Source organism: Inquilinus sp. YAF38 (assembly GCF_052113205.1).
GTDB lineage: Bacteria > Pseudomonadota > Alphaproteobacteria > DSM-16000 > Inquilinaceae > Inquilinus.
The window spans coordinates 1-54,892 of sequence record NZ_JBFRCU010000047.1 but is presented as its reverse complement, the minus strand read 5'-3'; the positions used below and the strand labels follow the sequence as shown (position 1 = coordinate 54,892).

Genomic DNA, 54,892 nt, shown 5'->3' with positions numbered 1-54,892 from the left:
CGCCCGCCACGCCCACCAGCACCGGCTGCAGCCGCCCGTCCAGCACATAGGCCCGGCGGTCCCCCACCGGACGGCCGATCGGCACATAGGCCCCGTCGCAGGCCGTCTCGGCATTCCCCTTCCACACCAAAGGCGTCACCACCGCCTCGGTCGGGCCATACCCGTTGATCAAGGCCCGCGGTCGCAAAGCCCGACGCACTCGGTCGTACCCCGCCGCTGGCATCGCCTCCCCACCGAAGGAGATCAGCTCCAGCGGCGGCGTTCCGTCCGCATCCGAAGAGGCGGCGAGCTCGGCGAGATAGGCGGGGGTGAAATCCGCGTTGGTCGCGTGGTGGCGACGGATGGCAGCCAGAGCCTGATCCGCCGTCCACAGCCCTTCGGAGGACAGGACCAGACTGCCCCCGGAGCCGAGCGCGGTCAGCCAGCGCTCATGCGCCGCGTCGAAGCTGAAGGACAGGGAATGGAACTCGCGGACCCTCTCGCCGAGGCCGAACACCGAGCTGACGGCGCGGCAATGCATGGCGAGCGGGCCATGGGCGACGGCGACGCCCTTCGGCGTGCCGGTCGAGCCCGAGGTGTAGATCACATAGGCCAGGTTCTCGGGATGCAGCGCCACCGCCGGGCCTGCCTCGGCCTCACCGGTCTCGACCAGGATGCGTTCCAGACCCTGCGGCAGCCTTCCGGCCAATGAGGCCTGGGTCAGCACCAGCCGCAGCCCGCTGTCGGCCGCCACCTCGGCCATCCGTGCCGCCGGCGCATCCGGCGCCAGCGGCACATAGGCCCCGCCCGCCTTCAGCACCGCCAGCAACGCCACCAGCAGCTCCACCGACCGCTCCAGCACCACCCCGACCAGCACGTCCGGCCCGATTCCCGCCCGAACCAGCCGATGCGCCAGATGGTTGGCCCGCCGGTCCAGCTCGCCCCGGCTGACTTCGCGATCGCCGAAGATCACCGCCGTCCGGCCCGGCTCCACCGCCGCCCAATCGGCGATCCAGTCCTGCACCGAGCGATACGGCTCGGCCTCGTGGGGCTCGGTCTGCCATGCCGCGAGCTGCGCCAGATCCGCCTCCGTTAGCAGCGACAGGGCTTCGACCGGGGCATCCGGCCTGGACGTCATCTGCCGCAGCAGCGTGACGAAGTGCGTGCTCCAGCGGGCCACGGTGGTGCGGTCGAACAGCGCGGCATCGTATTCGAGCTGGCAGTCGATGCCGCGCCCATCCGCGGCCACGTCCAGCGACAGGTCGAACTGGGCGCTGCCGGTGTCGATGTCGATCAGCTCGGCCGTCACCCCGTCCAGCGCCAGCAGCGCCGCGTCGCGGGTGGTGCGGAAGTTGAACAGCGACTGGAACAGCGGCGTGTGCGACGCATCGCGGGCGATGCCGAGCCCGTCCAGCAGCAGCTCGAACGGCACGTCGGCCTGGTCGAGCGCGGCCATCGCCTCGCCACGCAGCCGGCGGCACAGCGCCCGGACGCTCAGGCTCGGGTCGAGCCGGACGCAATAGACCTGGGTGTTGACGAAGAAGCCGAGCAGGTCCTGGATCTCGGCTCGGCCGCGCGCGGCGTTCGGTACGCCGACCGCGAAATCGGGCTGGCCCGAGAGCCGGCCGAGCAGCAGTTGCCAGGCGGCCAGCAGCACCACGAAGGGGGTGCACCCTTCCTGCCGGCACAGGGCTTGAACCGACCTGGCCAGATCCGGCGGCAGGGCGAAATCGATGCGGCCGCCCGGGCGGTTGCCCTCGGCGTCGCGCGGCCGGTCGGTTGGCAGCGCCAGCACCGGCACGTCGCTGCCGAGATATTCTTTCCACCGCGCCAGGGCCTGCTCGCGGCGGTCGCCGGCGAAACGCCGGCGYTGCCAGGCGGCATAATCGGCATAGCCCAACGCCTGGGCGGGCAGCGGCCGGCCCCGGCGGGACGGGTCGCGCAGCGCCTCGCCATAGGCCTGGGCGAGGTCGCGCACCAGCACCGCGGTCGACCAGGCGTCGACAACGATGTGGTGCATCACCAGCAGCAGCACCCATTCGCCCTCACCCTCAGGCGTCTCACCGCGCCGGGCCAGGGCGACGCGGAGCAGCGGCGGCCGGGCGAGGTCGAAGGGCCGGCGCACCCGCGCCTGCAGCCAGGCGGACAGCGCCTGCTCCACGCCCGGCGCCCCGGCCGCGGGCAGCACGGCCTGCTCGATCACGACATCGACCTGCGGCAGCACCACCTGCCGCGGCTCTCCATCCCCGCCCTCGAAGCCGGTGCGCAGCACGGCGTGGCGTTCGACCAGGCGGCAAAACGCGGCCTCCAGCGCCGGCGCGTCCAGCCGCCCCCGCAGCCGCAGCGCGCGGACCGAGTTGTAGGCCGCGCTCTCCGGATCGTAGTGYTGCAGGAACCACAGCCGCTGCTGCTGGAAGGACAGCGGAGCTGAGGTCCCATTGTCGCGCGGACGGATCGCATCCGGATCCGACGTCTCGTCATCCAGCAGCAGTGCGAGCAGCGCGTCGTTGTCGATGTCGTTCATGTTGCTTAAGGAGCCTTGGCCTGCCGCGCCTTCTCCAGCAGCGCCGCCCGCTCGGCCTCGCTCATCCCGTCGAGGCTGAGGCGGAGGGTGGCGATCTGGTCGATCCGACCCGGCGCCGCATAGCCGCGCAGCGCCTGGGCCAAAGCGGCGATGCTGGGATGATCGAAGACGATGCCGGGCGGCACGTCGAGCTGGAACAGCTTGCGGATGCGGGCGACCAGCTTGATCACCTGCAGCGAGTTGCCGCCGATGTCGAAGAAGTCGTCGGTGACGCCGATCGCCTCGGCCGGCCGCTCCAGCAGCTCCGCCGCCACCTGGCGCAGCAGGGTCTCGACCGGATCGCGCGGCGCCACCTTGGCGCTGGTCTCGGCCAGGGTCGCCGGATCGGGCAGGCCGCGGCGGTCGATCTTGCCATTGGCCAGGCGCGGCATCCGGTCCAGGGCCACGATCTGCGCCGGCACCATCGGTCCGGGCAGTCGCGCCGCCAGCGCCGGGCGCAACGCCGTGGCGTCGCCCTCGCCCGAGGCCAGGGTGACGAAGCCCACCAGCCGCGCCTCGCCGCCTTCCGGCCGATGCACCACGACCGCCGCCTGCTGGACGCCGTTGAGGGTCTGCAGCGCCGCCTCGACCTCGCCCGGCTCGACCCGGAAGCCGCGGATCTTCACTTGGTGGTCGGCCCGGCCGACGACCTGCAGGGAACCGTCCGGCAGGTGTCGCGCCAGGTCGCCGCTGCGATAGAGCCTCCGGCCCTCGCGGAACGGGTGGTCGACGAAGGCGCCGGCCGGATCGCCGTGCAGATAGCCGCGGCAGAGCTGCGCCCCGCCGATGTGGAGCTCGCCCACCGCGCCGGTCGGCGCCAGCCGGCCCGCCGCGTCGAGYACCAGCACCTCGCTGCCGGCCAGCGGCCGGCTCAGCGGCAGCGCGTCGCCCGCCCAGGCCGAAGGATCATGGGCGTGCACCAGCACGCCGATGGTGGTCTCGGTCGGGCCGTAGTGGTTGAACACCCGGCATCCCGGCGCGACCGCGAGGATGCGGTCGACCAGCGCCTTCGGCGTGGTCTCTCCACCCAGAATCAGTGTGGCCGGGAGAACCGGCTCCGGAACGTCGAGCAGCGCCGCCAGATGCGATGGCACCAGCTTGGCGCAGTCGATCTCATGCCGCCGCAGGAATCCGGCGAAGGCGGCGCCGTCGGCCATCTCGGTTTCGTCCGCCACCGCCAGGCAGGCACCATGCCGCAACGCGCCGAACAGTGTGGTGTTGCCGAGATCGGCGGCGACGGTCGAGGTCAGGGCGAAGCGCCGGCAGCCGGCGAGGCCGAGCGCCGCGCTGACCGCCTCGACATAGGTGCGCAACTGGCCGTGCTCGATCACCACGCCCTTGGGCGTGCCGGTCGAGCCGGAGGTGAACAGGACATAGGCGGCGCGGTCGTCCTGGTCGAGGTCGGGCAGGCCCGCCAAGGCGGGCTCCGCCAGCGCGGCGGCCAGCGGGTGGACCGGGACGGTGCCGGAGACGACAGAGTCGGCGGCGTCGGTCAGCACCAGCACCGGACGGGCCTGGTCGAGCAGCAGCTGCCGCCGCGCCTGCGGCCATTGCGGGTCGAGCGGCAGATAGGCGCCGCCGGCGCGCCAGACGGCGAGCAGCGCCACCACCATCTCGGCCGAGCGGGCCATGTCGAGCGCGACCATGGACTCACGGCCGACGCCATGGGCGACGAGCCAGGCGGCCAGCCCGTCGACCCGCGCGTTCAGCCCGGCATAGTCGAGGGTGATGCCGCCGCCGGCCAGAGCCGGCGCGTTCGGGGTCTCGCGGCCCCAGCGGGCGATCAGCGCCGGCAGCGACGGGCCCGGCGCCGGAGCCTCGGCCATGGCGTCGAAGGCTTGGAGCCGTGCCCGCTCCGCCGCGCCCACCGGCGACAGGGTGCCGAGAGACGTCTCAAGCTGGTCCGGCAGCTCGGACAGCAGGATCACGACCTGCTCCAGCAGCGTTGCCATCGCCGCGTCGTCGTAGCGGCCGCCGTCCCAATGGAGCGCGGCGGCGCGGAGGCTGCCATCCTCGGCGAGGTCGGCCTGCAGCGCCAGCTCGAAGGGCCGCCGCGCGTCCGCTGAAACCAGGCGCCAGGCACCATCAGCGGCGGCGGGACCCGCGATGCGGAAGCCGGCGATCAGGTGGTCGCTGCGGCCCGGCGCCTCGACCGGCCAGTGCTCCTGCCAGCCGCGATGGCTGTCGAGCACCGGCGCAAGGCGATCCAGGAAGGACGAGAAGGATTCGGCCGGGTCGGCCGTCAGCCGCAACGGCAGCACCTTGTCGAACGGGCCGATGGTCTCGGCGAAGGCGTCGTAGTCACGGCGGCAGTCATGCTGCCAACCGGCCACCAGCTCGACCCGGCCGGCGATGCGGGCCAGCAGCGCCCACCACGCCGCCTGCAGCACGGCGTCGAGGCCGATGCCGCGCCCGGCGGCGAGATCCGCCAGCCGCCGCGCCACGGCGGCGTCGATTGCGGCTTCGCGGCTTGCTGGTGCAGTGGTGCCGGCCGCGCGACGGCGATAGGGCAGATGCAGGGCCGGCGGCGCCGAGGGGCCGAGATGGTCCTGCCAATAGCGGCGGCCCTCGGCAGCGTCCTCGTCGGCCGCCATATCGGCGCGCCACTCGACATACTGCGCATAGGCCACGCCGTCTTCGTTCGCCGGGACGGCGGCGCCGGCATATTCGCCGCGCAGGGCGCGATGGATCAGGTCGAGCGCGCCGCGATCGGCCACCAGCGGCGAGGCCAGCAGCGCCAGGTGCCACTCCGCGTTGCCCAGGCGATACAGCGCGACCCTCAGGGTCCGGCCGGAGCCGAGATCGAAGCCGGCTTCCTTCTGCGCCGCCAGGTCGCGCGACATCGCGTCGGCGGCATCCGTTCGCCCGCGCAGGTCGAGCGCGGACCAGGCCGGCTCCGCCGGCGCGTCGAGCGGACGGGCGCGCAGGCCGCGGAAGCCGGGGACGGCGACGAAGGCGGTGCGCAGGATCTCATGCCGGCCGGCGACCCGCAGCAGGGCGGCGCGCAGCCCCGCCTTGTCCAGGCTGCCGGCGATGGCGACGATCAGGGTCGCGGCAACGTCCGGATGCTCCGCGGCGACGCGCTGCTCCGAGCCGAGCGGCCAGGTCTCCGCCCCGGCGGAGAGGGCGAGGTCGGTCATCGCGTACCCTCCAGGCTGGTGCGATCGACCATGTCGCCCATCGCCACGACGATGCGGCGCGGCCCCTCATACGGGTCGCGGGCATGGGCGGCGAGCATGTTGTCGAGCATCACCACGTCACCGCGGCGCCAGTCGAAGCGCACGGCGCAGGTCTCGTACAGCTCGCCGATCAGGTCCATGACCTCGTCCTCGATCGGCGAGCCGTCGCCGTAGAACACCTGGCGCGGCATCCGCTCCGGGCCGACCATGGCCAGCAGGTCCTCGTGCACATCGGCGTCGAGGCAGCGGGTGTGGTGCAGCTGGACCTGACTGAAGAAGGAGCGCTCGCCGGTCAGCGGGTGGGTGATCACCGCCGGGCAGCGGGTGCGGGTCTGCAACTCGTCCTGGCCGATCCAGGCGAAATCGACCCCGGCGGCGCGGCAACGGGCCTCGACCTCCTCACGGCTATCGGTCTTGAAGAAGTCGCGCCAGTCGACGTCGAGATTCTCGGTGAAGGTGCGGACATAGGTCAGGCCGAGGCGGGCGAAGCGCTCCGCCAGCTCCGCCGGCAGGCGCCGCAGCATCTCGCGGCAATCGACGATCGGGGTGGCGCCGCCGACCGGCGACGGCTGCTCGCAGAAGAACCACTGCTTGCGCGGCCAGCGCGGCAGGTGCGAGCTCTCATTGTGGTAGAGGATCATCTTCCGCTCCGGATACGGCGTGGAGCGGTAGGTGTTGCGGCCGCCTTCCTTCTTCGGCAGGTCGCCATAGGAGCCGTAGAGGCCGGGCTGCAGCGCCTCGGCGAAGGCCTCGAACTCCTGCGGCGTGGTCAGGCCGAAGCCGCGGAACAGCAGGCCGGCGTGGCGCCGCAGCCAAGCTTCGACCTGGTCGCGATGGGAAGCGGCCCAGGCCACGGCGTCGAGATCGGCACTGGCCGGCTCGACCACCAGCGGGAAGACCGCGCCCGGGGTCAGCGACAAGGTCCGCACCAGCTCGCGCGCCGGTGCCGCAGCGGCAGCCGGCCGGGCCGAGGGGGAGGCGAACTTCTTCAGCTTGTCCAGCTTGGCGCCCATGCGGGCGGCGCCGGTGGTTTCGGACGGCGACGCGGACGACGACATCGCGGGTTCCTCCAGTGAGGGAAGGGTGAAGCCGCTCAGCGAGCGGTCCGGGCTTTCGGCGATCTGTTCCAACAGTGCGGTCCAGGCGGCCACCAGCCGCCCGACGCGCGGCCGGGCGAACAGGTCGGTGGCGAAGACCCACTCGCCTTCCAGCCCCTGCGTGGCGCGGGGGCCGAGCGGGTCGAGGAACAGCGCCATGTCGAATTTCGAGCCATGGGCCTGGGCGGGCCGCAGCTCCGCCGTCAGGCCGTCGACGCCGAAGCGGCCGCGCGGCGCGCTCTGCAGCACGAACAGCACCTGCACCAGCGGGTTGCGGGCGCGGTCGCGCGGCGTGCCGGCGGCCTCGACGATCTGGTCGAAGGGCAGCAGCGGCTGCTCGAAGGCCTGCAGCGAATCCTCGCGCACCCGGTCCAGCAGCCCGGCGAAGGGCAGCGCCGCTTCCGGCCGGGCGCGCAGCGGCAGGACGTTGACGAAGAAGCCGACAAGCCGGTCGAGCTCGCGCCGCGGCCGGCCGGCGACGTCGGTGCCGATAACGAAATCGGTGGCGCCGGTCAGCCGATGCAGCAGGGTCTCGAACGCCGCCAGCAGCACCATGAACAGCGTGCCGCCGCGGGCATGGCCCAGCGCCTCGAGCCGCGCCACCAGCGGGCCCGGCAGGCTGAAGCGGACACTGTCCCCGGCCTGGGACGCCACGRCCGGGCGCGGATGGTCGGCCGGCAGCTCCAGCCGGTGCGGGACGCCGGCCAGTCGGTCGCGCCAGAACGCCTTCTGCCGGTCCAGCCCTTCGCCCTGCAGCAGCCGGCGCTGCCACAGCGCGAAATCGAGATACTGCACCGGCAGCGGCGCCAGATCGGCCGGGCCGTGCGTCAGCGCGGCGCGGTACAGCGCGCCCAGGTCGTCGATCAGCACGCCGATCGACCAGCCGTCGGCGACGATGTGGTGCAGGCCCAGCAGCAGGCTGTGCTCCGCCGGCCCCAGCCGCAGCAGGGTGGCGCGCAGCAGCGGCGCCGCCGCCAGGTCGAAGGGCCGCCGCGCCTCCTCGGCCTCGATCTCGGCCAGCCGCGCCTGGCGCCGGGACGGGTCGAGCGCCGACAGGTCGATCTCCGGCAGCGACAGGGCGGCGTCGGCGTCGACCCGCGCCACCGGCACGCCGTCGGCATCCTCCGGATAGGCGGTGCGCAGGATCTCGTGCCGCGCCAGCAGGCCGGTGATGGCACGGTCCAGGGCCGGCCGCGACAGCGGGCCGGTCAGGCGCAGCTGGCCGGTCAGGTTGTAAGCGCTGCGCGCGGCCTCCCCCGCCAGCCGTTCGGCCAACCACAGGCGCTGCTGCGCCGGCGACAGCGGCATCTCGGCCTGCCGCGGCCCGGCCGTGACCGGCGGCAGCCCGGCCTCCGGCGCCTGGCGCGGCGTCGTGTCCAGCCGGACGGCAAGCTCGGCCAGGCTGTGCGGCGCGAAGATCTCGCGCAGCGGCAGCTCGACACCGAACTCGGCCCGGATCCGGTCGATCGCCTGCATCGCCAGCAGCGAATGGCCACCAAGGGCCAGGAACCGGTCGCCACGGCCGATCGGACCGCAATCCAGCAGCTCGGACCAGATCGCGGCCAGGCGCTGCTCGGTGCCGTGCCGCGGCGGCTCCCGGTCCTGCGCGCCGGCGCCGGCCGAAGGGCGGCGGTACAGGTGCCAGGCCTGCAACTCGCCCGAGGCCAGCCGCTCGCGGCAGGCGGAGCGTTGCAGCTTGCCGCTGGTGGTCTTCGGCAGCGTGCCGGGTTCGAGCAGCGCGACCAGCGCCGCCGGCTCCTGCTGGAACTCGGCAACGACGCGGTCGATCGCCTCGACCAGCTCGCCCGGCGCCGTCTTGCGCTGCGTGACGCGGCCGATCTCGGCCGCAACGCCGATGCTCTCGCGGCCGTCATGCTCGACCGCGAAGGCCGAGACCCGGCCCTTGCGAATTCCCGGTACGCCGGCCTCGACCGCCTTCTCGATGTCCTGCGGGTAGCGGTTCTGGCCGCGGATGATGATCACATCCTTGCGCCGGCCGGTGATGAACAGCTCGCCCTCATGCAGGAAGGCCAAGTCGCCGCTACGCAGCCAGACGCCTTCACCGCGGTCGAGGAAGGCGTCGCGCGTCGCTTTCGGGTTGCGCCAATAGCCACGGGCGACGCTGCCGCCGGTCACCCAGACCTCGCCGACCGTGCCCTCGCCGAGCGGCTCCAGCGTCTCGGGATCGACGATGCGCAGCTGCTCCGGCCGGATCGGCCGGCCGCTGCTGACCAGCTCGACGCCCGCGCCGCTCGGCACCACCCGGTGCGCCGCCAGCGCCTCGGGGTCGACGTGTAGCGTGACATAGGCATGCGGCCGCGGGCTGCAGGACATGGTCAGCGTGGCCTCGGCCAGGCCATAGGCGGGGGCCAGGGTCTCGCGCCGGAAGCCGGCCGGGGCGAAGCGGGCAGCGAAATCCGCCATGGTGTCGGCCCGCACCGGCTCGGATCCGCAGAAGGCGAATTGCCAGGACCGCAGATCGAGGCCGGCGAGGGTCCTGTCGCTGACCCGCTCGCAGCACAGGCGGAAGGCGAAATCGGGTCCGCCGCTGACGGTGCCGCCGTAGCGGTGGATCGCCTCCAGCCAGCGCGCCGGCCGGGCCAGGAAGTGCTGTGGCGCCATCAGCACCAGCGGGATGCCGGCGAAGAAGGGCAGGATCATCCCGGCGATCAGCCCCATGTCGTGATAGAGCGGCAGCCAGGACACCAGCACGTCGTCGGCGGTGACGCCGATGCCGTGCACCATCATCCGCTGGTTGTCGATCAGGTTGGCGTGGGTGACCTCGATGCCCTTGGGGTCGGCGGTGGAACCCGACGTGTATTGCAGGAAGGCGATGTCGTCGCCTGCAGCCGGATGTGGCCGCCAGGCTTCCGCCTGCGCGGCAGACAGGGCGTCGACGGCGATCACGTCGACGCCGTCGTGCCCGGCGCAGAGGGCTTCGACCGAGGCCAGGTGCGACCAATCGGTCAGCAGGTGACGGGCACCGGCATCCTCGACCATACCGTGCAGCCGCTCGACATGGTGCAGGCTCATCCCCTCCGGCGGATAGGCCGGCACGGCGATGACCCCGGCATAGAGGCAGCCGAAGAAGGAGGCGATGTAGTCCGGCCCGCTGTGCAGCAGGATCAGCGCCCGGTCGCCCGGCGCAGCCACGGCCTGGAGATGCGCCGCAATAGCCTGGGCCCGCTGGTCCAGGGCGCGGTAGTCGAGGGTGTCGCCGATCGTCTCGCCATCGGTCAGGAAGCGCAGCGCCGGCCCGCCATCGTCGGCGGCGGCGCGGCGGCGCAGCAGCTCGACCAGCGTCTCGGCATCGGCATAGTCCAGGGCCAGCGGGGCGGCGGCGGCGCGGCGCGGACGGAGATCGAAGGCAGCGTCGCTCACGGCGAACCTCATGACACCGGCGAAAGGGAAAGATCGCGACCGGGCGCGCGCGACGGCGGTGCGGCATCCGCCGCGACAGGGCCGCTGCGCTCGACCACCTGGCCGCGCTCGAGCTTGACCAGCTGGTCCGCCAGCGGGAACCAGCGGTCGTCATGGGTGATGACCAGCACCGTCTTCCGCCGCGCCTTCAGCTCGGTCAGGACCTCGCGGTAGAACACGTCCTTGAACTGCGGGTCCTGGTCGGCCGCCCATTCGTCGAACACCATCACCGGCCGGTCCTCGAGGCATGCCGCCACCAGCGCCAGGCGCTTGCGCTGTCCCTGCGACAGGTCGCGGGTCGAGAAGGCGCCGTCGCGGACCGCGACCTTGTGGTCGAGATGGAGCTGGCGCAGCCAGGTGTTGGCGCGGTCGTCGAGCGACCCGTCCGCCGCCTCCAGCAGCGTCTCGAACAGGTGGAAGTCGGAGAACACGGCCGAGAACAGCTGCCGGTGCGCCTCGCCGCCCGGCGCGGCCAGGGCCCGGCCGTCGACGCGGATGGTGCCGGCCTCCGGCGCGTACAGGCCGGTGACCAGCTTCGCCAGCGTGGTCTTGCCGCTGCCGTTGCCGCCGACCAGGAAGGTGATCTCGCCCGGCCGCAGCGTCAGGTTGATCGGGCCGAGGGTGAAGACCTCGTCCTCGCGCTCGTCGTAGTAGCCATGGGTGACGCCCTCCAGCGCCAGCGTGACCTCCGCCCCGGCCGGCAGCGGCGCCGGGGTCTCGCCGCCCTTCCCCGCTTCCAGCTGTCGCACGGTGTCGTCGATGCGGCCGAGCGCCACCCGGGCCATGCCGAGATGCGGGATATTGGCCAGCAATCCTTCCAGCGGGCCCATGATGTAGAGGAAAGCGATGACATAGCCGGAGACGACGCCGGCATCCTCCGGCGCGATCCAGATCCGAGCGAACAGCGCCGTGCCGATCGTCGCCATGAACAGCAGCCGGCCCCAGCCATCGGCGAAGGCCAGCAGCGACAGGCCGCGGACCCGGCTGCGGCCGACTGCGTCGATCGCCTCGGCCAGCACCGCGTCGAGGAAGCGCCGCGCCTTGCCGGCGTTCAGCTTCAGCTCCTTGGCGCCGCCGTTCAAGGCCTCGAAATGGCCGAACAGACGGTCCTGGTCGCGGCCTGCCTCACGGAAATGCGACAGCACGCGGCCGTAGCTGAGCTGGTGGCCGACCGAGCCGAGCACCAGCACCGCCGCGGCCAGAAGCAGGAAGCTCCAGGACAGGGTGGCGAGATAGATCAGCACGCCGAGGATGACGACCCCGTTGGTCACCAGGATCGGCAGGCCCATGCAGAAGGTGGCGATGGCCGAGGCGTCATCGGTCAGCAGCGACTGGATCCGCGCCCGGCCGACCACCTCGAGCCGCCGGTAGGGCGCCGCCACCACCGCCTGGGCGATGTGCTGCCGCAGCCCGCCGAGCGCCCGCTGGCCGAGGCGGGCGAACAGGGCGCGCGAGGCAACCTGCGCCACCATCACCAGCACCGCGGCGGCGACGAAGGGCAGCAGCCATTGCGGCAGCGTCTCGGCCGGCGCGTGCAGCGCGCGGTTGATCAGCAGCACCAGCAGCGCCCCGCCGATCCCGCAGGCCAGGCTGGCCAGGATGGCGGCCGCGAACAGGATTCGCGACCCGCGGATCAGCATTCCGAGAAGCGACACGGCTTTCTCCGGCTCGGAGCGTCAGTGCAGACCGTGCGCTTCGGCCATGGCGACGATGACCTTGCGCGGCCCCTTGAACGGAGCCCGCGCATGGGCGGTGAGCATGTTGTCGAGCATCAGCACGTCGCCCGCCTGCCAGGGGAAGCTGATCTTGTTCGCTTCCAACACCTCGCGAACGGTGGCCAGCGCCTCGTCCTCGATCGGCGAGCCGTCGCCGTAATAGACGTTGCGTGGCAGGTCCGGCTCGGCGACCAGCTCCAGCAGGGTCGACCGCACCTCGGGCTCGAGGTTCGAGACGTGGAACAGATGCGCCTGGTTGAACCACAGCATCTCGCCAGTCACCGGATGGGCGATCGTGCCCTGGCAGACTTGGCGGGTGCGCAGCTCGCCATCCGGCTTCCACTCGCAGTCGATGCCGTGGGCGCGGCAATAGGCTTCGACCTCGCCGCGATCCTCGGTGCCGAACACCTGCTGCCAGGAGACGTCAAGGCCGTTGCCGGTGTTGCGGACATACATCAGCCCCTTCTCGGCGAAGCGGTCGCGCAAGGCCGGCGGCATGGCGCGGTAGACGGCGCGGCTGTCGGCGATCGGCGTCTCGCCGCCCTCCGGCGCCGCCTGCTGGCAGTAGAACCAGATCTTCATCGGCCAGTCCCGGGTGTAGGCCTGCTCGTTGTGCAGCGGGATGTGCTGATGCGGCGGGTACTCGGTCGAGGTGTAGACGCCCTGCGTCACCTTGCTGCGCGGGGTCGAGCCGAACTCGTAGGTCAGCAACGGATGGCCGAAGCCGGCGGCGAAGCCGCGGAAGGCGTCGGCGCCGTCCAGCGCGAAGCCGCGGAACAGCAATCCGCCCTCGACGCTCAGATGGCGGTCGACGATCGACCGGATCTCGGGCAGGGCCTCAATCAGCGACGGCATGCTGCCGGCAGCGGGCTCGACCAGCAGCGGCAAGGGGCCGTCCTCGCGCAGCGGGCGGATCGTCAGCGTGGCGGTGGTCACGGCATCCATGGCGTGGGCACTCACTGAAGCGTAGCGGCGGGGCCGCCGTTCATCCGTCGCGACAGGGCCACGACGGCGCTCATGCGGTCACTACGCGGCGTCGATCTGGGGGGCGTCCGCCGCGGCCGGGCCGTCCATGTGCCGGCGCAGCGACAGCGGCCGCATGTCGGTCCAGACCTCCGAGATGTAGGCCAGGCACTCCGCCTTCGGGCCGGCCTTGCCGACGGCGGTCCAGCCCTCAGGGATCTCCTTGTAGTCGGGCCAGATCGAGTATTGCTCCTCGTGGTTGACCACGACGTGAAAGACGGTGTCGTCCCGATCGAAGGCCATCAGGCACTCCTCGCCGATATCGCATGCAGAGTTGACGAAAATTTTACGGATTCCGCAGATGCAGCCACACGGCGCCCTGCCGAATGCTTTCGGCCTGGCGTCTTGATTTGATCTTCATCGGTTTCCGGTGGCTTGAAGGAGATCGATCAGGAGGCGACAACGTGCCTGGACTTCCCGTTTCCTTCTGGCTATGAATGATAATGAGTTGCAGTTGCATTGCAAGTCAAGCCCGTTTTCGCCCTTCCCCGCCTCTCGTCCGGGAAGCGGCGTCCCGACCAGACGAGACGAATTCGCCCGCTTGCCGGCGGCCGCCGGTATGCCCGAGCCGGCAGGGTCCCTGCGGTCGTGGAAGGAGAAGACGATGGACGCCATACCCATTCCGCAGTCCGGCACGACCTTCCTGTCCTACGCCGCCACCCCGGCTCCGGTGACGACGTCGCGCCAGGGTGATTCGCTGACGGTGCGGCAAGCCGGCGCCGCGCCGCGGATCCTGCGCCTGGCCGAGGGGCGGCTGGCGCTGACCGGCCCGGCCGGGTCGGGTGATGCCGCCCTGCGCCGCCTGAACGCCGCCATCGAGGCCGCCTTTGCCTGGCACCCCGAGCTGGAGCGGCTGGCGCTCGACCTCGGCGACGGCACGGCAGAGCTGGCCGATGCGCTGCGCCGGCGCGGGATCGCCGTCGAGACCGCCGATGCCCCGCTGACCGTGCTGCCCGAGCTGTTCATGCAGCAGGCCGAGCTGTGGCACGGCCGGCCCGACCTGCCCGCCTTCCCGCAGCGCCAGGTGATGACCGACGGCAAGCGCCACCCGCAGCGGCCGCCCAAGCCTCAGGGCATTGTCTATGCCCGCTACATCCCGTGGCTGGAGCAGACCATCGCCTTCCGCGCCGCCACGGTGGAGGACGATCTCGGCCATCTGCACAAATGGATGAACGATCCTCGGGTCGCCGCCTTCTGGAACGAGGACGGCGACCTGGAGAAGCATCGCCGCTACCTGTCCGGGCTGATCGCCGAGCCGCATATGGTGCCGCTGATCGCCAGCTTCGACGGCGTGCCCTTCGCCTATTTCGAGATCTACTGGGCCCGCGAGAACCGCCTGGCGCCGTTCTACGACGTCCAGGACTACGACCGCGGCTGGCATGTCGTGGTCGGCGAAGACGCCTATCGCGGCCGCAGTTTCATCAGCGCCTGGCTGCCCTCGCTGACGCATTACATGCTGCTGGACGACTGCCGCACCCAGCGGATCGTCGGCGAGCCGGCGGCGGCGCATCACCAGCAGATCCGCAACCTCGAGACCTCCGGCTTCGTCCGCATCAAGACCTTCGACTTCCCGCACAAGCGGGCGGCGCTGGTGATGCTGCTGCGCGAGCGCTTCTTCTTCGACCGACTGTGGCTGCCGGCCGCCTCCGCCAAGCAGCCGGTGTCGCAGGCATGAGCCAGGACGCGATCCACGACGTCGTCGGAATCGGCTTCGGCCCGTCCAACCTGGCCCTGGCCATCGCGCTGGACGAGGCGCTGCGCCAACGGGGCGCAGCGCTGAGCCATCACTTCGTCGAGAAGCAGCCCGGCTTCACCTGGCATGGCGGCATGCTGCTGCCGGACAGCGACATGCAGATCTCCTTCCTCAAGGACCTGGTGTCGCTGCGCGACCCGACCAGCCCGCTGACCTTCGTCAACTACCTGCACCAGAAGGGCCGGCTGGAAGCCTTCATCAACCGCAAGACCTTTTTCCCCAGCCGGGTCGAGTTCAACGACTACCTCGGCTGGGTTGCCGCCCGCTTCGCCGACCACTGCAGCTATGGCGAGGAGGTGACGGCGGTCGAGCCGGAAACGGCGCAGGGCATCGTCACCGGGCTGCGGGTGCGGTCGCGCACCGCCTCGGGCGGCGAGACCGTGCGGCGGACGCACAACCTGGTCGTCGCCACCGGCGGCAGCCCGCGCATTCCGGCTGTCTTCGCCCCGCTGCACGGCGATCCGCGGGTGTTCCATTCCTCGGGCTATCTCGATCGGGTCCACGGCCTCGGCCTGGCCCGCCGCCCCTCGGCCCGGATGGCGGTGATCGGCGGCGGCCAGAGCGCGGCGGAGATCACGCTCGACCTGCATGGTCGCTTCCCGCAGCTCGGCATCGACCTGATCTACCGCGGCCATGCCTTGAAGCCGTCGGACAACACCCCCTTCGTCAACGAGATCTTCAACCCCGACTTCACCGATTACGTCTTCGGTCAGGGCGAGGCGCAGCGCGACGCGATCATCCGCGAGTTCCGCAACACCAACTACGCGGTGGTCGATGCCGACCTGATCGAGCGGATCTTCGACATCCTGTACCAGCAGAAGGTGCAGGGGCCGGCGCGGCTGGCGCTGTGCGGCCGCTGCGAGGTGACCGAGGCCGAGGCGGATCCGGAGGCGGTCGAGCTGACGGTGGGCGACGGCTTCGCCGGCATCGCCGCGCGGCGCGGCTATGACGCGGTGGTGCTGGCCACCGGCTACGAGCGCGACGGCGGGCGCCGCCTGCTGTCGGCGCTGGCCCCCTGGATCGAGGATTTCGCGGTCGACCGCGACTACCGCCTGCGCACCCGGCCCGAGTTCCGGCCGCAGATCCACCTGCAAGGCCAGTCCGAGACCTCGCACGGGCTCAGCGACACCCTGCTCTCGGTGCTGGCGGTGCGATCCCAGGAGATCGCGGAATCACTGCTGGCGGCGAAGCGCCGGCGGGGTGTCCCGCCCGATCTGCACGCCACCGCCCCGCTCCGCCGGCTCGCCGTCAACGACGACTAGGCGGCCGAAGCCCGGTCGGTCGTACCGGCGTCGTCCACATGGAGTGCGAAGCCGCTTGCACCCGGATCACCCAGGCCGGGGCGGAGCTTCATGCTCGGAACCAGATAATCGCCCGCGTTCTGGCGGCGATATGGAATGGGTGGCGTGGTTGCGATCGTCCGCATCCTCTCGCGCAGGCCTTCGGCGAGGGGTTCGAAGCCAGTCTCGTCCAGCCGGTCGACCCTGAAGACGACGAACGGCGGAAGCACGTCGTAGCCGGGATAGTAGAGGATGCCGTGATTGATCGGGAACAGCAGGTCGTCGATCGGCCCGTTGACCCCGCGAGGGGCATAGTGCTCCTCCCAGCCGCCGGCGGTCACGATCAGCATGGCGCGCTTCCCGGCCAGCGTCCCCTCGCCATAGCGGTCCCCCCAGCGACGGTCGCTATGCTCGCCGACGCCATAGGCGAAGCCGTATGCGAATACCCGGTCAACCCAACCCTTGAGGATCGCCGGCATGGTGAACCACCAGAGAGGAAACTGAAGGATCAGGGCGTCGGCCCACAGCAGCTTCTCGATCTCGACTTTGACATCTTCGGTCAGTGTGCCGGTGTCGAACGCCGCCTTGGACGCTGCAACCGGGATCAGGCGCTCGTCCGGCGTCAATGAAGGAAAGTCGGCGTGGTCGACCGCGGACTTCCAGCGCATGGCGTAGAGATCGGAAACCCGCACCTCGTGACCCTGGGCCTCGAGCTCGCGGATGGCGACGTCGCGCAGCGCGCCGTTGAGCGAGCGCGGCTCGGGATGGGCGAAGACAAGCAGCACCTTCATGATTCAGCGATCCTTCCAAGGAAACCGACTCCTCAGGTGGCCAGTCCTCGGCTGATCCGCTATATGTCGGGAATGGATAGGATTGTGCCGATAAATGGATAGGCCGGACGTCTCGCTCGATCGCATGCGCAGCTTCGTCCGTGTCGCCGAGCGCGGCAGCCTGTCGGCGGTGGCGAGCGAGCTCGGGGTCGGCCAGTCGACCATCACCAGGCATCTGCGCGAGCTGGAGGAGGCGGTCGGCGTACCGCTGCTCAGCCGCACCACCCGGCGCGTCACCATGACCGACGAGGGCAGCCGCTACTACGCCGATTGCATACAGATCCTGCGCCTGGTCGAGCAGGCCGGGGACGCGGCCCGGGCCACGCGCGGGGCCGCGGCCGGCACGATCCGAATCTCGTGCACCGCGGCCTTCGGAGTGCTGCAGGTCAGCCGGCTGATCTTCGCCTTCCAGGACCGCTATCCCGACATCGGAATCGACCTCAGCCTGACCGACGAGCGCATCGACCTGGTGCGCGAGGGTGTCGACATCGCGCTGCGCCTGGGACCGCTGACCGACAGCTCGATGAAGCTGCGCACGCTCGGCCGGTCGCGGCGGCTCATGGTGGCGTCGCCGGCCTATCTGGCGGCGCGGGGCCGGCCGACCGTGCCGCAGGATCTGACCGGCCATGAAGGCATCCGGATGACGAACATCGCCGGCAGCGACACGCTGACCCTGGAGGGGCCGGCCGGCGAGCGCCATACGGTGCCGTTCGGCGGGCGGTTCCGGGTCGATCACGGGCTGGCCGCGCGCGAGGCCCTGGCCGCCGGGCGCGGCGTCGGGCCGGCCCATCGCTGGCTGGTTGACGACCTGCTGGCAGCCGGCCGGCTGGAGGCGATCCTGCCGGGCTATGAGCCGCCGCCCGTCCCCCTGAGCCTGCTGATCGTGCCGGAGCGGGCGGGCATCGCCCGGGTCCGGCTGCTGGTCGACTTCCTGGCCGAGCGGATCGGCGGCATCCCGGGGATCGAAACCCCGCGGCTGGAACGCCCTCGCTGAGGTTTGGCATTGATATTCGTTTCAGATGAAACAAATATCCGGGCAAGATGGAATGACGAGCCGGGAGGATGCGATGACGCTCCGCTACATGCCGGGATTCGGCAACGACTTCGAGACCGAGGCGCTGGAGGGCGCCCTGCCCCAGGGCCAGAACTCGCCGCAGCGCTGCGCCTACGGGCTGTATGCCGAGCAGCTCTCCGGTTCCCCCTTCACCGCGCCGCGCGGCACCAATGAGCGGTCCTGGCTGTACCGGCTGCGACCTTCGGTCAAGCATGTCAGCCGGTTCCGCGAGACCGAGCTGCCGCATTGGAAGACGGCGCCGCATGTCGTCCGCCACGGCCTGCCGCTGGGCCAGCTGCGCTGGGATCCGACGCCGATCCCGGACGAGCCCCTGACCTTCCTGACCGGCCTGCGCACCATGACCACGGCCGGCGACGTGTTCACCCAGGCCGGCATGGCCGCGCATGTCTACCTGGCCACCGAATCGATGGTCGACGAGGTGTTCGTCGACACCGATGGCGAGTTGCTGGTCGTGCCGCAGCAGGGGTCGCTGCGCCTGGTCACCGAGCTCGGCATCATGCAGATCGGCCCGGCCGAGATCGCGGTGATCCCGCGCGGCACCAAGGTCAAGGTCGAGTTGGTGGACGGCCCGGCCCGCGGCTATGTCTGCGAGAATTACGGCGCCAAGTTCACCCTGCCGGACCGCGGCCCGATCGGCGCCAACTGCCTGGCCAATCCGCGCGATTTCAAGACCCCGGTCGCCGCCTTCGAGGAGCGGGACACGCCGCACCGCGTGGTGGTCAAATGGTGCGGCGGCTTCCACGAGACCACGATCGGCCACTCGCCACTCGACGTCGTCGCCTGGCATGGCAACTACGCACCCTGCAAGTATGACCTGCGGAATTTTTCCCCGGTCGGCGCGATCGGCTTCGACCACCCGGACCCGTCGATCTTCACCGTGCTGACCGCGCCGTCCGGCGAGGCCGGCACGGCCAATGTCGACTTCGTGATCTTCCCGGAGCGCTGGCTGGTGGCCGAGCATTCGTTCCGGCCGCCCTGGTACCACATGAACATCATGTCGGAGTTCATGGGCCTGATCTACGGCCGCTACGATGCCAAGGAGGAGGGTTTCCTGCCCGGCGGCATCAGCCTGCACAATTGCATGCTGCCGCACGGGCCCGACACCGACGCCTTCGCCAAGGCCAGCACGGCCGAGCTGAAGCCGGTGAAGCTGACCGGCACCATGGCCTTCATGTTCGAGACCCGGTTCCCGCAGCAGCTGACACGCTATGCAGCGGAGCTGCCGACGTTGCAGGATGACTATCCGGCCTGCTGGAGCGGGCTGGAGAAGAAGTTCGACAAACGGGAGGATACCGGCCGATGAAGCTTGCCAGCCAGAGGGACGGGTCGCGCGACGGGCGCCTCGTCGTCGTCTCACGCGACCTGACCCGCTACACCGTGGCCGGGGGCATCGCCCCGACGCTGCAGCGCGCCCTGGACGACTGGGACCTGCTGCGGCCGCGGCTGGAGGCGCTGGCCCATGACCTTGAGCTCGGTGCCGTGCCGAGCGACCGGTTCCGCGAGCACCAGGCCCTGTCGCCCCTGCCCCGCGCCTATCAATGGGCCGACGGCTCGGCCTATGTGAACCATGTCGCGTTGGTGCGGCAGGCCCGCGGCGCCGAGATGCCCGAGAGCTTCTGGACCGACCCGCTGATGTACCAGGGCGGCTCCGACAGCTTCCTGGCGCCGCGAGACCCGATCCGGATGCAGAGCGAGGCCTGGGGCATCGACCTGGAGGCCGAGGTGGCGGTGCTCACCGGCGACGTGCCGATGGGTGCCGAGCGCGACGCCGCCGCCCAGGCGATCAAGCTGGTGATGCTGGTCAACGACGTCTCCCTGCGCAACCTGATCCCGGCCGAGCTGGCCAAGGGCTTCGGCTTCTTCCAGTCAAAGCCGTCCTCGGCCTTCTCGCCGGTGGCGGTGACCCCGGACGAGCTGGGCGACGCCTGGCACGGCGGCAAGCTGCACCGGCCGCTGCTGGTCGAGCTGAACGGCGCGCCCTTCGGCCGGGCCGATGCCGGGGTCGACATGACCTTCGACTTCCCGACCCTGGTCGCCCATGCGGCGAAGACCCGGCCGCTCGGCGCCGGCACCATCATCGGCTCCGGCACCGTGTCGAACCGCGACGCCGGCGGCGGGCCGGGCAAGCCGATCCTGCAGGGCGGCCAAGGCTATTCCTGCCTGGCCGAGCTGCGCATGGTCGAGACCATCCTGTCGGGCGCACCTCACACCTCGTTCCTGCGCTTCGGCGACACGGTGCGGATCGAGATGAAGGACGCTCAGGGCCACTCCATCTTCGGCGCCATCGAGCAGACGGTCGAGGAGGCTGTCGGGTAACGGAGGCGGCATCGCGCATCTCGTGGCTAGACCCGGCTTCGCCTCGTGCAAGGCCTTCTTTCGCCTCAAAAAAGCCCATAAAACTCACAAAAATCGTTTGACACTCCAAGCACAGAAAGCTTGAAATCCAACCTCGGAGGAATTTCTTTCGAGACGGACAGGTTGTCTGCCGCTCGCTTGGCGAACTGTATCGAGATTTCACTATCGGGTTTGGGGGCATGGCGCGCGGAATCTCAATAACCAGGATTTCTTGCGCGCCCTGATGAAGGAGGGGGATGTGATTCACGAAAGTAGAGTTCTGCTCTTCGGCCGCGTAGACTGGGCAAGGCGGAGAGCGGAAGCCAGGGTTGGAACAGCCTGACCAAGACCCGGCCGGCACACATTGGCCGGCGTCGTATCGGACAACGTTTGAGAGAAATTCCTTATGAGAATCCTTGTCACAGGCTCGCGTGGGCTGATCGGCACCGAAATCATGCGGCGCTTCGCCGAGGCCGGCTACCAGCCGGTCGCTTTCGACAGCGCCTATGAGGCCGGGACGCCCGGCCATGGCGACATCCGGAACGCCGACCAACTGCGGCAGGCCATGGCCGGCTGCGACGGCGTCATCTCCCTCGCCGCCGTCTCCCGCGTCATCACCGGCGAACGCAACCCGGAACTGTGCTGGGACATCAACGTCAATGGCACCGAGACCGTGCTTCGGGTCGCGCTGGAGCAGCCGGCCGGCCGCCGGCCCTGGGTGGTCTATGCCAGCAGCCGCGAGGTCTATGGCGACCCCGCGACGCTGCCGGTGCCGGAGGACGCGCCGCTCGAGCCCGTCAACATCTACGGCCGGTCCAAGGCCGAGGCCGAGGCCGCGGTCGGCCGCGCCCGCGAGGCCGGGCTGGCCACGGTGATCGTCCGCTTCTCCAACGTCTTCGGCTCGACCGCCGACCATCGCGACCGGGTGGTTCCGGCCTTCGCCCGGGCGGCCGCCACCGGCGGCACGATCTCGATCGAAGGCGCCGAGAACACCTTCGACTTCACCCATGTCGAGGATGTCGGCCGCGGCCTCTCCCTGCTGGTGGAGCGCCTGAAGGACGGCGACCGGGCGCTGCCGCCGATCCACTATGTCGGCGGCCGCGCCGTGTCGCTGGGCGAGTTGGCGGAGATGGCCCAGGCGGCCGCGCTGATCCCGGTCGAGATCAAGACGGCACCGCCCCGCAACTTCGACGTGGCGCATTTCCGCGGCGATCCGGCACGGGCGGAGGAACTGCTGGGCTGGCGCACCGAGATCTCGGTCGAGGACGGCCTGCGCCGCCTGATCCACGCCTATGCGGCCGACGCGACCGGACAACAGGCACCGGCGAAGTAGCAGGCTTCGGACAATTTCGCGGCAGGGTCACGTAGACCCAAGCCGCAGCGAGGATCCCGGAGGGCCGGCCACGTGACGCGTGGCCGGCCTTTTCGTTTTGGGATCGGCGACGTCAGTCGAGATCGTGCTCGGCACGACTTCCGCGCGAGCCTGCCCATTCCTGCATCGATGCCAAGCCGCTCCCTTCAGGCCTGTAGATTTCGGACTCATTTCTTGAGAAAATTATCTTATCAAACCTTACAAAAACTTCATTGACTTTACAGATCCTCAAAGATTGAATTCTAAACCTGAAAACGTCCGACCGAAACTCCGACGAAACAAAGATTTCGTGACAAGGCGATCACTCCGGCGGCCGCCCATCGGGTGACTCAAGGGTTCATTGCCGAGCTTTCGTCCGGATGCGTGGAACCTGAGGGCGCGCGAGCGCAGTCTTGCCGTCTTCGAGCATGGGAACGCCGACCTTCATGAGAATCCTCATCACAGGCTCGCGCGGGCTGATCGGCACCGAAATCATGCGGCGCTTCGCCGAGGCCGGGTACCAGCCGGTCGCTTTCGACAGCGCCTATGAGGCCGGGACGCCCGGCCATGGCGACATCCGGAACGCCGACCAGTTGCGACAGGCCATGGCCGGCTGCGACGGCGTCATCTCCCTCGCCGCGGTCTCCCGCGTCATCACCGGCGAGCGCAACCCGGAGCTGTGCTGGGACGTCAACGTTAACGGCACCGAGGCGGTGCTTCGGGTCGCGCTGGAGCAGCCGGCCGACCGCCGGCCCTGGGTGGTCTACGCCAGCAGCCGCGAGGTCTATGGTGATTCGGTGACGCTGCCGGTGCCGGAGGACGCGCCGCTCGAGCCCGTCAACATCTACGGCCGGTCCAAGGCCGCCGCCGAGGCCGCGGTCGGCCGCGCCCGCGAGGCCGGGCTGGCCACCGCGATCGTCCGCTTCTCCAACGTCTTCGGCTCGACCGCCGATCATCCCGACCGGGTGGTTCCGGCCTTCGCCCGGGCGGCCGCCACCGGCGGCACGATCTCGATCGAAGGCGCCGGGAACACCTTCGACTTCACCCATGTCGAGGATGTCGGCCGCGGCCTCGTCCTGCTGGTGGAATGCCTGAAGGACGGCCACCGGGCGCTGCCGCCGATCCATTTCGTCGGCGGCCGCGCCGTGTCGCTGGGCGAGTTGGCCGAAATGGCCCAGGCGGCCGCGCTGATCCCGGTCGAGATCAAGACGGCACCGCCGCGCAATTTCGACGTGGCACATTTCCGGGGCGATCCGGCACGGGCCGACGCGCTGCTGGGCTGGCGCGCCGAGATTACGGTCGAGGATGGCCTGCGCCGGCTGATCCAGGCCTATGCCGCCGATGCGGAGCCGGAGCCGGAGCAGGCCGCCGAGACGCCGCAGCCGGCGACGAAAGTCAGCTCGCCCCGGCGGCTGTCGGCGCTGTCCCCCTGGATCCTGGATTTCAGCCATGACCCGATCCGCATGCCGCCACGGCCGCCGACCCTGCGGCATGCCGGCTATGAGGATGATTTCGACTTCACCACGGTGTTCTGCGACGTGTTCTGGGACGCATCGGGCGAGGCCATCCGCCTGGTCGGGCCGCCGCTGCTGAACCTGGAGACGGAGCTCGAGTTCCGGTTCACCGCCCTGCCCTCGATGCAGCCCTGCACCTTCCAGGTGCGGCACAAGCGCTGGGTCGACCTGGTCACCGTCCCGGTGCCGCCCGGCACCACCGGGCTGATCGCCGACACCAGCCTGGGCCGCGCCTTCCTGGCGCCGCAGCCCAATCTGAGCGGGCTGTTCGCCGGCCGGCGCTGCATCTATGCGATGAGCCAGGACAACGACATCGCCTGGATCAAGGACTGGGTCCGCTACTATTCGCGCGGCCATGGCTGCAACGGCGTCGTCCTGTACGACAACAACTCCACCGCCTACGACGTGCGCGAACTCGACGACGCGCTGCGATCGATCGACCCGGCGATCGAGGTGCTGACCATCCCCTGGCCGTATAAATGGGGCGTGTTCGACGGCCGCCGGCCGCTGTCCTACAGCATCTGGGATTCGTTCTACGGCCAGGCCGCGGCCTTCGAGCATGCGCGGCTGCGCTGTTTCCCGGCGGCCGCCAGCGTCGTCAACGCCGATATCGACGAGCTGGCCGTCACCCGCGATGGCCAGAGCGTGTTCGAGATCGCCGAGCAGTCGGACACCGGCTTCATCCGCTTCGACGGCTGGTGGATCCACAATTACGCGACCGAGCCCCTGCCGCAGCAGCGCCGGCACAAGCACTTCTTCCACAAGAAGGTCGGCCGCCTGGACGCCTGCACCGAGAAATGGGCGGTGGTGCCGGCAAAGTCGCCCGAGGACGTGCAGTGGGCGATCCACAATGTCATCGGCATGGTTCCGGACGAGGCAAGCTTCAAGGTCGGCCTGCGCCATTTCAAGCCGATCAACACCGCCTGGGACGTCGATTCGAACCTGAGCGACGCCAAGCGGACCGAGCTGTTCCAAGGCGACGGCGCGGGGCTGGAGATCGACGAGGAGCTGCGCCGGACCCTGGCCCGGGTCTTCCCCGACGGCGAGGATGAGGCGCCGGCGGAGGCCCCGTCCCGGCCGGCCGAGGTCACGGCCTATCAGCATCGGGTCCGGAGCGAGGTCCTGGCCCGCGCCGGCCGGATCGAGGACGCGATCGCAGAGGCCCGTCAGGCCGTCGAACGGCTGTCCGGCCATCCGGCGACCCTCCTGCATCTCGGTAAGCTGCTGCGTGCGCAGGGCGGCGAGGACGAGGCCGCCAGCCTGGAGCGGGAGGCGCAGCGCCTGCGCGAGGCCGACCCGCTGTATCATGTCCAGCTGGGCCGGTCGGCCCAGCACACCGGCGAGATCGACGAGGCCGTCGGCAGCCTGCGCACCGCACTGGCGCTCGACCCGGAGTCGATCGACGCGGCCGAGCTGCTGTTCAAGTTGTTCTGGGGCCACGGCCGCTATCACGAAGGCCGGGTCCTGGCCCGGGAGTGGGCCGGGCGCGCCCCGGCCGACCTGGCGGAGGCCCTGGCGCTGGCCGGCACCATGCTGATGGCGATCGGCCGGGCGCCGGAGGCGGTCGCGTACTGGCGGCGGGCGCTGGCGCTCGACCCGCAACGATCCGACTTCCACCACAGTCTGGCGCGCTGCCTGCTGCTCGACCGCCGCCTGGCCGAGGCGGAGGAGGCGGAACGGACGGCGATGCGGCTGTTCGAGGAAGAGCCGGATCACGATCGCGATCCAGTCCCGCCCGAGCTGGTGCAGAAGCTGAAGCGCAAGCTGCTGCTGCGGGCGTCGACACGGTCGTCGATGTGGGAGCAGCTCGGCCGGATCCTGCGCGCCAGGGGTCGCCTCGACGACGCCCTGAAAGCCGTGCGCGAGGCCATCCGCAACAGCCGTCTCGACCCCGACCTGCATCTGCTGGTGGCCGAGATCCTGACCGACCTGCGCCAGCCCGAGCAGGCCAAGGTGGAACAGGAGAAGGCAGCGGCGGTGGCGCGGGAGCTGCTGGGGCATCCGCCCAACACCATCCGCACCGCCTTCGACCGCGAGCGCGACATGGTCGGGCTCTACGCCTGGGTCGCCGGCATCCTGCTGCGCTGCGGCCATGCCGCGGAGGCGATGGCGACGATCGAGGAGATTGGCCGGAACTTCACCGGCAGCGCCAATGCCACGACCGCGCGGGCCGGCTTCCTGGTCAGCGCCGGCAAGGCCGAGGCGGCGGAGCGCCTGATCGCCGAGGCCATCGCCCGCGGCGAGGACTATTCCCGGCTGCATCACCTGCACAGCACCGTGCTGTCGCAGCTGGGCCGGATGCCGCGGGCGATCGCCGCCTGCCGGCGCGCCCTGGAGCATGATCCGGAGGGGCCGCACCTGCACCGCGCCCTGGCCGCGCTGCTGATCACCGACAAGCGCTGGGCCGAGGCGGTCAGGGCGCTGGAGACGGCGATCGCGCTGGAGCCGTCGCATGCCGGCGCCCAGCGCCAGTTGAGCACCGCCCTGTCCGCGCTCAACCGGCCGGCGGAGGCGGAGGCGGCGGCGCGCCGGGCGATCGAGCTGTCGCCCGACGAAGCGGCGCTTTATCGGCATTTCGCGAACCTGCTCGCCGGTTGGAAGCGCTGGAAGGACGCGGTGTCCCAGCTGCGCCGCGCGATCGAGCTCGAGCCGGGCCATGCCGGCGCGCTGCGGCAGCTCAGCGCCGCCTTCGCCGCGCTCGACCAGGCGGACAAGGCGGTCTCGACCGTGCGCAAGGCGATCAAGCTGGCGCCCCACGAGGCGGCGCTGCATCGTCATCTCGGCAATCTCCTCGCCGCCCAGAAGCGCTGGGACGAGGCGGCCCTGGCACATGGCCGGGCGGTCGAGCTGGAACCGTCCCATGCCGGGGCGCGCCGGCAGCTCGAACTCGCTCTGGCCGAGACCCGCAAGACGAGGCCGCAGAGCCAAGTGAAGCGGCCGGACCAGCCGGCGGCGCAGTACAGCGGCACGGCGGCGGAGTAGGCGGCGGGAGTCCACGGTTGACGGCTTCGGCGGGACTCGCTTATCGGTGAGGCCCGCCCGGAGCTGCGAGCCGCGATGACCATCGACGACGCCGAGACGGCCGCGCCGCCAAGCCGGGGCTCGCCGGCCGAGGTGGCCTGGGTCTTCCTGAAGCTCGGACTCACCTCCTTCGGCGGACCGATCGCCCATCTCGGCTACTTCCGCGACGAGCTGGTGGCGCGGCGGAAATGGATCGACGAAGCCGGCTATGCYGATCTCGTGGCGCTGTGCCAGTTCCTGCCGGGGCCGGCCTCGAGCCAGGTCGGCTTCGCCCTCGGCCTGCTGCGCGGCCGCGGGCTGCTCGGCGGGCTTGCCGCCTGGTGCGGCTTCACCCTGCCCTCGGCCGTCCTGCTCTGCATGTTCGCGCTCGGCGCCGCCGCCCTCGAAGGACCGGTCGCGGCGGGCGTGCTGCACGGGCTGAAGCTGGTCGCGGTCGCCGTCGTCGCCCAGGCGGTCTGGGGCATGGCGAAGACCCTCACGCCCGACCGCGAGCGTGCGGCGATCGCATTGGCGGCCGTGGCGGTCGTGGTGTTCGCCGGCGGATCGCTCGGCCAGATCGGCGCCATCGCGCTGGGCGCGGCCGCCGGCCATCGGCTCTGCCGCGACGGGAGTCTCGCTCCCACCAGTCGCTTGAGCCTGCCGGTGTCGCGCCGGGGCGGCGCCATCGCCCTGGCGCTGTATGCCGCGTTCTTCCTGGCGGTGCCGGCGCTGGCGGCGGCGACCGGAAGCCAGGGCCTCGCGCTGTTCGACGCTTTCTACCGTTCCGGCGCGCTGGTCTTCGGCGGCGGCCATGTGGTGCTGCCGCTGCTGCAGGCCGAGGTGGTGGCGCCCGGCTGGGTGACGAACGGGGCGTTCCTGGAAGGCTACGGCCTGGCCCAGGCGGTGCCCGGGCCGTTGTTCACCTTCGCCGCCTGGCTTGGCGCAATGATGGGGCCGGCGCCGAATGGCGTCGCCGGCGCCGCGATCGCGCTGGCCACGATCTTCCTGCCGGGGCTGCTGCTGCTCTACGGCGCCCTGCCCTATTGGGACGCGCTGCGCCAGCGCCCGGGCGCACAGAGCGCCATGCGCGGCGCCAATGCGGCGGTGGTCGGCATCCTCGGCGCGGCCTTCTACAGCCCGGTCTGGACCAGCGCCGTGCTGTCACCGCGCGACTTCGCCCTCGCCCTGGCCGGCTTCCTGGCCCTGACGGTGTGGAAAGCACCGCCTTGGATCGTCGTCCTCGGCCTGGCCGCGGCCGGAGCCGCGCTGCCGTTGATCGGAGCGTAGGGCTGCGAGCCCCCTCCTCCGCGGGGAGAAGGGGGAGGATCGAAGATCCACGCCCAGAGAGCGGCGCGGCCTGGACTCCACTACTTGAAGGTGACCACCACCGCGTCGCCGCCAAGGCTGAGCATCAGGCCGGTGCGCTTGGTCTTCAGGCGCATCACCACGCCCTTGTCGTTCTTCAGCCACAGGGCACCGCCGCTCTCCTCGCCGATGGCGAAGCCGTAGCGGCCCTGGACATAGGCACCCTCGAAATCATCGGCCTTGGCCAGGTCGTAGACCTCGCCCTCGGCCTCGAGCGTCGACACGCCGATGCCGCCGATGCCCAGCCCCGAGACCGTGAACGGATAGGACCTGCCCCGGAACCGGAGGGTGCCGTCGCCGGTGTTGCCGCTGCCGATGAAGGCGGCCTGGATCTGGTGCATCTCGACGGTGCCGGCCGGAGTCTGGTTCTTGACCGTCTCGGTGGTGCTGCCGCCGCCCTGCTTCGAGCACGCCGCCAGCGCCAGGAGCGCGGCAGCGAGGATGACCGGGGCACGATACGCTTTGAAGAAACCGAGTGCCATATTCTCCCCCTCTTATTGTATCGTGTTCTGAATTCTCGGCCTGGCGCCGCTCGCGGCTTGGCGATCCGAAAACTGCTTGCGTTCTGCTGCTATTCTGGTGAGAAAAATACAAATGTTCAATGACTTTAAGGCGACGACCGCCCGATACCGACCATACAATATTATGGAACCGGAATTATTCCGGCGTGGCATCGAGTTCAATTTGATACAATCCAGTCGTCGTCGCAGCGTTTCTTGGCAACGCATTGATGACATTGAGGGAATGAACAGGCATGGTGCTTCAGGGAATGCTTCCGGGGCGGATGCTTGGCGCCGAGTGGATCTGAGGTGAACGCCGCGGGCCGATCCGGTTCCGTGCCGGTATATGGGCCGGCCCATGCTCCGGGCGCGCCGCGCCTGATGGAATGCCATGAGTGCGGCCTGGGCCACGCCGTGCCGGTGCTGCCGGACGGCACCGCCGCCCGCTGCGTCCGCTGCGGCGCGACGCTTCACAAGTTCCGCGCCAGCTCGCTGGACCATGCCTTCGCCTATGCCTGCGCCGGGCTGGTGCTGTTCCTGATGGCGAACTTCCTGCCCTTCCTGTCGCTGGAGATCTCCGGCCGGGTGCAGAGCGCCAGCCTGGTCACCGGCGTCTACGCCCTCTATCAGCAGGGGCTGTGGGAGCTGGCAGGGGTGGTGGCGCTGACCATGTTCGCCGCCCCCGGCCTGCGGCTGGGCACGCTGTTCCTGGTGCTGGGAGGCCTGCGGCTGAGGCGCCCGCCGAGCTGGTTGCCGCGGCTGTACCGCTGGGCCGACCTGCTGGGCCCCTGGGCGATGGTCGAGGTCTATATGCTCGGCGTCTTCGTCGCCTATGTGAAGCTGATCGACCTCGCCACCATCGTGGTCGGGCCCGGCCTGTATTCGGTCGGCGGGCTGATGCTGGCGATCATCGCCGCCGGCACCAGCCTGGACACAGAGACGGTGTGGCGGCAGTTCGAGCGCCGCGGCCTGGTGCCTACGCCGCCGCAGGCCGATCCGCGCCGGCCCACCGCCCTGTGTCATGGCTGCGGCCTGGTCTCGAACCTGTCGCCCGGCGGCCATGGCGACTGTCCGCGCTGCGGCGCCGCGTTGCATCGCCGCCGGCCGGACAGCCTGACCCGCACCTGGGCGCTGGTGGTGACCGCGATCATCCTCTACATCCCGGCCAACCTGCTGCCGGTGATGACGGTAGTCTCGCTGGGCAGCGGGGCGCCGGACACGATCATGAGCGGGGTGATCGAGCTGGCCGATTCCGGCATGTGGCCGCTGGCGGCGCTGGTGTTCTTCGCCTCGATCACCGTGCCGGTGCTGAAGCTGGCCGGGCTGATCTACCTGCTGGTCACGACCCGGCGCGGCAAGACCGGGCAGTTGCGCAATCGCACCGTGATCTACCGCATCGTCGAGGCGGTCGGCCGCTGGTCGATGATCGACATCTTCATGATCTCGATCCTGGTGGCGCTGGTCCAGCTCGGCGAGCTGGCGACCATCGAGCCCGGCATCGGCGCCGTGTGCTTTGCCGCCGTGGTGATCACCACCATGATCGCGGCGATGACGTTCGATCCGCGCCTGATCTGGGACGCGGCGGGGGAAAACCGTGACTGATACCGACGATCATAGCGGGCCGGCCGCGCCGCGCATCGACCGCAAGCGGCGCCTGTCGCCGATCTGGCTGGTGCCGATCGTGGCGGCGCTGGTCGGCGTCTACCTCGCCTGGATCACCTTCTCCGAGAAGGGGCCGACCATCACCATCACCTTCCAGACCGCGGACGGGCTGGAGGCCGGCAAGACCCAGATCAAGCACAAGGAGGTGGTGTTCGGCACGGTCAAGAGCCTGGCCTTGTCCGAAGATCTGAGCCATGTCGAGGTCACCGCCGAGATGACCAAGGAGGCGGCGGCGCATCTGCGCCAGGGCACCCGGTTCTGGGTGGTGCGGCCGCGCCTCTCCGCCAGCGGCGGGCTGACCGGCTTCTCCACCATCGTGTCCGGTGCCTATATCGAGCTCGACCCCGGCCGCGGCGACAGCGAGCACCGCTTCACCGGCCTCGAGGACCCGCCGGTGGTGCGGGCCGACATGCCCGGCACCGAATTCCTGCTCACCGCCGACCGGATCGGCTCGATCGGCGCCGGCTCGCCGATCTATTTCCGCGACGTCCAGGTCGGCCAGGTGATGGGCTTCGACTCATCCCATCTCGAAACCGGGGTGAAGATCCACAGCTTCGTCCGCGCGCCCTATGACCGGCAGGTCTATGCCGGCACCCGGTTCTGGAACGCCGCCGGCATCTCGCTGACCACCGGGCCGCAGGGCTTCCGGCTGCAGGTCGAATCGCTGCAGGCGGTGCTGGCCGGCGGCATCGCCTTCGACACTCCGGCCACCGCCCGGACCGGAGAGCCGGCGAAGGCCGGCACCGCCTTCGCGCTCTACAAGGACCAGACCAGCGTGCAGGAATCGGAATACACGATCCGCCTGCCCTATCTGGTCTATTTCGACGGTTCGGTCGGCGGCCTGGCGCCGGGCGCCCCGGTCGAATGGCGCGGCCTCAAGATCGGTCAGGTCACCGATGTCCGGCTGCAATACGACGCCGCCGCGGGCATGGCCCGGATTCCGGTCACGATCGAGGTGGAGCCGCAGCGGATCGAGCTGGTCGGCACCGACCCGGACTTCGCCACCGGTGCCAATGTGGCGGCGCTGGTCCGGCGCGGGCTGCGGGCGCAGCTGAAGACCGGCAACCTGCTGACCGGCGCGATGGTGGTGTCCTTCGAGGTGGATCCCGACGCGCCGCCAGCGGAGCTGGGCACGGGCGACCGCTTCCCGGTGATCCCGAGCGTGCCCGGGCAGCTCGACAGCGCCATGCGCTCGATCAACGGCATCCTCGACAAGGTCTCGTCACTGCCGCTGGAGAAGCTGATCGAGCAGGCCAATGCGACGCTGAAATCCTTCGAGACCCTCGCGGCGGCGCCGGAGATCACGGACTCGCTGCGCTCGCTGGCCGGTACCCTGGCCTCGACCCAGCAGCTGCTGAGCCAGGCCAACACCGATCTCGGCCCGGTCATCGACAAGCTGCCGCCGCTGCTGGACGCGGCGCAGCAGGCGGTGCGGCGGCTCAGCGGCACGCTCGGCTCGGTCACCCAGGGCTATGGCGCGGATTCGACCTTCAAGCGCGACCTGACCCGGCTGATGAGCCAGGTCGACGACACGCTGCGCTCGGTCCGCGTCCTTACCGACTACCTCGAGCAGCACCCCGAGGCACTGATCCGGGGCAAGACCGAAGGGTTCAACTGATGATCCTGTCCCGCCGCGCCGCCCTCACCATCCTGCTGGCCGGGACGGCGCTCGCCGCCTGCTCCTCGACCCCGCCCAAGGTCTACACCCTGACGACGGCGCCGGGGACGGCGGTGGGTGGCCGGCCGGTCACGGCCTCGGTGGCGCTGGTCGACATCCCGAAATACCTCGACCGGCCGCAGATCGTCCGCCGCTCGGGCCCGAACCAGCTCGGCGTCGACGAGTTCGAGCGCTGGGGCGAGCCACTGGCCAACATGGTGCAGCGGGTGCTGGCCGGCGACCTGACGGCGCGGCTGCCGTCCGGCTCGGTGGTCACCACCAGCCGGACGCTGTCCGGCGACGAGGCCCTGACGGTGGAGCTGGCGCTCGGCCGCTTCGACCCGGATGCCGATGGCACCGTGGTGCTGGAGGCGCAATGGCGGGTGCGGCGCAAGGCCGGCGGCCGGGCCAAGACCGAGGCCACCCGCATCACCCGCCGCCCGGCCGACGACAGCATCGCCGCCGAGGTCCGGGCGATGAGCGACGCGCTGGGCGAGCTCGCCGACCGCATCGCCCAGGGGATGCGGTAGCGGCCAGCCGGGTCATTCGTCTCCCGCTTTCGAGACCTTGTCAGAACACCCCCTCGCCGTCATTGCGAGGAGGCGAAGCCGACGAAGCAATCCAGGGCCGGTTCGTGCGGCCCCTGGATTGCTTCGCTTCGCTCGCAACGACGATATTTAGAGGTCTGAAGGTTCCGCTTCCGGGAGAGGCAACACGAAAGCGCTCAGCGCCCCACCAGTTGCTGCAGGTGCTCGGGGTACCGGGCGCCCTGCACCGCGATGCCGGACAGGGCGTCGTCGATGTCGCGCAGTTCCTCGGCCGTCAGCTCGACCGCCGCGGCGCCGGTATTCTCCTCCAGCCGATGCGGCTTGGTGGTGCCGGGGATCGGCACGATCCAGGGCTTCTGCGCCGCCAGCCAGGCGAGCGCGATCTGGGCCGAGGTCACCCGCTTGCGGGCGGCTATGGCGCCGAGCAGATCGACCAGGGCCTGGTTCGCCTTGCGCGCCTCGGCCGAGAAGCGCGGCACGATGTTGCGGAAGTCGCCGCTGTCGAAGGTGGTGCTGTCGCTGATCGCACCGGTCAGGAAGCCCTTGCCCAGCGGGCTGAACGGAACCAGGCCGATGCCGAGCTCCTCCAGCACCGGCAGCACCTCCGCCTCCGGCTCGCGCCACCACAGCGAGTACTCGCTCTGCAGCGCCGCGACCGGCTGCACCGCATGGGCGCGCCGGATGGTCTGCGCCCCGGCCTCGGACAGGCCGAAATGCCGGACCTTGCCCTCCCGGATCAGGTCTTTCACCGCGCCGGCGACGTCCTCGATCGGCACGTTCGGGTCGACGCGGTGCTGATAGAACAGGTCGATGACATCGGTGCGGAGGCGCTTCAGCGAGGCCTCGGCGACCTCGCGGATATGCTCCGGCCGGCTGTTCAGGCCGCGCTGGGCACGGCTGTCCGGGTCGATATCGAAGCCGAACTTGGTGGCGATCACCACCTGGTCCCGCACCGGGGCCAGCGCCTCGCCGACCAGTTCCTCATTGGTGAAGGGGCCGTAGACCTCCGCGGTATCGAACAAGGTGACGCGGAGGTCGACCGCCTTGCGGATCAGCGCGATCCCCGCCTGCTTCTCGACCGCGGGACCGTAGCCGAAGCTGAGCCCCATGCAGCCGAGCCCGAGGGCCGAGACCTCCAGCCCGCCGGCGCCGAGTGTACGCTTCTGCATGTCCTGTCTCCTGGGTAATGTCGGCCGGAATCTGGGAAGCGTGTCGGCATGCGACTAGATGGTACAATCCGCATGAACCTATGAAGGCCCCTCATGAATGCCGCGCGAGAACCTGAATGATCTCCTCGCCTTCCTGGCGGTCGCGCGCGAGCGCAGCTTCACCCGGGCGGCGGCGCAGCTCGGCGTCTCGCAGTCGGCGCTGAGCCACACCATCCGCGGGCTGGAGGAGCGGCTGGGCCTGCGGCTGCTGACCCGGACCACGCGCAGCGTCGCCCCGACCGAGGCGGGCGAGCGCCTGATCCTGACCCTCGGCCCGCGCTTCGAGGAGATCGAGGCCGAGCTGGCGGCGCTGAGCGCCCTGCGCGACAAGCCGGCCGGCACCGTGCGCATCACCGCGGGCGAGCATTCGGCCGACACGATCCTGTGGCCGGCGGTGGCGAAGCTGCTGCCGGACTATCCGGACATCCGGGTCGAGATCAATGTCGATTACGGGCTGACCGACATCGTCGCCGAGCGCTACGACGCCGGCGTGCGGCTCGGCGAGCAGGTGGCGAAGGACATGATCGCGGTGCGCATCGGCCCGGACATGCGCATGGCGGTGGTCGGGTCGCCGGCCTATTTCGCGCGCCGGCCGGCGCCGCGGACGCCGCAGGAGCTGACGGCCCACAACTGCATCACCATCCGCCTGCCGACCTATGGCGGGCTGTATGCGTGGGAGTTCGAGCGCGACGGGCACGAGCTGAAGGTGCGGGTCGAGGGGCAACTGGTGTTCAACACCATCGCCCTGCGCCTCGCCGCGGCACTGGACGGGCTCGGCCTGGCCTATATGCCGGAGGACCAGGTTCGGGACCACGTCGCGGCAGGGCGGCTGGTCCGCGTGCTGGAGGATTGGTGCGCCCCCTTCCCGGGCTATCACCTGTACTACACCAGCCGCCGGCAATGCTCCCCGGCCCTGTCCCTGCTGATCGACACGCTGCGCTACCGCGGAGACCCGAATCCGCATTGATGAGCCCGATCGATAGCTCCATGCATCGTCGGGCGTCTAATCGCCCGCGGCCGCCCGGCCCATCTCCGGACCACCGGAAGAACGGAAAGGGTGACCGATGAAGCTGTTCGCAGCCACGCTCGCAATGGTCTCGCTGGCCGCCTCGGCCGAGGCGGAGCCGCGGAAGTCGGCCCCGCGGGTGGCCCCGGCGGATGTCCGGGCCGTCGCCCCGGCGCTGGCGGGCTACACCGATGAGGTCCTGTTCGCGGATGTCTGGGCGCGGCCCGATCTCGCTCCCCGCGACCGCAGCCTCGTCACGGTCGCGGCGCTGGTCGCCGGCGGCCACACGCGGCAGATGACGGGCCATTTCAACCGGGCGCTGGACAACGGCGTGACACCGGGCGAGATCGCCGGGATCATCACCCATCTGGCGTTCTATTCCGGCTGGCCGAACGCCATGTCGGCCGTCGGCGTCGCCAAGGAGGTGTTCGACAAGCGTGGCATCGGGGCCGACCGGCTGGCGCCGCCTTCGGACCAGCCGCTGCCGATCGACGAGGCGGCGGAAGCGCGGCGCGCCGCCGCGGTCGACGCCGGGGTCGGTGCCGTCGCCCCGGCCCTCGCCGGCTATACCAACGGCGTCCTGTTCGGCGACCTGTGGCGACGCGACGACCTGACGCCGCGCGACCGCAGCCTGGCGACGATCGCCGCCCTGATCGCCGGCGGCCAGGCCGAACAGCTGACCTTCCACCTGAACCGGGGGATCGACAACGGCTTGACCCGGGACCAGTTGTCTGAGGTCATCACCCATCTCGCCTTCTATGCCGGCTGGCCCAAGGCGATGTCCGCGGTCCCGGTCGCCAAATCGGTGTTCGAGGCGCGCGGCTTCATGCCGACCGAGACTGCCGGCCCCGCGACGCAACGGAGCACGACATTGGACATCGTTCGCCACGATCCGACCGCGGCCCAGCCAGGCCCGGCTGAGTATTTCACCGGCACCGTCCGGATCGCCTCGCGCTTCCAGCGCACCGATCCGGCCCGGGTCGGCGGCGCCATTGTCAGCTTCGAAGCCGGCGCCCGCACGGCCTGGCACACCCATCCGCTGGGCCAGACGCTGATCGTCACCGCCGGTCAGGGCTGGATCCAGCGCGAGGGCGGCCCGGTCGAGGAGATCCGCCCCGGCGACGTGGTCTGGATCCCGCCGGGGGAGAAGCACTGGCACGGCGCCACCGCGACCACGGCCATGACCCATGTCGCCGTCGCCGAGTCACTCGGCGGCAAGAGCGTCGACTGGCTGGAGCACGTGACCGACGTGCAATACGGGACCCGCTGATCGCCGCGGCGGGCGGTTGCCTCCCCCGCTTGCGAGACCTTTTCACAACGCTCACCCCTCGCCGTCCTTGCGAGGAGGCGAAGCCGACGAAGCAATCCAGGGCCGGTGCGAGCCGCGCTGGATTGCTTCGCTGCGCTCGCAATGACGGTGGAGGAATTCTGAAAAGGTCCCGCTCCCTCTAAATTGCATCGCAGGCTCTGAAAGCCATCCGCTAGTTGCCATCGACCCTCGACCGGCTGCCCTTGGCAACAGGCCCGACGGTCCCGGAAAAAACAGGAACCCACACGACGCCACTCCCGTTCACGGGGACAGAAGCCACTGTCGGGAGGGGTGGGCAATGCCCGCACAGGCACTTCGGTCACGTCGACACATCCATGACAGCCCGCCCGGACCACGACGCCAGCCTCGCTATCTCTATTCCATCCCGGCCGGCCCCGAGGCGATCCCGACGGATGTCCTGAGCAGCATCCTTCCGCATGTCGCGCGGATGGGGTTCGGCCACGTCATGATCGCGGCGGCGCCGGACTCCTGGGGATCGGCCGCGCTGGACTCCGTCGTCGCGGCCTGCCGCGGCCATGGGCTGGGCGTCGTCCTCGACCTGGCGGGCCGGATCGTGCCTGCCGGCGCGGGGCAGGCCCCGCCGGACGATGATCCGCCGGACCCGCGCCGGGCGCCGGACGGGCGGGACGTGGTGCTGCGGAAGGATGCCGGGCTGGCGCGCGCGCTCGCAGCCCTGGTGAAGGCGGGCATCGGCGGCTTCGTCTGTGGCGCCTCCGATGCGGACGAGGCCCGGCAATGGGCGGGCGTCATCGCAGGGACCCGCCAAGAGGCCGCCGACATCTGGTTCGGCGCCTGGGCCGACCCGGCGGCAGACCAGGCCCTGCTGCGCGACAGCGGCTTCGACGCCACTCTCGCGACCGCCGGGCTGCTCGACAGCTGGCGCCGGTCGCCGCCCGATCCGGCGGCGCCGGTGCTGCCGGCCATCACCACCCCCGAGCCGACCGCCGGCCCGCGCCTGGCGGCGATTGTCCGGCGCCCGGCGCTGCTGCGCCGCGCCTACCGGCGGTCGCTGCGGCTGGCCGCTGCCGCGGGCGACGGGCTGCTGCTGCCGATGGGCTTCGAGCTCGCCGCCCGCGAGACGCCGATCGGCACCGCCGAAGCCGAGCTGCGCTGGGCCCGCGAGACGGCGCCGTTCGACCTGAGCGAGGAGATCGGCGCCACGATCGCGGCGCTGGGCCGGCCGGACGGCAAAGCCGCCGCGCTGCGCGGCCTGACCGGCCCCGAGGCCACCGTGGTCGCGCTGCTGCGCACCGAAGCCGGCGCGGCGCCGGAACGAGCCGAGCTGATTCTGGCCAATACCRACTTGCACCGGCCGGCCACGCTGCAGCCGGCGCCGGTGCTGCGCGGCGTCGGCGGTGAATTCGGCCCGTTCATGGACAAGCTGGGCACGGGCAAGCCGGGCGCGGCGCCGGCCGGGCTGGACGGCCCGATCACGCTTGACGCCGGCGAGACCCGGGTGCTGGAGGCGCCACGCGCGGCGCCGGTCGCCGCCGCCCCGTCGCGCGTCGCCGAGCTGGACCTGGCCCGCGCCATCCGAGCGCCCCGGGTGGCGATCGAGGCGATCTCCCCCTCCCCCGGCCATCCGCGCTTCCCGGTCCGGCGCACCGCCGGCGAAAGCGTGCGGGTCGAGGCCGACGTGATCACCGACGGGCACGAGATCACCGCCGTCGCCCTGCTGTGGCGGCCGGAGGATGAGCGGAACTGGCGCGAACAGCGCATGGCGCCGATCGGCAACGACCGCTGGGCGGGCGAGTTTCCGCTGGAGCGGATCGGGCGCTACCTCTTCGCCGTCGAGGCGTGGCGCGACGAGTTCGCCACCTACCTGTCCGATCTGCGCAAGAAGCAGCTGGCCGGGCTGGACCTGACCGTCGAGATCGAGGAAGGCCGGCTGCTGATCGAACGGGCCAAAGACCCCGCCCGCGGCAAGATTCGGGCCGAGCTGGACGCGCTGCTGGCGGGCTTCGCCGGAGCCATGCCGGCGGACCAGTTGGCGCGGCTGCAGGCGCTGGAGACGGCGGCGTTGATGACCAAGGCCGACCGGCGGCCTTTCGCCATCCGCCAGGACCCGCCGCAGGCGGTGGATGCCGAGCGCCGCGCTGCCGGCTTCGCCAGCTGGTACGAGCTGTTCCCGCGGTCGCAGAGCGGCGACCCGAACCGGCACGGCACCTTCGACGACGTGATCCCGCGGCTGCCGGCTATCCGCGCCATGGGCTTCGACGTGCTGTACCTGCTGCCGATCCATCCGATCGGCCGGAAGAACCGCAAGGGCCGCAACAACAGCCTGACCCCGGGGCCGGACGATCCCGGCAGCCCCTATGCCATCGGTTCGGACGAAGGGGGGCATGACGCGATCCACCCCGAGCTCGGCACAATCGAGGATTTCCGCCGGCTGCGTGACGCGGCGGCGGAGCACGGGCTGGAGCTGGCGCTTGACTTCGCCATCCAATGCTCCCCCGACCACCCCTGGCTGCGCGAGCATCCCGGCTGGTTCGGCTGGAGGCCGGACGGGACCATCCGCTACGCCGAGAACCCGCCGAAGAAGTACGAGGACATCGTCAATGTCGAGTTCTATGCCGAGGCAGCATTGCCCGACATGTGGCGGGCCCTGCGCGACATCGTCGCCTTCTGGGTCGGCGAGGGCGTTCGGCTGTTCCGGGTCGACAACCCGCACACCAAGCCCTTCCCGTTCTGGGAGTGGCTGATCGCCGACATCCGCAGCCGCGATCCCGGCGTGGTCTTCCTGGCCGAGGCGTTCACCCGGCCGAAGGTGATGTACCGGCTGGCCAAGATCGGCTTCTCGCAGAGCTACACCTACTTCACCTGGCGCAACAGCAAGGCGGACCTAACCAGCTACCTGACCGAGCTGACCACCACCGCGCCGAAGGACTTCTTCCGGCCGCACTTCTTCGTCAACACGCCGGACATCAACCCGCAGTTCCTGCAGATCAGCGGCCGCCCGGGCTTCCTGATCCGCGCCGCGCTGGCGACCACGCTGTCCGGGCTGTGGGGGATGTATAACGGCTTCGAGCTGTGCGAGGCGCAGGCCATCCCGGGCAAGGAGGAGTATCTCGACAGCGAGAAGTACCAGCTGCGCGTCTGGGACCTGGACCGGCCCGGCAACATCGTCGCCGAGATCACCCGGCTGAACCGGATCCGCCACGCCAACCCGGCGCTGCAGACCCATCTGGGCCTGACCTTCTACAACGCCTTCAACGACAGCATCCTCTATTACGGCAAGGCGACGCCCGACCGAGGCAACGTCCTGCTGATCGCGGTCAATCTCGACCCGCACCGGCCGCAGGAGGCCGATATCGAGATCCCGTTGTGGGAATGGGGCCTGCCGGACCACGGCGCCCTGGCGGCCGAGGACATGATGACCGGCCGCCAATTCACCTGGCACGGCAAAATCCAGCATATCCGCCTCGACCCCGCCGCGCCTTTCGCGATCTGGCGCGTCCGTCCGGCGCAGGAGGTGTGACCATGGCCAACGATTCCCCCGCCCCCGGCTTCGATGACCCGACCTGGTACAAGGACGCGGTGATCTACCAGCTGCATGTGAAGTCGTTCTTCGATGCCAACGACGACGGCGTCGGCGACTTCAAAGGGCTGATCTCGAAGCTGGACTACATCGCCAGCCTGGGCGTCGACACGTTGTGGCTGCTGCCCTTCTACCCCTCGCCGCGGCGCGACGACGGCTACGACATCGCCGCCTATACCGAGGTGCATCCGGATTACGGCACCATGGCCGATGCGCGCCGCTTCATCGCCGAGGCGCACCGCCGCGGCCTGCGGGTGATCACCGAGGTGGTGATCAACCACACCTCGGACCAGCATCCCTGGTTCCAGCGGGCGCGGCGGGCCAAGCCCGGCTCCGCGGCCCGGAACTTCTACGTCTGGTCCGACACCGACCAGGCCTATGCCGGCACCCGGGTGATCTTCCTCGACACCGAAAAGTCGAACTGGACCTGGGACCCGGTGGCCGGCGCCTATTTCTGGCATCGCTTCTACTCGCACCAGCCGGACCTGAACTTCGACAACCCGCGGGTGCTGAAGTCGGTGCTGCGGGTGATGCGGTTCTGGCTCGACCTCGGCATCGACGGGCTGCGCCTCGACGCCATCCCCTACCTGGTCGAGCGCGAGGGCACCTCGAACGAGAACCTGCCCGAGACCCATGCGGTGCTGAAGCAGATCCGGGGCTATCTCGACACGCATTACCCGGGCCGCATGCTGCTGGCCGAGGCCAATCAATGGCCGGAAGACACGCAGGAGTATTTCGGCCGCGGCGACGAATGCCACATGGCGTTCCATTTCCCGCTGATGCCGCGGATGTACATGGCGATCGCGCGCGAGGACCGGTTCCCGATCAGCGACATCATGCGCCAGACGCCGGAGATCCCGGAGAATTGCCAATGGGCGATCTTCCTGCGCAACCATGACGAGCTGACGCTCGAGATGGTGACCGACAGCGAGCGCGACTACCTCTGGGAGACCTATGCCGCCGACCGGCGCGCCCGGATCAATCTCGGCATCCGCCGCCGCCTGGCGCCGCTGCTCGAGCGCGACCGCCGTCGCGTGGAGCTGATGAACAGCCTGCTGCTGTCGATGCCGGGGACGCCGGTGCTGTATTACGGCGACGAGATCGGCATGGGCGACAACATCCATCTCGGCGACCGCGACGGGGTGCGTACGCCGATGCAATGGTCGCCCGACCGCAACGGCGGCTTCTCCCGTGCCGATCCGGAAAAGCTGGTGCTGCCGGCGATCATGGATGCCCTCTATGGCTTCCCGGCGGTGAATGTCGAATCCCAGGGGCGCGACCCGCATTCGCTGCTGAACTGGACCCGCCGGATGCTGGCGCTGCGCCGCCGGCATCGCGCCTTCGGCCGCGGCACGCTGCGTTTCCTCTACCCCGGCAACCGCAAGATCCTGGCCTATCTGCGCAGCTTCGAGGACGAGACCATCCTGTGCGTCGCCAACCTGTCGCGGGCACCGCAGGCGGTGGAGCTCGACCTCGCCGATTTCGAGGGCCGCTCGCCGGTCGAGATGACCGGCGACACCGTGTTCCCGCCGATCGGCCAGCTGACCTACCTGCTGACCCTGCCGCCCTATGGCTTCTACTGGTTCCATCTGCACGCCGACGCCACGGCGCCGCGCTGGCACCAGGAGCCGCCGGAGCAGATGCCGGAATTCGTCACCCTGGTGCTGCGCGACGGGCTGGCCGACGTGCTGTCCTCGGCGTCGCGGCAGATCCTGGAAACGGAGAGCCTGCCGGCCTATCTGCCGAAGCGCCGCTGGTTCGCGGCCAAGGACCGGCGCATCGACAGCGTCCGCATCGCCAAGGCGACGCCGTTGCCGGGGACCGATCTGATGCTGACCCAGGTGGAGACGACCGCCGGCGGCACGACGGATTGCTACCAGGTGCCGCTCGGCATCGCCTGGGAGGATGGCGGCCTGCCGGCGCTGCAGCAGCAGTTGGCCGTCGCCCGGGTCCGGCGCGGCCGCCGCGTCGGCTTCCTGACCGATGCCTTCTCGATCCGAGACTTTCCGCTGGCCCTGATCGATGGGCTGCGGACCGGCCGCACGGTGCCCACCGAGGACGGTGAGATCCGGTTCCGGCCGACGTCGCGGATGGAAGGATTCGCGCTGCCGCCGGATATCGAGATCCAGTGGCTGTCGGCGGAGCAGTCGAACAGCTCTCTCGTCCTCGGCGACAAGCTGGTGCTCAAGGTGATCCGGCGGATCCGTCCCGGCATCCATCCCGAAGCGGAGATGGGACGCTATCTGACCGAGCACGGCGCCGGCAACATCGCCCCCCTGTTCGGCGAGGTGGTACGGATCGGCGCCGACGGCGAGCCGCGGACGCTCTCGATCGTCCAGGGCTTCGTCCGCAACCAGGGCGACGGCTGGGGCTGGAGCCTGGACAATCTGCGGCGGACGGTGGACGAGATGACCCTGACCGATGGTGCCGGCGGCGAGGAAGGCTTCGCCGACGAGGCCGGCTTCGCCGCCGCGATCGGCCGACGGCTGGCCGAGATCCATACCATTCTGGCCCAGCCTTCCGACGACCCGGCCTTCTCGCCGGAGCCGGTGGATGCCGCGACGGTCCGCGGCTGGATCGAGGAGGCGCGGGTCGAGATCGACGGCGCCGTCGCCACGGTCGCGGCGATGCGCGACTGTCCGGATGCCGCGACGGAAGCGGCGGCAAAGCGGCTGCTGGCCGGCCAGGACGGGCTGGCACGGCTGGTCGAGCGCCTGGCAGACGCCGGACGAGGGTCGCTGCAGACCCGGGTTCATGGCGACTTCCATCTCGGCCAGGTGCTGGTGGCGCAGGGCGACGCCTATCTGATCGATTTCGAAGGCGAGCCGACCCGGCCGATCGCCGAGCGCCGGCACAAATCAAGCCCGCTGCGCGACGTCGCCGGCCTGCTGCGGTCGATCGACTACGCCGCGGCTACGGCCGACGACGCCACCCACGATTCCATCCCCGAAGCGATGCGGGAGCAGCGGACTGCCCTGCTGCAGCGGTATCGAAGCGAGGCGTCGCAGGCCTTCCTCGACGCCTATCGCGCGGTCGCCCGGGCGGCACCGCATCCCTGGGCGACGCCGGAGGCCGAAGAGGCGCTGATCGCGTTGTTCTCGCTGCAGAAGGCGGCCTATGAGATCCGCTACGAGGCGGCAAACCGCCCCGGCTGGATCGGCCTGCCGATCCGCGGCCTGGCCGCCCTTCTCGACCAGCTCGTCGCCGAAGCCAAGGTTCTGACCGATGCCTGATATCGCACTGCCGACCGGCCTCGATCCCGCCGCCCTGGACGCGATCGCGGCGGGGCGCCATGGCGATCCCTTCGCGGTGCTCGGCCCCCATCCGACCGGGGACGGCATCGTCGTCCGCGCCTGCCTGCCCAATGCCATCGGGGTGGAGGCGATGGCGCGGTCGGACGGGCGTCGCCTGGCAAAGCTGAAGCCGGTCCACCCGGCCGGGGTGTTCGCCGGCGTGCTGAACGAGGACGAGCCCTATCTGCTGCGCATCACCTGGCCAGGGGGCGCGGTGCAGGAGACCGAGGACCCCTATGGCTTCGGGGTGCTGCTGGACGATCCCGACCTGCACGCTTTGGCCGCCGGCGATCCGGAGGCGGTGCGGCGCTGCCTGGGTGCCCGGGTGGTGACGATCGACGGGGTCGAGGGCACCCGCTTCGCCGTCTGGGCGCCGAATGCCAGCCGCGCCTCGGTGGTCGGCGAGTTCAACAGCTGGGATGGCCGGCGCCATCCGATGCGGCTGCGGCATCACGGCGGCATCTGGGAAATGTTCATCCCGCGCGTCGCCGACGGGGATCTCTACAAGTTCGAGCTGGTGGACCGGTACGGCCATGCGCTGCCGCAACGGGCCGACCCGCTGGCGCGCGAGACCGAGCCGCCGCCACGCACCGCCTCCGTGGTGCCGCTGCCCCTGCCCTTCCGCTGGACCGACGGCGACTGGATGCAGGGACGGGCCGAGCGGCAGGACGCCTCCGCCCCGATCTCAATCTACGAGCTGCATGCCGGCTCCTGGCTGCATGGCGAGGACGGAAAGCCGCTCAGTTGGGACGGCTTGGCGGAGCGGCTGGTGCCTTATGTCGCCGGCATGGGCTTCACCCATCTCGAGCTGATGCCGATCGCCGAGCACCCGTTCACCGGCAGCTGGGGCTACCAGCCGCTCGGCCTGTTCGCTCCGACCGCGCGCTTCGGGCCGCCGGAGGCCTTCGCCCGCTTCGTCGATTCCTGCCACCGGGCCGGCATCGGCGTGCTGGTCGACTGGGTGCCGGCGCATTTCCCCGGCGACGCCCACGGCCTGCATCGCTTCGACGGCACCGCGCTGTACGAATACGACGACCCGCGCGAAGGCTTCCATCGGGACTGGAACACCTGGATCTACAATCTCGGCCGCACCGAAGTGGCCGCGTTCCTGCTGGCCAGCGCCCTGGAATGGCTGGACCGCTACCATGTCGACGGGCTGCGCGTGGATGCCGTCGCGTCCATGCTCTATCGCGACTACAGCCGCAACCAGGGCGAATGGATTCCCAACGCCCATGGCGGGCGCGAGAACCTGGAATCGATCGCCTTCCTGCGCCGGCTGAACGCGCTGGTGGCCGAGCGCCTCCCCGGCGCCGTGGTGATCGCCGAGGAATCGACCGCCTGGCCCGGCGTGACCGCGCCGGTGTCGGAAGGCGGCCTCGGCTTCAACTACAAGTGGAACATGGGGTGGATGCACGACACGCTCGGCTACATTGCGCAGGACCCGATCCATCGCAAATACCACCACCACGCGATGACCTTCGGCCTGCTCTACGCCTTCAGCGAGCGCTTCATGCTGCCGCTGTCGCATGATGAGGTGGTCTACGGCAAAGGGTCGCTGCTGGGACGCATGCCGGGCGATACCTGGCAGCGCTTCGCCAATCTACGCGCCTATTTCGGCTTCATGTGGAGCTCGCCGGGCAAGAAGCTGCTGTTCATGGGCGGCGAGTTCGGCCAGGAGCGCGAGTGGAACCACGACGCCCAGCTCGACTGGCACCTGCTCGACGACCCGCTGCACCGCGGCATGCAGCGGCTGGTCCGAGACCTGAACCGGATCTACCGGGCCGAGCCGGCGCTGCACCGGCGCGACGCCGAGCCCGCCGGCTTCGCCTGGACCGTGGCCGGCGATGCCGAAGCCAGCGTGTTCGCCTATCTGCGGCTGGGCGCCGAGGGCGACCCGCCGATCCTGGTGGTCTGCAACTTCACCCCGGTGCCGCGGCCGGATTACGGTATCCGGGTGCCGCAGGGCCGGCAGTGGCGCGAGATCCTCAACACCGATGCCCGGGTCTATGGCGGCGGCGGCATCGCCGCGGAGAGGCCGCCCGTGGCGATCCGCGAGGCGGACGGCCAAGACCGGCTGGTGATCTCCCTGCCGCCGCTCTCCACCACCGTGCTGCGCGGGGAGTGACCTCTCTCAGAGCACGAAATCCGTGGCCGTGAGCGGATGGTCGGAGACGACGTTGACGGCGAAGTCCGGCGCCTTGTCGCCGTTGACGTCGGCATAAACCACCTGGGTGCCCCCTGACGTCACCACCCGCAGTTCTCCGCCCGCGCCGGTGAAGCCGCCGGTGCCGAAGGTGAAGGCGGTGTTGCCGTTGGCCGCGTTGCCGTCGGCGTCGATCGCGGACAGGTCGATGCGGTCGCCGGTCGTAAAATCGGTGATAGTGTCCTTGCCGGGGCCGGAGACGGCGCTGTCGGAGAGGGCGGCATAGATGAAGCGGTCGTTGCCGGCGCCGCCCTTCAGCACGTCGCCCCCGCCGCCACCCCTGAGCACGTCGTTGCCGTCCAGGCCCCACAGCGTGTTGGCGAGAGCGTCGCCGGTCAGCGTGTCGGCGAAGGCCGAGCCCAGCACCTGCTCGATGCCGGAGAAGCTGTCGCCCTCGGCGGTACCGGCGGCGAGGCTGACGGTGACCCCCGTCGCCGAGGCGGTGTAGCCGATGGTGTCGATGCCGGCGCCACCGACCAGGGTGTCGGCCCCGGCGCCGCCGTCGAGCACATCGTTGCCGTCGCCGCCTTCGAGCCGGTCGTTGCCGGTGCCGCCGACGAGGCTGTCGCTGCCGGCCTCGCCGAAGACCTGATCGTTCTCGCTGCCGGCGTCGACCGAGTCGTTGCCGACGCCGCCATGGATGGTGTCGAGCCCGGCGCCGCCGATGAGGCGGTCGGCGCCGTCCCCGCCGTCGAGGCTGTCGTCGCCGGCCTCGCCGGCGAGGGAATCGTCGCCGCCATTCCCCGCCAGCGTATCGGCGCCGTTGCCGCCGCCGAGGATGGTGCGGCCATCATCGCCGGTCAGATGGTCGTCGAAGCTGGACCCGAACAGGTTCTCGACGCCCGTCAGCACGTCGCCCTGAGCATCGCCGCCCGTGGCGGTGTGGGCCTGCAGGTCGACGGTGACGGCGGCGGCGGAGCCGCGGTAGTCGACTTGATCGATGCCGGAGCCGCCGTCCAGCGCATCGGCCCCGGCCCCGCCATGCAGGGCATCGTCGCCGGCGCCGCCGGTGAGGGCGTTCGCCCCGGCACCGGCGATCAGCCGGTCGGCCAGCGCCGACCCGACCAGGTTGTCGATCTGGAACAGCGTGTCGCCTTGGGCATCGCCGCCGAGGCCGGTGCCGGAGATGAGATCGACCGTGACCCCGGCGGTCGAGGCGGAATAGTCCGCCGTATCGACGCCGACACCACCGGGGCCTCCGGGGAAATCGCCGTAGAGGCGGTCGGCGCCGGCGCCCCCGACCAGCACATCATCGCCGGTGTCCGTCGGAAGATCGCTGTCACCGATGAGGAGGTCGTCGCCGGCGCCGCCGACCAGCCTGTCATCACCCATTTCGCCTGCAAGCACATTCCCGCCGCCGTCGCCGATCAGGGCGTCGTCGAAGGCCGAGCCGTCCATGCCTTCGATGCCGGTGAGCGTGTCGCCTTCGGCATCGCCGCCATGGCCGGTGCCGAGCGACAGATCGACCGTCACCGCGACCGCGGAGCCGAGATACGATGCGACGTCGAGAAAGCCGTCGCCGCCGACCAGATTATCGGCGCCGCCGCCCCCGAACAGGCCGTCATTGCCCGCGCCGCCGATGAGGGTGTTGTCGGCGGCATTGCCGGTCAGCTTGTCGGCGAAGGCGGAGCCGACGAGGCCTTCGATGCTGGTGTAGATGTCACCCTGGGCATCCCCCTGGTTGACGCCGGTCTGCAGGTCGGCGACCACGGCGGCAGCGGCGTTGTCGTAGCGGGCGAGATCGAAGCCGGCGCCGCCGTCGAGCTGGTCGGCGCCCGCCCCGCCATAAAGGCTGTCGCCGCCAGCACCACCGGTGAGCACGTCGTTCGCGGCCGAGAAGGAAATCAGGTCCACCGAGGTGCCCGCGCCCAGCCCGCCGGCGTTGAGCGTCACGGTGCCGCCCTGGGCGGTGCCCTGGACCGTGAGGGTCACCGCGCCGGTAATGTTGGCGTCGTAGAAATCCTGGCCGATGGTCAGGTTGACGCTGCCGGTGGCCTGGGCGCTGACGACGTTGAAGCCGGTGATCCCGGCATAGCCGGTCAGGGCCAGGACCAGATTGCCGGCGATGCCGAAGCCCAGGGTGGCGCCGACCGCCCCGGTCACCGTGTCGGTGGTGTCGAAGAAGGCGAGGTTGTTGACGATGGCGAATTCGCCGGGACCGACCGCGCCGGTCTCGGGTCCGTCGACGGAGAAGGTGTAGTTGGCCATGACACGCCTCCCTGGGTTGTTGCGCGGCGGCGGCTCTAAAGCACGAAGTCGCCAGCGGTGAGAGGGTGGTCGGAGAAGACGTTGATGGCGAAGTCGGAGACCTTGTCGCCGTTGACGTCGACATAGACCACTTGGATCTCGCCGGCCGTCACCACCCGCAGCTCGTCGGCATGGCGGGTATAGTCGCCGGTGCCGAAGGTGAAGGCGGTGTCGCCGTTCGTGGAGTTGCCGTCGGCGTCGATCGCCGACAGGTCGATCCTGTCACCGGTCGAGAAGTCCCGGATCGAGTCCTTGCCGAGGCCCGAGGCCGCGCTGTCGGACAGCGCAGTGTAGACGAAACGGTCCGCCCCGGCGCCGCCCTTCAGCGCGTCGCCGCCGCCGCCACCGGTCAGGACATCCCCGCCACCCATGCCCCACAGGGTGTTGGCGGCTGCGTCCCCGGTCAGCGTGTCGGCGAATTCCGAGCCCAGCACCTGCTCGATGCCCGAGAAGCTGTCGCCCTCCGCCGTGCCGGTGGCGAGGCTGACGACGACGCCGCTGGCCGAGGCGGTGTAGCTGATGGTGTCGATGCCGGCCCCGCCGACCAGCGTGTCGGCCCCGGCGCCGCCGTCGAGCACGTCGTTGCCGTCGCCGCCCTCGAGCCGGTCGTCGCCGGTGCCACCGGCGAGGCTGTCGTTGCCGGCCTCGCCGAAGACCTGGTCGTTCTCGCTGCCGCCATCGATCGAATCATTGCCGATGCCGCCATGAATGGTGTCGACCCCGGCGCCGCCGATCAGGCGGTCGGCGCCATCGCCGCCATCGAGGCTGTCGTCGCCGGCCTCACCGGCCAGGGCGTCGTCACCGCCATTGCCGACGAGCGTGTCGGCGCCGTTGCCGCCGCCGAGGATGGTGCGGCCGTCGTCACCGGTCAGATGGTCGTCGAGGCTCGAGCCGAAGAGGTTCTCGATGCCGGTCAGCGTATCGCCCTGGGCGTCGCCGCCCGCGGCGGTGTGGGCCGACAGGTCGACGGTGACGGCCGCCGCGGAMCCGCGGTAGTCTGTCTGGTCGATGCCGGCGCCGCCATCCAGCACATCGGCCCCCGCCCCACCATGCAGAGCGTCGTCACCGGCGCCGCCGGTCAGAACGTTCGTTCCGGCCCCGGCGGTCAGCCGGTCGGCCAGCGCCGACCCGGTCAGGTTCTCGATCTGCGTCAGCCTGTCGCCCTCGGCATCGCCGCCATGGCCGGTGCCGGAGATCAGATCGACCGTGACCCCGGCCGCCGAGGTCGAGTAGTCCGCCGTGTCGATGCCGGTGTCGCCGACGGTGATGTTATAGCCAAAGAGGAAGTCGGCGCCGGCGCCGCCGACGAGCCTGTCGTCGCCGCCCAAACCACAGAGGAAGTTCGCGGCGCCGTCACCGATCAGTGTGTCGTCGAAGGCCGAGCCAAACACAATTTCGATGCCGGAGAGCGTGTCGCCTTCTGCGTAGCCGCCATGGCCGGTGCCGAGCGACAGGTCGATCGTCACCGCGGCCGTAGAGTCGGTATAGGAGGTGATGTCGAGGACGCCGTCGCCGCCGTCCAGATGATCGGCGCCGCCGCGTCCGAACAGGGTATCGTTGCCGGCGCCGCCGACGAGGGTGTCGTCCAGGCTGCTGCCGATCAGCTGGTCGTCGAAGGCGGAGCCGACGAGGGTCTCGATGTTTGTCAGCGTGTCGCCCTCGGCGTCGCCGCCATGGCCGATGCCGAACCCCAGGGCGATGGCCACGGCAGACGACGCGGAATAATCCGCAGTGTCGACGCCGCTGCCGCCGTCGAGCGCGTCGGCGCCCGCCCCTCCCGCCAGAACGTCGTCGCTGCCCGCGCCGGACAGGACATTCGCCCCGCCATCGCCGGTCAGGGTGTCGGCGAAGGCGGAGCCGACGAGGCCTTCGATGCTGGTGTAGACATCGCCCTGGGCATCCCCCTGGTTGACGCCGGTCTGCAGGTTGGCGACCACGCCGGCGGCGGCGTTGTCGTAGCGGGCGAGATCGAAGCCGGCGCCGCCGTCGAGCTGGTCGGCGCCCGCCCCGCCATAAAGGCTGTCGCCGCCGGCGCCGCCGGTGAGCACGTCGTTCCCGGCGGAGAAGGAGATCAGGTCCACCGGCCGCTCGCCGGCCAGCCCGCCGGCGTTCAGCGTCACGGTGCTGCCGGTGCCCTGGATGATGAGATGCGCCCCCGCGGCGACATTGGCGTCGTAGAAGTCCTGGCCGACGGTCAGGTCGACGCTGCCGGTGGTCTGGGCGTTGACGATGCCGAAGCCGGTGATCCCGGCATAGCCGGTCAGGTCCAGGACCAGGTCGCCGGTGATGCCGAAGCCGAGGGTGGCGTTCGCCGCCCCGGTCACCGTGTCGGTGGTGTCGAAGAAGGCGAGATTGTTGACGATGGCGAATTCGCCGGGACCGACCGAGCCGGTCTCGGGCCCGTCGACCGAGAAGAAGTAGGTGGCCATGACACGCCTCCCTGGGTTGCTGCGCGGCGGCGGCTCTAAAGCACGAAGTCGCCGTCGGTGAGGGAGTGGTCGGAGAAGACGTTGATGGCGAAGTCGGAAACCTTGTCGCCGTTGACGTCGACATAGACCACTTGGACCTCGCCGGCCGTTACCACCCGCAGCTCGCCGGCATGGCGGGTGTAATCGCCGGTGCCGAAGGTGAAGGCGGTGTCGCCGTTCGTGGAGTTGCCGTCGGCGTCRATCGCCGACAGGTCGATCTTGTCACCGGTCGAGAAGTCCCGGATYGAGTCCTTGCCGAGGCCCGAGGCCGCGCTGTCGGACAGCGCAGTGTAGACGAAACGGTCCGCCCCGGCGCCGCCCTTCAGCGCGTCGCCGCCGCTGCCTCCGATCAGGACATCGTCGCCGGCCATGCCCCAGAGCGTGTTGGCGGCGTCATCGCCAGTCAGTACATCGGGGAAGGCCGAGCCGAGGACGTTCTCGATCTCCGTCAGGATGTCGCCCTCGGCATCGCTGCCGCCGCCCGCGCCCGTACCGCTGGCCAGATTCACCGCCACCCCGGCGGCCGAGCCGGCATAGCTGGCGACGTCGATGCCGGCGCCGCCGGCCAGGATGTCACCGCCGGCTGCCCCTTCGAGGACGTCGTTGCCGTCGCCGCCGTCGAGCGTGTCCGCACCGGCGCCGCCATAAAGGTTGTCGTCGCCCGCCTCCCCGAAGACTTGGTCGTTGTCAGCACCCGCGTCGACGGAATCGGCGCCGGTGCTGCCATGGATGGTGTCGATGCCGTCGCCGCCGACGAGTCGGTCGTTGCCGTCGCCGCCGTCGAGGTTGTCATCGCCGCCCTCGCCCGAGAGCACGTCGCCGCCGCCATTGCCCACGAGGGTGTCGCTGCCGAGCTCGCCGCCGATGATGTTGCGGTCGTCGTCGCCGGCCAGCCGGTCGTCGAAGCTCGAGCCATACAGGTTCTCGATGTTGGTCAGCACGTCGCCCTCGGCGTCGCCGCCGGAGGCGGTGTGGGCCAGCAGGTCCACCATCACCGCGACCGCCGAGCGTTGGAAGTTGGCGAAGTCCGAGCCGTCGCCGCCGTCCAGCGCATCCGCCCCGGCGGCGCCGCGCAGCGTGTCGTCCCCGGCGCCGCCGAGCAGCACATTGAAGCTGGCGTCGCCGTAGAGGTGGTCGGCCAAAGCCGATCCGGTGAGGTTCTCGATCGTCGCCAGCGTGTCGCCCTGGGCGTCGCCACCGATTCCGGTGCCGAGCGACAAATCGACCGTCACCCCGGCCAACGATCCCGAATAATCCGCCGTATCGACGCCGGCGTCGCCGACGAGCAGGTCCGCCTCGGCGCCGCCGGTGAGGATGTTGTCTCCGGTATCGCCATGCAGCGCGTCAGCCTGGGCCGACCCGGTCAGGTTCTCGATGCCGGTCAGCGTGTCGCCATTGGCGTCGCCGGCCGAGACTTGGGCACCGGCCAGCCGCAGGTCGACCGTCACCCCGACCGCGGAGTTGGCATAGCTGGCGGTGTCGATGTCAGTGCCGCCGTCCAGCAGCTCGACATTGATGCCGCCGACCAGCATGTCATCACCGCCATTGCCGCGCAGCGTCTGGTCGGCTCCCGTCGCCGCGATCAGCACGTCGTTGAACGCGGTGCCGCGGTACTCCTCGAAGCCGCGGCTCGGATCGGGGATGAACTGCATGATGATGTCGTCGGCATCCCGGACCGAGCCCTCGAACTCGTTGATCACGATGCCGCGGTTGAAGCCGGAATAGTCGAGGATGTCATAGCCGCCCTCGCCGGCCACCTTCGCCCCGATATCGCTGCCGATGACGATGTCGTCGTCATCGCTGGCGTAAAAGAACGTGGTGTTGTCGTATTCGACCAGGGTGTAGCCGGGGGGAACCGGGCCGGCATAGCCCGGCAAGACCGCGAAGAAACCGAGTGCCATCACATGCTCCAAAAGATTCGGGGCGGCAGCCCTCGTCGATGAAGAAGGCGCTGCCCTGGGCCAGGGCCTGGAAGGTGCGGTAGGCCATCCAGATGTGGCCGCCGCTGCCGCCCCATTCGGTGCCCCAGCCGGGGCCGAAGCTGTTGCGCAGCAGCACGGCGCCGAGCGCATCGTCATAGCCGACGACCAGCAGGCAATGGCCGGCGCGGCAGCCGCCGGCCCGAGTCAGGATCCGGCCGTCGCCGACATAGGGGACCGGGCCGGCGCCGCCGTAGGACGGGAAATCGGCATGGAGCGAGAGGCCACAGGCCAGCGGCACGCCGCGCGCAATCAGGGTACGCAGCGCGTCCAGCCCGGCCGCGCCGATGATGCCGATCTGGCCGGCCCCGGCGATGCTGAAGGCGTAGTCGGAGACCAGCAGGGTGCCGCCATAGGCCCGCCAGGCCGCCTGACAATGGCTGTGGCCGGGCTTCGGCGCCGGCGCCGGCGCCTGCTCGAGATTCGGTGCGCCGTCATTGGCCAGCAGGAAGTCGAAGCACCAGGAGATCGGCCCGCTGCGGCAGAGTCCGGGCCGGCCGCCGGTCTGCTCCAGGATCTTGATGTAGGGGTAGTGCGGGCTGGCCTGCAGCGCCGGCTCTGTCGGCGCGCGGCGGGCGGCGCGGGCCGCCTTGTGCGTGGCCAGGCCGTAGATCACCGCCCAGGCGACGCCGCTCGGCGTCGCCTGGGTGCCGACCGGCGGCAGCCAGGCCGGGTCGACCGCGGCCCGCACCGGCAGCCGCAGCGGCACCGCCGGGATCACGATCGGGCACGCCTCGACCGAGTCCGGATCGTAGCCATAATCGAGGTCGGCATGGATGTCGTCCATGGCCGAACGATACGGCAGCTTCCCCCGCGATCCCGTCACGGATGCATCACCGATTGCCGGGTCGATAAAATTTTCCCATCATCCGCCGCCGCCGGGACAGCCCGGCGGCGCGTCGATCGCAGAGGGTCGGAGATGCGGGCATTGGGTCGGCAGGACGACACCGGCGAGCTGGGCGCGCCCGGTACGCCGCCGGCCGCGGGGCTGGTCCTGCGCCGCCGCCTGTTCGATCTGCTGGACCGGGCACCACAGCAGACCCTGCTGTGGGTCACGGCCCCGCCCGGCGCCGGCAAGACCGCGCTGGCCGCCGCCTGGGCCGAGGCACGCTGGCACACGGCCGACGGCGCCACGGTGCTGTGGTACGCGGTCGAGGATACCGACGCCGACCCGCTGCGCCTGTTCGCCACGCTCGGCGGCTTCCTGGGCCTGGCGCATGGCTTCGGTACCGACATCCCGCCGGAGCCGACGCCGGAGGCCTTCGCCGCGATCGCCGGGGCGGTGCGGCGCTGGCTCGACGCGGCGCCGCCGGGCCGGCCGGCCGGCCCCCGGCTGATCGTCTTCGACGACGTCCACCATGTGCCGCCCGAGGCGGTGACGATCGCCCTGCTGCCGGTGCTGGCCGCGGCGTTGCCGCCGGCCGACAGGATCCTGTGCCTGTCGCGGCTCGACCCGCCCGACCCGGCTGCCACGCCGGCACCGATCATGGATCTGCGCGTCACCGCCGACGAATACCCGGATTTCGCGCGCGACCTGCCGAGCGGCCGCGACCTGTCGCAGGAGCTGTTCCTGGCCTGCCTGCGCCGGGCCGGCGGCTGGCTTCCCGGCGTTTTGGCCGCGCTGTCGCCCGCTCTGTTGCAGGTCGGCATGGCCGCGCCAAGCGGCGATGGCGCGGCGGACCGGCGCGTGCTGCTGGCCACGGCGTTCCTTCAGGAGGGCGGCGCGGCCGAATGGACTGAGCTGGGCGGAGCCGAGGCGCCGGCGCTGCTGGACCGCTTGGCCGGCGCCGGCGGGCTGGTGTCTCGCCTGCCGGACGGGGCCTTCTGCAAGCAGGACGCCTTGCAGGCGGCGCTGGAGCAGGCGGCCGGAGCAGAACTGCCGACACCGGCGCTGAACCAGGCCCGGACCGGGGCGGCCCGGCTACTCGGCCGGCGCGGCGAGGTGCTGCCGGCCGCCCGGCTGCTGCTGGCCGCGGGGGCCAGGGACGAGGCGCTGGAGCTGGTGCTGGACCAAGCGGCGGCGATGTCGCTGGCCGGGCGTAACCGCGAGTTGCGCGACGCCATCGAACTGTTCCCGGCCGCGATCGTGGCCCGGCCACGGCCGCGCATCTGGCTGGCCTATGCCCGGATGCCTTATGACCCGCGCGAGGCGCAGCGGGTCCTGGCCGAGATCCGCCGGACGCTGGAACCGGAGACGGCGCCGCTGGACTACGCCATGGCGCTGAACGGCGAGGCCCGGGCAGTGCTGTCCGACTTCTTCGATTTCCGCGAGCTGCCGCGACTGATCGAGGAGATCGACGCCGCCCTGCCGCGGCTGGGCGAGGTGCTGCCGCCGGCGACCCTCAAGACCCTGATGATCACCCGCTGCATGGCCATCCTGATCGGCTGGCCAGACCATCCGGAGGCCGGGGAGGCGCGGCGCTGGATCGAGGCCGCCCTGCCCTTCCTGCCGCCGACGGTCCAGCTGCTGCTGGGCAGCGTGCTGGTCAACCACCTGATCTGGTGGCGCGGCGACCTGGCCGCGGCCCGCCCCTTCCTGGGCCGGCTGGAGGCGCTGGCCCGGCAGCGGGACATGGCGCCGCTGTCGGTCATGACCTGGTACTACGCCGCCCTGTCCGAGGCCTATCTTGACGGCGACGACGCGATGCTGCGCCGGCTGACCGACGAGGTGGTGGCCTTCGCCGGCGACCGCCGCGTCTCGCACCGCCTGACCAACGCCTTCTGGGTCGTGGTCCAGGCGGTGGCGACCGCGGGCGACCGCGCCGCAGCCGACTCCATGCTGCAGCGCTACGCCACCTGCGCCCGGCAGCGCTGGCGCCGCACCGATTTCATCGGGCTGCACCATCTGCGCGCCGTGGTGGCGCTGTGCGCCGGCGATACGATGACCGCGGTCGCCGAGGCCGGGCAAGCGCTGGACTATGCCCGGCGCCATGGCGGGCCGCACCAGGTCGCGGTCCAGTGCCTGCTGCTGGCGACCGCCTATGCCATGGCCGGGGACGAAGCGGCACGGCCGCATGTCGAGACGCTGCGCCAGGTGGCGGCACGCACCGGCAACGCCACCTTCCTGCTGCATGCCGACTTGGCCGAGGCGTTCCTGGCCAGGGACGACGATGTGGTGGAACCGTGGAACCGCGTCGCCGAGGCCGCCGGTCGCCTGGGATTCCGACGGATCGCCGGGATGAACCGCCCAGCCCTGGCCCGGCTGGCCGACCGGGCCCTGGCCGCCGGCGCCGAGCCCGAGGCGACGCGGCGCGTGATCGCACTGTGGGAGTTGCCGCCGCCGGAGGGGGCGCATGAGCTGTGGCCCTTCCCGGTCGAGATCCGCGCCCTCGGCGGCTTCGCGGTGCAGGCCGACGGCGCGCGCGTCGCCATGGGCACCGGCAAGGCGCAGCGCAAGCCGATGGAGCTGCTGTGGTGCCTGATCGCCGGGCCGGCCGAGGGCTGGGCCCAGGAGGACCTGGCCGACCAGCTGTGGCCGGAGCTGGACGGCGACCGCGCCATCCCGGCGCTGCGCTCCACGATCTACCGCCTGCGCAAGCTGATCGGGGCCCGGGCGATCCGGCACGAGGACGACCGTCTCGGCCTCGCGCCCGGCCAGGTGCGGACCGATGTGGCGCGGCTGCGCGCCGCCCTCGCGGCGCTGCAGGACCCGGCGGCCGCTATGGCGGCTCGCCGCGCCGCCTTCGACCTGGCGGTCGGCCTGGTCCGCGGCCCGCTGCTGCCCGGCATCCGGCTGGCGCCGGTGGCCGAGGCGCGCGACCGGCTGCAGGCTGCA

Annotated in this window: 30 protein-coding genes; 17 read left to right on the top strand and 13 right to left on the bottom strand. The window is 70.6% G+C overall.

Annotated features, from left to right (window positions below; translation table 11 throughout):
• The 6 genes from AB4Z01_RS20775 to AB4Z01_RS20750 all read right to left on the bottom strand — a co-directional run.
• Positions 1-2,503 (bottom strand): condensation domain-containing protein (locus AB4Z01_RS20775; protein ID WP_441696972.1); only part of this gene is annotated, 2,503 nt, incomplete at its 3' end.
• Between the two features lie 5 nt (positions 2,504-2,508).
• Positions 2,509-5,682: a non-ribosomal peptide synthetase gene (locus AB4Z01_RS20770; protein WP_441696970.1), complete on the bottom strand. Its 3,174-nt coding sequence runs from the start codon at positions 5,680-5,682 to the stop codon at positions 2,509-2,511.
• The gene (locus tag AB4Z01_RS20765) at positions 5,679-10,199 is read right to left on the bottom strand and encodes a condensation domain-containing protein (RefSeq protein ID WP_441696967.1); all 4,521 of its coding nucleotides are present in this window, start codon (positions 10,197-10,199) and stop codon (positions 5,679-5,681) included. Before AB4Z01_RS20765 ends, AB4Z01_RS20770 begins: the two co-directional genes overlap by 4 nt.
• A gap of 8 nt (positions 10,200-10,207) precedes the next feature.
• A complete protein-coding gene (locus tag AB4Z01_RS20760) occupies positions 10,208-11,893 on the bottom strand; it encodes a cyclic peptide export ABC transporter (protein WP_441696965.1) in 1,686 nt (561 codons plus the stop codon).
• A gap of 21 nt (positions 11,894-11,914) precedes the next feature.
• Positions 11,915-12,898 carry a TauD/TfdA family dioxygenase gene (locus AB4Z01_RS20755; RefSeq protein WP_441696963.1) on the bottom strand — a complete coding sequence of 328 codons (984 nt, stop codon included), beginning with the start codon at positions 12,896-12,898 and terminating at the stop codon, positions 11,915-11,917.
• A gap of 81 nt (positions 12,899-12,979) precedes the next feature.
• Positions 12,980-13,219 carry an MbtH family protein gene (locus tag AB4Z01_RS20750; RefSeq protein WP_441696960.1) on the bottom strand — a complete coding sequence of 80 codons (240 nt, stop codon included), beginning with the start codon at positions 13,217-13,219 and terminating at the stop codon, positions 12,980-12,982.
• Between the two features lie 361 nt (positions 13,220-13,580).
• Between AB4Z01_RS20750 and AB4Z01_RS20745 the strand changes: the two genes are divergently transcribed.
• On the top strand, positions 13,581-14,651 hold the full coding sequence (locus tag AB4Z01_RS20745; protein WP_441696957.1) for a GNAT family N-acetyltransferase: 1,071 nt from the start codon (positions 13,581-13,583) through the stop codon (positions 14,649-14,651).
• The gene (locus AB4Z01_RS20740; protein ID WP_441696954.1) at positions 14,648-15,991 is read left to right on the top strand and encodes a lysine N(6)-hydroxylase/L-ornithine N(5)-oxygenase family protein; all 1,344 of its coding nucleotides are present in this window, start codon (positions 14,648-14,650) and stop codon (positions 15,989-15,991) included. Before AB4Z01_RS20745 ends, AB4Z01_RS20740 begins: the two co-directional genes overlap by 4 nt.
• Here AB4Z01_RS20740 and AB4Z01_RS20735 read toward each other — a convergent pair.
• A complete protein-coding gene (locus AB4Z01_RS20735) occupies positions 15,988-16,800 on the bottom strand; it encodes an NAD(P)H-dependent oxidoreductase (RefSeq protein WP_441696951.1) in 813 nt (270 codons plus the stop codon). The two genes, AB4Z01_RS20740 and AB4Z01_RS20735, sit on opposite strands and share 4 nt — an antisense overlap.
• Before the next feature lie 94 nt (positions 16,801-16,894).
• On the opposite strand from AB4Z01_RS20735, the gene AB4Z01_RS20730 reads away from it, so the two are divergent.
• The 6 genes from AB4Z01_RS20730 (at position 16,895) to chrA (ending at position 27,400) form a co-directional block, all read left to right on the top strand.
• Positions 16,895-17,833 (top strand): LysR family transcriptional regulator, encoded by a 939-nt coding sequence (locus AB4Z01_RS20730; protein ID WP_441696948.1) that lies wholly within the window; start codon positions 16,895-16,897, stop codon positions 17,831-17,833.
• A 73-nt stretch (positions 17,834-17,906) separates the two neighbouring features.
• The gene (gene hmgA, locus AB4Z01_RS20725; protein WP_441696946.1) at positions 17,907-19,217 is read left to right on the top strand and encodes a homogentisate 1,2-dioxygenase; all 1,311 of its coding nucleotides are present in this window, start codon (positions 17,907-17,909) and stop codon (positions 19,215-19,217) included.
• Complete coding sequence (locus AB4Z01_RS20720; protein WP_441696943.1) at positions 19,214-20,230, top strand: fumarylacetoacetate hydrolase family protein; 1,017 nt, start codon at positions 19,214-19,216, stop codon at positions 20,228-20,230. The genes hmgA and AB4Z01_RS20720 overlap by 4 nt, the downstream gene beginning before the upstream one ends.
• Positions 20,231-20,654: 424 nt before the next feature.
• Positions 20,655-21,581, top strand: coding sequence for an NAD-dependent epimerase/dehydratase family protein (locus AB4Z01_RS20715; protein WP_441696940.1), 927 nt, complete (start codon positions 20,655-20,657; stop codon positions 21,579-21,581).
• Positions 21,582-22,045: 464 nt separating this feature from the next.
• Positions 22,046-26,095 carry an NAD-dependent epimerase/dehydratase family protein gene (locus AB4Z01_RS20710; RefSeq protein ID WP_441696937.1) on the top strand — a complete coding sequence of 1,350 codons (4,050 nt, stop codon included), beginning with the start codon at positions 22,046-22,048 and terminating at the stop codon, positions 26,093-26,095.
• A gap of 75 nt (positions 26,096-26,170) precedes the next feature.
• On the top strand, positions 26,171-27,400 hold the full coding sequence (gene chrA / locus AB4Z01_RS20705) for a chromate efflux transporter (RefSeq protein WP_441696935.1): 1,230 nt from the start codon (positions 26,171-26,173) through the stop codon (positions 27,398-27,400).
• A gap of 80 nt (positions 27,401-27,480) precedes the next feature.
• Here the strand turns inward: chrA and AB4Z01_RS20700 are convergent, their stop codons facing one another.
• On the bottom strand, positions 27,481-27,960 hold the full coding sequence (locus AB4Z01_RS20700) for a hypothetical protein (RefSeq protein WP_441696932.1): 480 nt from the start codon (positions 27,958-27,960) through the stop codon (positions 27,481-27,483).
• A 399-nt stretch (positions 27,961-28,359) separates the two neighbouring features.
• Between AB4Z01_RS20700 and AB4Z01_RS20695 the strand changes: the two genes are divergently transcribed.
• The 3 genes from AB4Z01_RS20695 to AB4Z01_RS20685 are packed head-to-tail and all read left to right on the top strand — an operon-like array spanning position 28,360 to position 31,827.
• On the top strand, positions 28,360-29,580 hold the full coding sequence (locus tag AB4Z01_RS20695) for a paraquat-inducible protein A (protein WP_441696930.1): 1,221 nt from the start codon (positions 28,360-28,362) through the stop codon (positions 29,578-29,580).
• The gene (locus tag AB4Z01_RS20690; protein ID WP_441696927.1) at positions 29,573-31,258 is read left to right on the top strand and encodes a PqiB family protein; all 1,686 of its coding nucleotides are present in this window, start codon (positions 29,573-29,575) and stop codon (positions 31,256-31,258) included. Before AB4Z01_RS20695 ends, AB4Z01_RS20690 begins: the two co-directional genes overlap by 8 nt.
• Positions 31,258-31,827: a PqiC family protein gene (locus tag AB4Z01_RS20685; protein ID WP_441696924.1), complete on the top strand. Its 570-nt coding sequence runs from the start codon at positions 31,258-31,260 to the stop codon at positions 31,825-31,827. Before AB4Z01_RS20690 ends, AB4Z01_RS20685 begins: the two co-directional genes overlap by 1 nt.
• 194 nt (positions 31,828-32,021) lie before the next feature.
• On the opposite strand, the gene AB4Z01_RS20680 is transcribed toward AB4Z01_RS20685, so the two are convergent.
• The gene (locus AB4Z01_RS20680; RefSeq protein WP_441696921.1) at positions 32,022-33,014 is read right to left on the bottom strand and encodes an aldo/keto reductase; all 993 of its coding nucleotides are present in this window, start codon (positions 33,012-33,014) and stop codon (positions 32,022-32,024) included.
• A gap of 97 nt (positions 33,015-33,111) precedes the next feature.
• Between AB4Z01_RS20680 and AB4Z01_RS20675 the strand changes: the two genes are divergently transcribed.
• The 5 genes from AB4Z01_RS20675 (at position 33,112) to glgB (ending at position 44,345) form a co-directional block, all read left to right on the top strand.
• Entirely contained in the window at positions 33,112-34,020 is a 909-nt protein-coding gene (locus AB4Z01_RS20675; protein ID WP_441696919.1) for a LysR family transcriptional regulator, read from the top strand.
• A 97-nt stretch (positions 34,021-34,117) separates the two neighbouring features.
• Positions 34,118-35,329 (top strand): (R)-mandelonitrile lyase, encoded by a 1,212-nt coding sequence (locus tag AB4Z01_RS20670; RefSeq protein ID WP_441696916.1) that lies wholly within the window; start codon positions 34,118-34,120, stop codon positions 35,327-35,329.
• Between the two features lie 337 nt (positions 35,330-35,666).
• Complete coding sequence (locus AB4Z01_RS20665) at positions 35,667-38,867, top strand: alpha-1,4-glucan--maltose-1-phosphate maltosyltransferase (protein WP_441696913.1); 3,201 nt, start codon at positions 35,667-35,669, stop codon at positions 38,865-38,867.
• A gap of 2 nt (positions 38,868-38,869) precedes the next feature.
• Entirely contained in the window at positions 38,870-42,160 is a 3,291-nt protein-coding gene (treS, locus tag AB4Z01_RS20660) for a maltose alpha-D-glucosyltransferase (protein WP_441696910.1), read from the top strand.
• The gene (gene glgB / locus AB4Z01_RS20655; RefSeq protein WP_441696906.1) at positions 42,153-44,345 is read left to right on the top strand and encodes a 1,4-alpha-glucan branching protein GlgB; all 2,193 of its coding nucleotides are present in this window, start codon (positions 42,153-42,155) and stop codon (positions 44,343-44,345) included. Before treS ends, glgB begins: the two co-directional genes overlap by 8 nt.
• Positions 44,346-44,351: 6 nt before the next feature.
• Here glgB and AB4Z01_RS20650 read toward each other — a convergent pair whose 3' ends face one another.
• The 4 genes from AB4Z01_RS20650 to AB4Z01_RS20635 are packed head-to-tail and all read right to left on the bottom strand — an operon-like array spanning position 44,352 to position 51,943.
• A complete protein-coding gene (locus AB4Z01_RS20650) occupies positions 44,352-46,631 on the bottom strand; it encodes a calcium-binding protein (RefSeq protein WP_441696903.1) in 2,280 nt (759 codons plus the stop codon).
• A gap of 35 nt (positions 46,632-46,666) precedes the next feature.
• A complete protein-coding gene (locus AB4Z01_RS20645) occupies positions 46,667-49,099 on the bottom strand; it encodes a calcium-binding protein (protein WP_441696900.1) in 2,433 nt (810 codons plus the stop codon).
• A gap of 35 nt (positions 49,100-49,134) precedes the next feature.
• Positions 49,135-51,039, bottom strand: a complete 1,905-nt coding sequence (locus AB4Z01_RS20640) for a calcium-binding protein (RefSeq protein ID WP_441696897.1) — start codon at positions 51,037-51,039, stop codon at positions 49,135-49,137.
• Entirely contained in the window at positions 50,933-51,943 is a 1,011-nt protein-coding gene (locus AB4Z01_RS20635; RefSeq protein WP_441696894.1) for a hypothetical protein, read from the bottom strand. The genes AB4Z01_RS20640 and AB4Z01_RS20635 overlap by 107 nt, the downstream gene beginning before the upstream one ends.
• A 93-nt stretch (positions 51,944-52,036) precedes the next feature.
• Here AB4Z01_RS20635 and AB4Z01_RS20630 point away from each other — a divergent pair.
• Positions 52,037-54,892, top strand: a 2,856-nt coding sequence (locus AB4Z01_RS20630) for a hypothetical protein (protein WP_441696892.1), incomplete at its 3' end; no start/stop codon positions are given.

What these genes read in the sequence shown, in the direction of transcription:
- AB4Z01_RS20755 (WP_441696963.1), bottom strand. Translation starts at nt 12,898, where the DNA reads ATGGATGCCGTGACCACCGCCACGCTGACGATCCGCCCGCTGCGCGAG.
- AB4Z01_RS20750 (WP_441696960.1), bottom strand. Translation starts at nt 13,219, where the DNA reads ATGGCCTTCGATCGGGACGACACCGTCTTTCACGTCGTGGTCAACCAC.
- AB4Z01_RS20745 (WP_441696957.1), top strand. Translation starts at nt 13,581, where the DNA reads ATGGACGCCATACCCATTCCGCAGTCCGGCACGACCTTCCTGTCCTAC.
- AB4Z01_RS20740 (WP_441696954.1), top strand. Translation starts at nt 14,648, where the DNA reads ATGAGCCAGGACGCGATCCACGACGTCGTCGGAATCGGCTTCGGCCCG.
- AB4Z01_RS20735 (WP_441696951.1), bottom strand. Translation starts at nt 16,800, where the DNA reads ATGAAGGTGCTGCTTGTCTTCGCCCATCCCGAGCCGCGCTCGCTCAAC.
- AB4Z01_RS20730 (WP_441696948.1), top strand. Translation starts at nt 16,895, where the DNA reads ATGGATAGGCCGGACGTCTCGCTCGATCGCATGCGCAGCTTCGTCCGT.
- hmgA (WP_441696946.1), top strand. Translation starts at nt 17,907, where the DNA reads ATGACGCTCCGCTACATGCCGGGATTCGGCAACGACTTCGAGACCGAG.
- AB4Z01_RS20720 (WP_441696943.1), top strand. Translation starts at nt 19,214, where the DNA reads ATGAAGCTTGCCAGCCAGAGGGACGGGTCGCGCGACGGGCGCCTCGTC.
- AB4Z01_RS20715 (WP_441696940.1), top strand. Translation starts at nt 20,655, where the DNA reads ATGAGAATCCTTGTCACAGGCTCGCGTGGGCTGATCGGCACCGAAATC.
- AB4Z01_RS20710 (WP_441696937.1), top strand. Translation starts at nt 22,046, where the DNA reads ATGAGAATCCTCATCACAGGCTCGCGCGGGCTGATCGGCACCGAAATC.
- AB4Z01_RS20700 (WP_441696932.1), bottom strand. Translation starts at nt 27,960, where the DNA reads ATGGCACTCGGTTTCTTCAAAGCGTATCGTGCCCCGGTCATCCTCGCT.
- AB4Z01_RS20695 (WP_441696930.1), top strand. Translation starts at nt 28,360, where the DNA reads ATGGAATGCCATGAGTGCGGCCTGGGCCACGCCGTGCCGGTGCTGCCG.
- AB4Z01_RS20685 (WP_441696924.1), top strand. Translation starts at nt 31,258, where the DNA reads ATGATCCTGTCCCGCCGCGCCGCCCTCACCATCCTGCTGGCCGGGACG.
- AB4Z01_RS20680 (WP_441696921.1), bottom strand. Translation starts at nt 33,014, where the DNA reads ATGCAGAAGCGTACACTCGGCGCCGGCGGGCTGGAGGTCTCGGCCCTC.
- AB4Z01_RS20675 (WP_441696919.1), top strand. Translation starts at nt 33,112, where the DNA reads ATGCCGCGCGAGAACCTGAATGATCTCCTCGCCTTCCTGGCGGTCGCG.
- AB4Z01_RS20670 (WP_441696916.1), top strand. Translation starts at nt 34,118, where the DNA reads ATGAAGCTGTTCGCAGCCACGCTCGCAATGGTCTCGCTGGCCGCCTCG.
- treS (WP_441696910.1), top strand. Translation starts at nt 38,870, where the DNA reads ATGGCCAACGATTCCCCCGCCCCCGGCTTCGATGACCCGACCTGGTAC.
- glgB (WP_441696906.1), top strand. Translation starts at nt 42,153, where the DNA reads ATGCCTGATATCGCACTGCCGACCGGCCTCGATCCCGCCGCCCTGGAC.
- AB4Z01_RS20650 (WP_441696903.1), bottom strand. Translation starts at nt 46,631, where the DNA reads ATGGCCAACTACACCTTCTCCGTCGACGGACCCGAGACCGGCGCGGTC.